Raw genomic sequence first — 42,946 nt, 5'->3', positions numbered from 1 at the left:
GCTTGAGGCGTGTTGTCGCTCACCGATGACATTGCAGCGCGATTTGAAGCGGGCGCGGATAGTCCTGTTAGCGGCGGACGGGCGCAGCACCCGGTCGATCGCCAAGGAAGTTGGGGTCCAGCCGCGGATTGTCAGCGTTTGGCGGCATCGCTATGCCGACCAAGGCCTTGAAGGGCTGCAAGACAAGCCGCGGCCCGGCAAGCAGCCGATCTATACGAAGACGACCGACAAGCGGATTCTGAAGCTGCTGGATAAGCCGCCCCCGCAAGGGTTTGCGCGCTGGACCGGCCCTCTGCTGGCCGAGGCGCTAGGCGATGTTGACGTCCAATATGTCTGGCGGTTCCTGCGCAGCCACAAGATTGACCTCGCGGCTCGCAAGTCCTGGTGTGAGAGCAACGACCCGAACTTTACGGCCAAAGCCGCCGATGTCGTTGGCCTTTACGTCGCCCCGCCGGCGAAGGCTATTGTGCTCTGCGTGGACGAGAAGCCCTCGATCCAGGCTTTGGAGCGAGCGCAGGGCTATCTGAAGTTGCCCAATGGCCGCGCCTTGACCGGCCAGAGCCACGATTACAAGCGGCATGGCACCACGACATTGTTTGCAGCGCTCGAAGTCGCCACCGGAAAGATCATCGCTACGCATTCAAAACGCCGTCGCCGTGTCGAGTTTCTCGATTTCATGAACAGCCTCACCGCGGCCTTTCCGGGCCGAAAGCTTCACGTCATCCTCGACAACCTCAACACCCACAAGAAGAATGAGAGCTGGCTCAAGGCCCATCCCAATGTGCAATTCCATTTCACACCGACGAGTGCGTCCTGGCTCAACCAGATCGAGGTATGGTTCTCAATCCTGCAGGGGCAGTCGCTCAGCGGCACCTCCTTCACAAGCCTCAAGCAGCTTCAGGAACACATCGATGCCTACGTCAACGCCTACAACGACAAAGCCGAGCCCTTCGTCTGGACCAAGAAAAAGATCCGTCAACGCCGTTTCAAGGGCCGCCGTATCAATCAACTCTGATTCCGGGTACTAGTCGCATCGCGCCTTGGTCATCTGTCGATGCGCAGATTGCTCTCCGGCCGGTACGAGATTGATCGCACGTCTCCCGTGGTCGGTGGGTGCGGATTTTCGCTTTTCTCAAGCACATGAGCAGTCGCGCTGCGCTGCAATAGCCGGCTCGCTGGCACGAAAAATGCTGAGCCGGCTCGGCTAAGGCGAGCGCGAAGTTCGCTGGGTGTACGGAGGAGAACATGAAGGCGCAAGTGTTGAGAACCTATGATGAGAAGCTCGTCAACGACCGATGGGTCAACGAAGAGAACATGCCGGATCCAAAGCTGGCGAAATCTACTGATGTCATTGTCCGCATTGGCGGAGCCGGCGTATGCAGGACCGACCTTCATATCATCGAGGGCGTATGGAAGCCGCATATGGATCCGACCGGCGACAAGTTGCTTCCGATCATCATGGGGCATGAGAATGCGGGCTGGGTCGAAGAGGTTGGCAAGGAGGTCGAGGGACTGAAGAAGGGCGATCCCGTCATCGTTCACCCGAAGATCACCGGCGGGACCTGTCTTGCCTGCCGCCGTGGCTTCGACATGCACGGTCCAGGCACGTTTCCAGGCCTCGACTGCAACGGCGGTTATGCGGAATTCCTCTGCACCTCGGAACGCAACATCGTGCCGCTGCCGCGGACGCTTGCGCCAAAGGAGGTGGCGCCTTACGCGGATGCGGGACTTACGGCCTATCGCGCGGTAAAAAAAGCCACGCGTCATCTTTTGCCGGGCGAATTCTGCGTCGTTGTCGGTGCGGGTGGACTGGGGCACATTGCAATCCAGTGCCTCAAGGCAATGTGTGCGGCGGACGTTATCGTAGTCGACAAGTCCGAAGCATCACTGAAGCTGGCCGAAAAGTCAGGAGCCGATCACCTGGTGAAGGCTGACGGCGACGAAGTGCAGACCGTTCTCGCCCTGACGGCCGGCAACGGCGCAGAGGCGGTGATCGATTTCGTTGGTGAGAAAGGCACGACGGCCAAGGGTTTGGCGATGACCCGCCCGATGGGCAGCTATTATGTCGTCGGCTACGGCGAGGATATCCGCGTTCCGACCGTTGACATGGTCATTACCGAGAAAAACATCATCGGCAACCTGGTCGGTACATGGGCAGAGTTGACGGAATTGATGGCACTCGCAGATCGAGGATTGGTTGAACTCGCGACCGCCGAATATCGTCTCGCCGACGCCAACAAGGCGCTGCACGATCTCAACGCCGGCAAGATCCATGGACGCGCAGTTTTGATTCCTTGAGACGAAGCGCGTCATCCATCGCGAGTATTCGCTCGCGATGGATTTCCGTGCATCTGGATCATGGTGCAGCGCAAACGCCTATGGAAGAAACGCAACGGCAGGTCGTCACGAGTCTCAATTTGCATCTTTGTCGCAATTTGCGTCGCGAACGCTCTCAAGTCGAGGTTCGCGGTCGCTCGCGGGCGCGGTCATCCGCGAAGCGGTCGAAAGAAATTGAGGGTTATCTGGCACGGCCGTTGCAAATAACGTTGCGGGCAGTTCCGGCGAAGCACGCGCGGACTGGTCGCCGATTGCCGAGCGGCAGCGCATGTCTTCGCATTGAGGGGCGCCATGAGGTTCATCCTGGTCAATGGCCGCACGCTGTCCCGAAGGACATTCTGCATGCTTTGCAGCAGGCCGATCGGTGCGAGCTATCTGAAGGAACTCAGGACCGAGCTGCCGTTCTGCGGTCATGATTGTTACGCGCTTTATTGCGACCGCTGGGTCGCGCGCGTGAGCCACCCGACGTGCTCTACCGTTGCGCCAAATCCCCGGTCGTCCGCGCGAGCAAAAGCGAGTTGCCAGCTTGGTCCACCAAGCGTCGCGGACAAGAAGTCGGTCCGTCGCCCAGTGAAACCGGGTGATCCCTCTTGATCCTGTGAGGCTCCGAACACCGGCGCCGCGTCCAGCGTACACTACGCTGCGGATCCAAGGTTCATGCGTCGTGCGGCGATCGTGTCCGGCGAAGCCCTGCCGGTGTCCCGGGCGCGCCGTTCTCTTGCAGTGCAAATATTGCCGCGCACCCCAGACTTATTCGCTGCTCGCGAATCTCATTCTGCAATTGCAGTCGCAAGGTGCATCTCGCTCAGCCATGGGCGGCGCAAGTCCGACGCCGCCACCGAAACGCATTTCGGCATCAATCTGGCTGGAAACGATCCGGCGAGCTCCTCGAACGAGCTGGCACGCCCATTGCAAAGCTCGTGATCGCATAACAACGCCGACTGCTCCAGCTGGGGCGAGCCGCGAAAAGAACGAGGGAAGGGGATGCTTGGCCGAGGGCGCATCATGTGCGGGATGAAACATTACGATCGTTGGAATGCAGTTCCGATCGGTCCTGATCACCCTTGCAGTGCACCACAGGCATCTCCGAGACCCTTGCCGATATCAAGCGTCCGGCCGTGCGAACGGCCGCGAGGTGGCCCGTAACGCACGGGTAGGCGACGCCCGGTCCATGGAGTCCGGGCAAGCGGAATATCGATGTGGTTTCTGACCCGATCAGGAGGAAAGACTAGATGTCTGGAACGCTAACGCTCAACAAGATCACCGCCCAGCGCGGCATTTCCGTGGGCGAGGCTGCAAAGAAGATTGCAGATCTCGGGTGGAATCCCTCCTACGTCCAGGAGGCGATGACCTTCCCCACCGACTACAAGATCACAAAGGCGCCGAAGGATCCGATGAAGCAGGTCCTTCGTTCCTATTTCCCGATGCAGGAGGAAAAGGACAACCGCGTTTACGGCGCGCTCGATGCCGCGTTGCGCGGCGACATGTTCCGCAACGTCGAGCCGCGCTGGGTCGAATGGATGAAGCTGTTCCTGGCGATCATCCCGTTCCCGGAAATCTCGGCGGCGCGTTCGATGGCCATGGTCGGCCGCCTGGCTCCGGGTGAGGATCTCCGCACCGGCTTCACGATGCAGATGGTCGACGAATTCCGTCACTCGACGATCCAGATGAATCTCAAGAAGTGGTACATGGAGAACTACATCGACCCGGCCGGGTTCGACATCACCGAGGAGGCGTTCGGCAAGTGCTACGCCACCACGATCGGCCGTCAGTTCGGTGAGGGCTTCCTCACGGGCGATGCGATCACTGCGGCGAATATCTACCTGACCGTGGTTGCCGAGACCGCGTTCACCAACACGCTGTTCGTCGCGATGCCGTCGGAAGCCGCCCGCAACGGCGACTACGCGCTGCCGACCGTGTTCCTCTCGGTTCAGTCGGACGAGAGCCGCCATATCGGCAACGGCCACTCGTTGCTGATGTCGATGCTGAAGGAGCCCGAGAATCACCTGCTGCTTGAGCGCGACCTGCGCTACGCCTTCTGGCAGAATCACGCCATCGTCGACGCGGCGATAGGAACGTTTATCGAGTACGGCACCACGAACCGTGACAAGAACAAGGAGTCCTACGCGGAGATGTGGCACCGCTGGATCTTCGAGGACTACTATCGGACCTATATGCTGCCGCTCGAGAAGTACGGCATCAAGATCCACCATGACGACGTCCAGCTCGCCTGGAAGCGCCTGACCGACAAGAAGTACGTGCACAAGGTCGGACAGTTCTTCGCCGTCGGCTGGTCGGCGAACTTCTGGCGCATCGAGGCCCAGACCGAGAAGGACTTCGAGTGGTTCGAGCACAAGTATCCGGGCTGGTATGCCGAGTTCGGCAATTTCTGGAAATGGTACGAGAAGCTGTCGCATCGCGGCCAGACCAACATCCTCTTCAACGGCGACGTCGGTTACGTCTATCCGCATCGTTGCTGGTCGTGCCTGGTGCCCTGCCTGATCCGTGAGGACATCGTCACGGACGAGATCGACGGCAAGCTCCACACCTTCGCCCACGAGCTCGATCGCTGGACGGCGGTCAATGCCTTCGCCGGCGAATACCAGGGTCGTCCGACCCCGGCGATGGGGCGGTTCAGCGGCCGTCGCGAGTGGGAAAGCGTCTACCACAATGTGGATATGGCCGACGCCATCAAGGATCTCGGCTTCGTCCGCACCGACGGCAAGACCTTGGTGGCGCAGCCGCATCTGCGCTTCGACGCGAAGGAGATGTGGACGCTCGACGATGTCCGCGGCCACATCCTCAAGAGTCCGCTAGAGACGCTGCGGGCGATGAGCCCGGCGGATCGTGAAGCGCATCTGGCCGAGTATCGCAAGGGCTTCACCATCAATCCCTGCAACTGAGCCCAACGGAAGGAGCCGGCTCGCGCCGGCTCCTTCCCGATCATCAATCTCCGGAAGAAACGCCAGCCTTGGCTTGAGGAGGCCCATATGGGCGCGCCCGCTAATGTCGTTCGCCTGCAGCCGGTAGGCGTAGAATTCGAGGTGGAGGAGAACGAAACCGTTCTCGACGCCGCATTCCGCCAGGGCATCGCGCTGCCGCATGGATGCAAGGAGGGACAGTGCTCGGCGTGCAAATGCGTTCTTACCGGAGGCGAAGTCGAACTCAAGAAATACTCGACTTTCGCCCTCAACGAGATCGAGCGAGGCCAGGACTACATCCTGCTGTGCCGGACCCTGGCCTATTCGGATCTCGAGGTGGAGCTGCTCAACTATGACGAGGAGCTGCTGTCGAAATCGATCCCGGTCAAGAACTTCACCGGCACGGTCACAAGCGTCTCGGCACTGACCCATGACATCCGGCATCTCGAGATCTCGCTGGAGCAACCTCTGAAGTTCTGGGCGGGTCAATATGCCGACATCACGCTCCCGGGGGCAGAGACGATTACGCGCTCGTTTTCCATGGCAAATTCGCCGGTCGAGGGCCAAAAGCTCGCATTCATCATCAAAAAGTATCCGAACGGACGCTTCTCCTCCCGACTCGACGGAGATCTTGCCATCGGAACCACAGTCGGGATCAAGGGACCTTACGGGACCTGCTTCCGGCGAGAAGGCCGAACCGGAGCGGTGATCCTGGTCGGTGGCGGATCAGGAATGTCGCCGCTGTGGTCGATCCTGCACGATCATCTCGGCTCCGGCGAAGTGCGTCCGGTGCACTTCTTCTACGGCGCCCGGACGCGGAACGACCTGTTCTATCTCGATCGCTTTGCGGAGCTCGCGGCCGAGCATCCGGAATTCAACTTCATTCCGGTGCTCTCCCACGCGGCCGACGACACCGCCTGGGACGGGGCAAAGGGTTTCGTGCACGAAGTTGTCGAAGCACATCTTCGCGACGCCGCGTACGGCGAAGACGTCGACGTCTATGCCTGCGGACCGTCGCCGATGATCGAGGCGCTGACGCCGGTGCTGCATATGAACGACGTCGCCTCAGACCGCATCTTCTTCGACAAGTTCACGCCAGCAAGCAACTAAGAGCCCAACAGCCCGAGCCTTTCCAGGAGTTCCAAGTGCCGATCCAGCCAAATGCAAAGCCAGCAATGGGAGGAATAAGACCATGACTGCCGTTCCAAATGTTTCAGTGGGATCCGGTGCAGCAGGTGCTGCGATATTTCCGGACTCGGACAGCCGCAGATACCGGTATTTCGAGCCGCGCGCCAAGCGGGCCACGCACTATGAGGACGTGACCGTCGACGTGCAGCCCGATCCGGAACGCTATCTGTTGCAGAACTGGATCATCGCCTTCCCCAACGGGAAGGGAGCCTATTACAAGGACGCCACGGCGGCGATGAGCTCGAACTGGCATGCGTTCCGCGCTCCCGACCAGGAGTGGGAGCGGACCCACTATCAGCGTCAGTCCAAGATCGAAGGCATGGTTCAATCGGTGATCGCCAACGGCCGCAAGTCCGGGGCGCCGAAGGCATTCGACAAGTCGTGGGTCAAGATCCTACAGACCCACCTTGGTGCGTGGAAGCACGCCGAGTTCGGCCTCGGTACGTCGCTGATGCAGGCGCAGCGCTACGGCTACACCCAGATGATCAACAACGCGACGCTGACGAACTCGTCGTACAAGCTACGCCTTGCGCAGGACATCACGTTGTATCTCGCCGAGATCGGCATGGATATCCCGGGTTTCGACGACAACGCGGGCAAGCACGCCTGGCTCGAAGACAAGGGCTGGCAGGGCACAAGGGAAGCGATCGAAGCGATCATGGGATCAGGCGACTATCTCGAGCAGTACTTCGCCACCAACATCGTGTTCGAGCCACTGGTCGGCGAATTGTTCCGCAGCAAATTCCTGATGCAGGTGGCTTCGCCGAACGGCGACTTCATCACACCGTCGGTCATATCGGCGGCAGAGGCCGACTACGAGCGCAATCTCGCGAACGCGATCGACCTGATGCATCTGCTCGTGACCGACAACCAGCACGCGGCCGACAACAAGAAGCTGTTCCAGGGCTGGGTGACCAAGCATGTGGCGTTCGCCAACAAGGCGGCGGCAGGCTTGCAGCCGATCTGGTCGCAGCCGCACTCGAAGCCGGTACAGTACGCCGACGCCCGCGCGCAGTCGGTCGAACGCATCAAGAAGATTCTCGGCGAGCTCGGTCTCGTCCTTCCCAAGGAGTAGATTGCAATGTCCGTTGCTTCCAGAAGTGCGACCAATCAGAACATTTTTCAGAAGATGGGTGACCTCGTCTTCAAGCAGACGATCTCGCATCAGTGCGGGGTGACCATGAACGACAGCGTGGAAGCCCGCGCGATCGCCGAGTTCATGGGCAAGAAGCCCGGCGTCATCGTGACCTATCAGCCGGCTCTGATCCGCATCGACGGCGAGGGCAAGCTGGTCTTCAAGATGGACGAGATCAGCGAGATTCTCGGCAAGGACATGACCGCCGAGATCTTCGAAGTGAATACCTCGACCCATTACGGGCGCATGGTGCGCATCGACGACAATACGGTGACGCTGTTCGGCAACATGGACGAGGTGCTCGAATTCATCGAGTGAGGCGACCTGACGCAGTGGAGCCGCGGTGAGGCGGCTCCACGACTTCTCAGGAGTGCTTTCGCGCAGGCGCGGCGCGTTGATTGATCGAACAAAGCCAACAAGGACGCTTGGAGACCATCATGTTCATAACTCCCACCGGCGAGGAAATTTTCGTTGTCGACGGTCATACCCACTTCTGGGACGGCAGTCCGGCCAATCAGCTCAATATTCACGGTAAGCAGTTCATCGATTGCTTCTACGCCTACCACAGCTCGCTCAGTCCGAAGGACAAGCTCTGGCCCAAGGACCAGTTCGAGAAATACAGTGCCGAGCAGATGTATCAGGATCTCTTTGTCGATGGACCCGACGACATGGCGATCGTGCAGTCGACCTATCTGACCGAATTCTACAAGAACGGCTTCAACACGATCGACCGCAATGCCGAGATGGCGAAGAAATACAAGGATCGCTTCATCGTGAACGGCGCCTTCGATCCGCGCGATGGCGAGCGAGCGCTCGAATACATTCACTACATGAAGGAGACGTTCGGCATCAAGGGCGTCAAGCTCTACACGGCCGAGTGGAAGGGAGACTCGCGCGGCTGGAAGCTGACTGACCCCAACGCCTATCGCTGCTTCGAGCTCTGCGCGAAGCTCGGTATCACCAACATCCACGTCCACAAGGGGCCGACCATCATTCCGCTGGACAAGGACGCGTTCGATGTTCATGACGTCGATCACGCGGCGACCGACTTCCAGGGCCTGAACTTCATCATCGAGCATTGCGGCCTGCCCAGGCTCGACGATTTCTGCTGGATCGCCGTGCAGGAGACCAACGTCTTTGGCGGTCTTGCGGTGGCGCTGCCTTTCATCCATGGGCGTCCGCGGTACTTCGCCGAAGTGATCAGCGAATTGCTGTTCTGGGTGGGCGAGGACAAGCTGCTTTTCGGCAGCGACTACGCGATCTGGACGCCGCGCTGGCTGGTGGAGAAGTTCTGGAACTTCGAGCTGCCCGAGGATCTGAAGCAGGAGCACGGGGTCGACCTGACGCCACAGGCCAAGAAGAAGATCCTGGGTCTCAATGCCGCCCGCCTCTACGGCGTGGACGTCGAAGCCCAGAAAGCCAAGCTGGCGAAAGCGCCTCACCCGATCGCAGCGGGCTGACGACACATGGGCGCGCCGCTCCTGGAGCATGACCGGAAGGCCAGCGAGGTATGGAAATGCCTCGCGTCGGTGACCGACCCCGAACTCGACGAGGCCGTGACCGAGCTCGGATTCATCGAGCACGTGACTGTAGATGATAACGATGGAGTCGACATCGTCTTCCGGTTGCCGACTTACTGGTGTTCGGCGAACTTCGCATTTCTCATGGCCGACGACATGCGCAAGGCGGTGTCGTCGCTGCCGTGGGTTCGCGAGGCACGGCCGCGGCTTCGCGATCATATGGTCGCTGAGGAGATCAACCGGGGTGTCCGCGAGGGCAAGCCGTTCGGTGAGGCGCTCAAGGATTTTGCACCCGGCGGATCGCTCGATGAGCTGCGGGAGAAATTCCACCGCAAGGCGTTCGAACGGCGCCAGGAGTTCATGATACTTGCGTTGCGTGGCGTCGGTTTTGAGGATCCGGCGATCTGCCGGATGGATCTGCGCAGCTTCGATGACATCGACTTCGATGCGGAGGAAGTTGCACGGCAGAAGGCCCGGTACCGGCAAATTTTGGCTGAGCGGGATTTAGGCGCTCTCCCCGGTGACCGTGCGTTCGTTACTTACGAAGGGCGTCCCATCAGGCCGCACGAAATGACACCATATTTGCAGCGGTTGCGCGGCGTGCGGATCAATATGGAGTTCAACAGCGCGCTGTGTCGGGGGCTGCTGGCCGCCCGCAACGGCGAGCCCGATGTGGACAAGGCCGGAGGCGCGTCCCGCGCCTCGTGCGCAGCCTGCGGCAGCGGCTGTGCCGGACAGTCTGTCGCCTTGCCGGTCGTGAGCGCGGAGAAGCATAGCATCGTGCCCTCGTGAGGCCACCCAGCGACCGCGAGAGCGAACAGCCGGAGCGGTCAGCAAGTCCGCCCAACGAAACGAGACAGGATTGTCTGGGGAGTGAAGCCAATGCCGAAGATTCTGTTGCATGACATCGAAGCCCGCCGCGCTCTTGCACGGGGCGTCCAGAAGCTTGCCGCTGCGGTCGAAACCACGCTCGGCCCGAAAGGCATGAACGCGATGGTCGACCGGCCGATCGGTACGCCGATCGTGTCCCGCGATGGCGTCACCATCGCCTCCGAGATCGAGCTGCCTGATCGCTTCGAAAACATGGGTGCGCAGGTTGTCCGTGAGGTCTCGATGCAGACCAACGAAGTCGCCGGCGACGGCACGACGACGGCGATGGTGCTCGCAAACGGTTTGATCCAGGGTGGCGTCGCAGCCCTCGAGCGCGGCGCCAAGGCCGTGGATCTCTGCAAGGGTATCGATCGCGCCGTCGAGGTCGTCGTCGAGATCCTGAAGGGTTCGGCAGTCGCGGTATCGGATCGCAAGACGCTGCAGGCTGTGGCGACGATTGCATCCACTGACGCCCATCTGGGTGGTCTGATTGCCGAGGCGGTGGAGCGGGTCGGCAAGGACGGCATCATCAGTTCCGATTATGGCCTGACGACGAAGACGACGCTTGAGGTCGTGGAAGGCATGTCCTTCGACCGCGGCTACATCTCCCACCATATGGTGACGGATGTCGAGAAGATGGAGGTGGTGCTCGATCAGCCCTACATCCTTCTGACCGACCTGAAGATCAAGACGCCGGGCGAGCTGTCCGCGATACGCGCTGTGGTCGCTCCCAGCGGACGGCCGCTTGTCATCGTCGCCGAGGAGATCGCGCCGGAGGTCGTGCCTACGCTGCTTGGCGACGGCAATCGCGGCAAGGTCCTGGTGGTCAATCCGCCGGACTATGGTCATTGGCGCAAGGCGATGATGGACGATCTCGCCATCATTACCGGTGGACGCGTGATTGCCCGCGAACTCGGCGGCAGACTGGAGGAGGCGGGGCTCTCCGATCTCGGGACGGCGCGCCAGGTACGGGCCAGTGCGCACGAGACGGTGGTCATACGCGGCGGCGGTGACAACGCGGCGATCGCCGCGCGGCGCCAGCAGGTCGCCAAGCAGCACGAGGTGGCACCGCCGAACATCGAACAGGACAAGCTCAAGGAGCGCTTGGCGAAGCTTTCAGGCGGCACTGCCGTGATCTTCGCGGGTGGCGTCACACCGGTCGAGCAAAAGCGCACGATCCAGCTGATCGACGATGCGCTGAGCGCCGCGCGGGCCGCCGCCGAGGAGGGCATCGTGCCCGGTGGCGGCACCGCATTGGCGCAGTGTGCGCCGATCGTCGCGCGCGCCCTGGGCAACATCAATGGAGACCTCGGTGAGGGCATCAAGCTGGTGCGCGAGACCCTGTCCCGTCCTGCTGCCTTCATTGCGCGGAACGCCGGCCATGATGCGGACAGCGTCATTGCCGAGTTGCAGCGCGCGCCGGCGGGCGTCGGATTCGATGCAGCGAACGGCCAGTTCATCAACATGATCTCCGCCGGCATCGTTGACCCGGTTCGGGTGACATACACGGCGCTGCGCAATGCGGCGTCGGTCGCCACGCTGGTGCTGACGACCAACACGTTGGTCGCCGACGCGCCGGATTACATCGATCCAACACAGGGACCGGCACTGGGGGGGGGCGCGGAGAAGCTTGGTCGGGCGTGAGGCATCCGGATAGCGGTGCGTGTTCCGTTGCGTTCGCTTGGAGACCGGGGAAGTTGCGGACGGATGGTCCGCCGCAGCGGTCAGGTAGATACGAGAGAGAAGTTATTGGGAAGTACATTGCCGAGTTTATCGTCGCGGTCATGCCTTCAAGGTCGGGGCGACACGCTTGACGGCGACGACGGCGTAGGCTTCGAGCAGATGATTGGACGGTGACAACGATCGAGAACGAGCTACAATCTTGCAGACTCCGCGCTACAGAGGCCGATTGCAACAAGCCTTCACAGTGAACGGAGCGGGTCGGAGGAGGAAACAACGTGGTCTATATCATCTCCAAGCGCGATGGTCCGCACCGCGAGCAGGTGGCGGCGAAGGACTTCATTCAAAAGAACCGCAGCAAGATTGACGCGGTCGCCAACCATCTGACGGGCGGTCGCTGGCAGCAGCTGCGAAATCCCACGCCTCCTCAGCAGCCACAGCCATCCGGAAAACTCTGGTCCACGCCGTCGGCCGCGCCGAAAGAAGCCGAACCCTATGTGCGGATCAGCCTCAACGGCCGTGTCGTGATCGCTGATCTCGCGTCCGGCCGGCAGCTGCATTTCATCGGGGAGCTGAAGGGCAAGGGCCAATCGCGATGCCTCGCTTTGGCGACGCGCTCGAACGGCATCTTCGAGCCGATGGACGAGGACATGTACAAGGCTCTTGTTGATCTCGAGGGGGCGAGTGTGTGCGACGAGGCCGACGAGGAGCGACTTGAACGGATCATCGCAGGCCGCCTCGGGTTGAACGCGATCGCCAAGAGCGTCGAATGATCGCCGAGGGTCGGGCCTGCCGGGATGACGATCCCGGCCAGGTCTGCTCGGTCGTTTCTGCCCATCGGGTGTGCTGTTTGCCAACGTGAGTATGGTGCTCCAATGCTGACGGAAACGTTCATGGCCAAGCCGCCGTTTTCCCTGGAAGGCTACAAAGCCCCGGACGCCACGGAAGGGGAACAAGGGCGGCCGTATGATGAGAGCGAAACCAACAGGGCGTGGGAAGACTTTCTGACGTTTGGAGACCTCAGGCGCAAGAATGCGCCGGTCCGGGGGATCATCGAGGCCTCCTGGCAGCGTAGTGTCGAGTCCGGAGTCAATGCGCGTGGCAAGGGCAGCAATCTGGTCGCTTCTCCGGACGATCTGTATGAGTTGCGTCTGAAGAATGATGACCTGCTCGGTTCGAGCGCCGAGACCTTCCGCCGTGTGGCGGCGGTGCTTGGCGACGCGGCCACGATGTTGATCATCACCGACAAGAACGCCGTCGTGCTGGAAGTGGGCGGCGATCAACGGACGATCGATGCAGGACACGATATTCGCCTCGAAGTCGGCGCGGCCTGGAGCGAGACGATAACCGGCACCAACGGCATCGGTACTGCGCTCGTCACAGGAAGGCCGGTGCATGTCCATGCCGCCGAGCACTTCTCCGAGGGCATCAAGGCATGGACCTGTGTCGGGAGCCCGATTCGCAGCCCGATCGACGGCAGCATCATCGGCATCGTGGATTTCTCCGGACCGCAGGCGATCTTTCACCGGCACAACGTCGCGCTGGCGGTCATCGCGGCCAACCACATCGAGCTGGCGCTCTCGGAAAAGATTCGCATCGAGCGAATGCGGCTTCTCGAAGCGAGCATCTCGCGCATGCCGGGAATGAACAGTGCTGATGGCGTCGTCATTCTCGATCGGTTCGGCAGGGTCGTTCATCACAACGAGATGGCGTCGAATCGCTTGCGACGGATTGCGCAGTCGCAGGACTTGAGTATCGGAATGCAGCTGCTTCCAAGCAGCGAAGGTGTCCTGGCCGCAGACCTCGTCAGGGGGCTGCCGGAGGGATTGCGCGAGCAACGGATCGAGCCGCTGGTGATCGACGGTGCCGTGAAGGGCGCGATGCTGGTGCTTGCGTCGAAGCCACGTGTAAATCTGACCGAATCCCGGATGGCGCCGACGGCCTCCGCGGCACTCTTATCCGCCAAGGAGGCGGTGATCGGCTGCAGTGAAGTCCTGCTTCAGGCGGTCGAGAAGGTCGAGCGAGCTGCACTCGGACGGTCGGCGATCCTGCTCGAAGGCGAGACCGGGGTCGGCAAGGAGCTTTTCGCTCGTCTTGTTCACGCGGCCGGTCAAAAGACCGGCAAGGAACCCTTCGTTGCGTTCAATTGCGGTGCGGTCTCCAAGGAGCTTCTCGGTGGCGAGCTGTTCGGCCATGCTCCCGGCGCCTTCACCGGTGCCACGCGTGAAGGGAAGCCTGGACGATTTGAACTGGCCCACGGCGGCGTGCTGAGCCTCGACGAGATTGGCGAACTGCCGCTGGATCTCCAGCCGTATCTGCTCCGCGTGCTTGAGGAGCGGGNCCGGCTCGGCGACAGCAAACCGCGTCCGGTTGACGTCCGGCTTGTCGCATCGACCAATCGGAATCTGAAGCAGGAGGTAGCGGAAGGACGGTTCCGCAAGGACCTGTATTTCAGGGTTGGTGTCGTCAAGATCACGATCCCGCCGCTGCGCGATCGTACCGGCGACATCGAGATATTGATCGATCACTTCAGTCGACACTTCGCGACAACTTACAGCACCCAACCGCCTCGTTTCGAGGCCACCACGATGGAACTGCTGCGGCACTATTCGTGGCCGGGCAACGTTCGAGAATTGCGCAATCTCATCGAGCACCTGGTCTTGATGACGCTCACCGGCATCGTGACACCGAGGGACTTGCCGGAGGATTTCCTGGAAGTGGCCGTCCCGTCGCATGCTGTGTCACAGCCTACGGATCATCGGCCAACATCGGATAGCGAAGAGATAGCGCGGTTCGACGAGATGGAGCGTCGTGCCATCGAGAGGGCCGTCGCGAACGCCGGCGGAAATATTGCCGCCGCCGCCGAAAAGCTCGGGCTTTCGCGCGCCACGCTGTATCGCAAACTCCACCAATATCGCTCCCGGACCTGAGGACAGGATCAGGTATGGCGAATGTCTGGAATGAGCCGAGGGGGGAAGAAGGGCCGTCTGCCGCAGCGACGCTGGCGACGCAGCTGCTAGAGCGCGCTGATCGTGACGTCACCTTCATGGTGCATCTGGTCGGCGAAAGCCGCGATTTGCTGACCAGACATTTTGTGGGCTTCATCGAGACCGAGCTCGCAAGGCGAGGCATCAACTATGGTGCCCATCCGCTGTTGCGTCCTTTTATCGAAATGCATGCACGCGAGCTGACGGACTTCGTGTTGCATGGAATCGGGCTGCGGCATCAGTTCGGCCTGCAGGCCCTCGAGACGATGGCCGGCGATCCGGCGCGGCTGCTGCGGGTCGATCTGTGGGATTCGCTGCAGTCCCACATCAGCGATGCGCAACAGCACTTCGTATCCGATGTCAGTGGCCTGCAGCGTATCCTGGCCCAGATCGAGGCTGATGCATGAGTGACGCCGGCCCGACCATTGTCGAGATGTTGAACCTGCGTCTACAGGTTGTTCAGCAGATATCGGCAGTCCAGTCGCGCAATTTGCACAATCGCCAGCTTGGCGGTGGCGCCGAATTCGAGCTTCACCGGATCGAGCTGGAGATTGCGGCAACCGGCAACGCGCAAGCGGTCGCCGGCGCACTTGAGGACGCACGCGAGCGCTTGCAGAGAGCAAATGCCGAAATCGCGGCTTGCGATGCGCTGTGCGCCGAGTTGGAGGGACGTCTTGAGGAACTGGACAGGTGCATTGCCGCCAGCAGGTAAGTTGATCGTAATGTGAGGCGACCGATGGACATGATCGAAGCAGAGACCGCCACACTCTACGAACTGCTTGGGCGGCATTGGACGATAGGGGCACCCGTGATCGATGCCATGTTCGATCCCGCGGGAGATGGGATTGCGTTCGCGCTCGCCGATGGTGGGCTGGCGATTGCGCCGCTCAAGGACCCTGAGCCGCCGCAGGATCGTTGTCGTGTTGCGCTCGACGAGGGTCGTATGACGATTTCACCGCGACGGAAACCGGTGCCGCCCTTGATGCAAGTGACCATCGGCGATGCTCCGCTTCAGCTCGGCTCCCTTGGGACGTCGGGCTTCGTGGCAGGCGAGGGGGACCGGTTGCTGGAGGTGTCGGCATCCGGCGTCACGCGCGTCGCCGCCAATCACGGAGCCGCCATCGATCTCCTCGCCGCGGTCCCGGATGGTGGCGTACTCGCAGCTTCCGACGGAACGGTCATATTCTATCGCGCCGATGGCGATGTCGGCTGGCTTCAGCAGCGCGCAGGAGGCCGTGCCTCCGCAATGACCGTGTCGCCGGATGGCCGGCGGTTTGCGATGGGAACCGCTGGGGGTCTGCTGGTTCGCGCTTTCGGGGCACGGCCCGATCCCGTCGCCTCCTATGTGTTGGGTTCGGTCTCCGCCTTGTCGTGGAGTCCCGACGGGAGCTGGTTGGCCGCTTCCATTGCGGAAACGGGTATTGCCTTGGTGCGCCTCGCGGACTCGCGGACTGTCCGTATTGCCAACTATCCTGCAGATGTCACTTCGCTCTCGTGGAGTGCGGACTCCCGTATCCTCTTGACCAGCGGAGCCCACAGGATCGTCGCCTGGGACGTCTCCAGCCTCGATGCGGGAAGCGAACGGCCGACGAGTGTCGTCACCGGCCACGCCGGATTTGTCCTCGTCGAGACGGTAGCGATGCACCCGGAGCGCCCTCTGGTCGCGGCAGGCTACGACGACGGCAGGCTTGTTGTTGCCAAGATCGGGCAAGGCGACGAGCTGATCGTCAAATCGCCCGGCCGCGGCGCGGTGCAGGTCCTCCGATGGTCTCGCGACGGCCAGCATCTTGCAGTTGGAACACGCGACGGGGAGGCGGCCATCGTGACGTTCCCACCACACATTTTCAAATAGCCGCGAGCCGAAAAGGCCGAGCGGCTTGGCGCGATGATCAGGAGGAAATTCATGACAGCGACCCAGGTGCCAAACGAAGCCGAAAGCAAGGATCAGTTCTTCCAGGAGCTCGCGGAGCTGTCCGAGCGCATGATCGCAGCGCATGGTAAGGAATTCTCGATGGGCGCATTGGTGCTGGCCGCGAGGTTCATTGCCGAAAACAGACCATTCGAGCAAACAGTACCGGCAACACAGTGAGGCCTCTTCCCGACGAAGAACCAGCCCTCCTGCACAGATCGATAAACGTCCTGACCACTCGGATAGGCAGCGCAGCGAGCGAAGCACATGATCTGCGACGAATGCCCATTTTCAGCCGGATAAGCGCGGCCGTGCGACCGGTAAGTCATTGATTGTGCTTGACCCGTGGCTGACTCTTAATCAGCGGGTCCCAGGTTCGAGCCCTGGTGCGCCCACCACTCGTAAGGATAGGCCCGTCCGGGCCTTTTTCATTTCCGGCAGAAGTCCACCCAAGGTCCGGCCGCGGCAGACGCGCATTAGTCCCGTGCGATCTGGCACGCCGCTGCGTCAGCTGCGCGCCTGGCGCGACAATGGTTCGCGGGCGTATTCCTTCGAGCGCAGCAGCGCGTCGACGAAGATCGGCTCCCAGGAGCGGATGTGGCTCCTCAGCAAGGTCGTCAGCGCCTCGGTCGCGCCGGCCAGCGCGAGCTCGATCAGCCGATAGTGTTCGGGGACCGACGCCTGCTGCCGCTCCAGGCCCGCGCGTGAGCGGATGCCGTAGAGGCGCATCTTGTCGCGCAGGCCCATCACGGTCTCGGTCAGCAATTCATTGCCGGCGGCCGCGACGAACTCCCGGTGATAATTGCGGTCGGCTTCCAGGTAGAGCTGCACGTCGTCGCTCTCGACAGCCCTTGCGATCTGGTCGGCCCAGTTGCGCACGACAGGTAGATCCTGCGGGGGATTCGCGGCGACCAAAGCGGCCGCATGCAGCTCAAGCACGTCGCGCATGTCGAACAGGTTGCGCAGCTCGGTCAGCGACGGCTCCACCACCTTGAACCCGCGGTTACGCATCGGCTCGACCAATCCGCCGCGGCTCAGCTCCAGCAGCGCCTCCCGCACCGGAGTGGAGGAGACACCCAGGCTCGCCGCCAGACTTGGGACAGAATACATCGTGCCGGGAAGACTTTGCCCGGAAATGATCTCGGCGCGCACGCGCTGCAGCACCTGCTCTCGCAAATTCTGGTCCATGGGTGGTCGCGACCGCCTCTCGTTGGGAACTCCGATTCGGCCCTGATTATTACTTGGTCTTGACGGAATTAGTAGTGTGTGACGTAAATGTGTAACGCACTATAAAGACGCACTACCATGGACCCAGGCTGGATTGCGAGATCAAGGTGAAACAGCGGCTGCCCGGCTATTGCACGCTTTGTCGTTCGCGCTGCGGTGCAGTCACCGTGGTCGAGGACGGGCGTCTCATCGGTGTGGAAGTATTGAATAACCATCCGACCGGTGGCGCGCTTTGTGCGAAGGGACGTGCAGCGCCGGAAATCGTCGCCAGCCCGCGTCGCCTGAACGTGCCGCTCAAGCGCACTAACCCGCGCGATGCCGCCGATCCTGGCTGGGTCGAGGTGTCCTGGGACGAGGCGCTGACAGAGATCGCCAATCGGCTTGGCGCGATCCGCTCCGAGAGCGGTGCCGAGGCCGTGGCCTTTGGGGTCACGACGCCGAGCGGCACGCCGATGGTCGATAGCTTCGAGTGGGTCGAGCGCTTCATCCGCGGCTTCGGCAGTCCCAATTTGATCTACGCGGTCGAGGTGTGCGGTTGGCACAAGGACTATGCCCACGCTCTGACGTTCGGCCGGGGCATCGGCTTTCCCGACTACGACAATGCCGACGCAATTGTGTTGTGGGGCCACAATCCGGCCCGCACCTGGCTCGCCCAGGCGACGCGGATCGCCGACGCGCGGGGGCGCGGCGCCAAGGTCGTGGTCGTCGATCCCAAGCCAAACGGATCGGGGCAGCAGGCGGGTCTTTGGCTGCGTATCCGCCCCGGCGCCGATGCTGCGCTGGCGCTGGGTGCGATCCGTCATCTCATTGCGACCGGCAATTACGATGCGGAGTTCGTCAACGCGTGGACCAACGGACCGCTGCTGGTCGATCGCGCGACGGGTCGTTTTCTCCGCGCCGACGCGCTGTGGACGCATGGCGCGCCGGAAAGCTTCGTTCGTCTCGACGCAAATGGTTCGCCGACGTCTTGCGATACCCGTTACGCACAGGCGCCGCCCGGCCAGCTTCGCGGTACGCTATCCATCCGCGCGCGCGACGGCCGGTTGATCTCGGCGGCGACGGCGTTCGAACTGCTGGCCGCGAGGGTTGCTGATTACACGCCAGCGCGCGTCGCCGAATTGACGTGGCTGCGCGTCGAGGACATCGAAGCGTTCAATGCGCTGTTCGCCAAGCGGCCACGCCTCGCCTACCATTCCTGGACCGGCGTCGGCCAGCATACCAACGCGACCGCGATCGAGCGTGCGATCGCGACGCTCTATGCGTTGACGGGCGCCTGCGATCGGCCCGGCGGCAATCGCTGGCCGGTGCCGCCGCCGACCCGCGCACTGAACGATTACAACATCCTGCCGCCGGAGCAGCAGGCCAAGGCGCTTGGTCTCGCCGAACTGCCGCTCGGCCCGCCGGCAAAAGGATGGATCACGGCGCGGGATTTCAGCCGGGCCGTGCTCGACGGCGAACCCTATCGGGTGCGCGCGCTGGTCGCCTTCGGCACCAATTTCGTCGTCTCGCAGGGGCATTCGGAACGAAACCGCGAGGCGCTGAATGCGCTCGAATTCCAGGTTCATATCGACATGTTCATGAACCCAACCGCGGAAAGCGCCGACTTCGTGCTGCCGGCCAGCACGCCGTGGGAGCGCGATGCGCTCAAGATCGGTTTCGAGATCACGCAGGCGGCCGTCGAAACCGTGCAGTTTCGTCCTCGCATGGTCGAACCGGCCGGCGACGTGAAGGCGGATTACGAGATCGCCGCGGCGCTCGCGCTCAAGCTTGGAATGGATGAATTGTTCTTCGGCGGCGACGTCAAGGCGGGCTGGAATTACCAGTTGGCGCCGCTCGGCGTTGACGTCGATGCGTTGCGCAACCATCCCGAAGGACGTCGCTTCCCGCAAAGCTTCCGCGACGAGAAATACACGACGGTGCGCGAAGATGGAACGCTGACCGGCTTCGCGACGCCGACGCGCCGCGTCGAACTCTATTCGGAGCTGATGCTGGGACACGGCTACGATCCGTTGCCCGATCATGTCGAGCCTGTTGGGAGTCCGTTCGCGCCGGCCGCCGACGAACGGTTTCCGTTCGTGCTCACCACCGCCAAGAGCGGCTGGTTCATTCACACCTCGTATCGGCATGTCGCCTCGCTGCGGCGGAAGTCGCCTGATCCTGCGGTCGAGATCAGCTCGCTTCTCGCCGCGCGACGCGGGCTTGCGGAAGGCGACTGGGCCGTGGTGGAGACGCGCGGCGGCGAGGTGCGGTTGAAGGTCCGCCTCAACGCAGCGCTCGACGAGCGCGTTGTCGTTGCCGAATTCGGCTGGTGGGAGGACTGTCCGCCGCTTGGCCGCGATCGTTCCGCGCCGACCGGCGATCGCACGCGCAACATCAACGCGGTGCTGCATGATGACGCGCGCGATCCGGTCAGCGGCTCGGTTCCGTTGCGTGCGACGGTCTGCGACATCAGGCGCGATGCGGTCGCAAGCCGCGGCGTGTGGAGCGGCCGGCGGCGGTTCGTGGTCGGTGCGCGGCGCGCCGAGGCCGACAATGTCGTGGCGTTCGACCTGTCGCCACATGATGGCGGCCCGTTGCCGGACTTTGTGCCGGGGCAGCACGTCATGACTTGGCTGCCCACCTCTCCGGAAGGACGAGCTTATTCGCTGACCGGATCGGGTGATGCGCCTCACGTTCTTTCGATCGCGGTGAAGGGACGATTCTTCGACGAAGCACGGAGCAGCGAGGCGCCGTTCTTCATGCCGGATCGTCTGCACGGTCTCGCTATCGGGGACGAAGTGGCGCTGGAGCCTCCGGGTGGCGTATTCACGCCGCCGCTGAAGGGACCGCGTCCTCTGATCTTCCTCGCGGCTGGTATCGGCATCACGCCGTTCATGAGCCATCTGGAGACGCTCCAGCGCATTGCGCCGGATGATCGTGCTCTCGAAATTCTGCTGCTCCACGGCTGCCGCAGCAGCCGGGAGCATCCCTTCGCACGGCGGCTCGCGGAGCTGGAAGCCCGCACACCACAGCTGACCCGCGTGACCTTCTATTCCGCACCGCTGGCGCAGGATGCGGTCGGCCACGATTCGTTGCGCAAGGGGCGCCTTGATCCCGAGCTGATGAAGCGGCTCTCGGCACGTCGTCCGCTTGTCTATATCTGCGGTTCGCCGGATTTCGTAGCGGCTCAGATCGAGTCTGCCGCGGCGCTCGGCGTGCCGCGCTTCGACATCTTCGCCGAAAGCTTTTTATCGCCGCCGACGGTCCCGAGCGACCTCGTCCCGCGCACCATCCGCCTTGCACACAGCGAGCAGAGTTTTTCGTGGGGGCCGGAGCAGGGGACACTGCTCGACGCCGCCAGTGCGGCCGGCATCGCGCTGCCGAGCGGCTGCCGCGTCGGGCAATGCGAAAGCTGCGTCGTGCAGGTCGTCCACGGACAATTCACCCATCTCGGTCCCGTCGACGGCAGCGATGGGCAATGCCTCGCCTGCCAGGCGGTACCGCTGACCGATCTCACGCTCGCGCTGTGACCATCAATTCAGGACGCAAGGCCGTAACCGCATCATCGGAAGGGGGATGATATCCATGACGAATGCAACGCACGATCAGACCGTGGACCTGCGAAAACCTGCCGCGGACAACATCATGGCGCGATTTTCGCAAACCCTGGTTGCCTTCGCGGAACGCTGGTTTCCGGATGCCTATGTCTTCGTCTTGATCGCGGTGGTCGCCGTGGCCGGTGGCGCGATCCTGCATGGCGGCTCGCCGCTTGCGGTCAGCCGCGCGTTCGGCGATGGGTTCTGGAATCTGATCCCCTTCACCATGCAGATGGCGCTGGTTGCGATCGGCGGCTATGTGGTTGCGATGTCGCCGCCGGTCGCCGCGCTGCTGTCGCGATTGGCGAGCGTGCCGAAGACCGGCCGCGGCGCCGTGGTCTTCGTCGGCATGCTGAGCATCGCCCTGTCGCTGCTGAATTGGGGCTTGAGCCTGATCTTCTCCGGCCTGCTGGTGCGCGAGATCGCGCGACGCTCCGACATCCGGCTCGACTACCGGGCGGCCGGCGCCGCCGGTTATCTCGGTCTCGGCTGCGGCTTCACGCTTGGCATCACGTCTTCGGCTGCGCAGCTCCAGGCCAATGCCGGCAGTATTCCGGCGTCGCTGCTGCCGATCACCGGCGTCATCGGCTTCTCGGAAACCATCCTGACCTGGCAGAACATGCTCACCGTCGCGGCGGTGACCGTGATCTCGGCGGTGATCTGCTACTTCACGACGCCGGCGCCCGCGCAGGCGAAAACGGCGGAGGATCTTGGCGTCGTTCTCGGAGACGATCGTATCGAGGCGAAGAAGCCGGTGCGCCCCGGCGACTGGCTCGAGTTCAGTCCGATCCTGACGATCCTGATCGCCGTCCTCGCCTGCGGCTGGCTCTGGCAGACATTCGAGTCCGGCAATCCGCTGATCACGCTGTCGGGACTGAACACCTACAATTTCGTCTTCCTGATTCTCGGCATCGTGCTGCACTGGCGGCCGCGCAGCCTCATCGAGTCCTTCTCCAAGGCAATGCCGAGCGTCTCGGGCGTGCTGCTGCAGTTTCCCTTCTATGCCGGCATTGCGCAGATCCTGACCAAGGTGCCGAACAGCCACGGTACGACGCTGTCAGACACGATCGCGCACTGGTTCGTCGGCGCCTCCAGCAATTCCACCGTGTTCTCGTTCCTGGTCGGAATCTATTCGGCGCTGCTTGGATTTTTCGTGCCCTCGGCCGGCGGAAAATGGATCATCGAGGCGCCCTACATCATGAAGGCGGCCAACGATATCGGCGCGCATCTCGGCTGGACGGTGATGGTCTACAACATCGCCGAGACGCTGCCGAACTTCATTAACCCGTTCTGGATGCTGCCGCTGCTCGGCATTCTCGGACTGAAGTCGAAGGATCTGATCGGCTATACGTCGGTGCAGTTCTTCATTCACTTCCCGATCGTGATGCTGCTGGCGGCTATCCTGATGGCGACCTTCACCTACCATCCGCCGATCCTGCCCTAAGGCACTGCGGCCGGACGTCAAGACGACTTGGCGTCCGGCCGGTGGATAGTGCCTCGGCATGGAATACTACTGCCTGCCGCCTCACGAGGTGCATGGACTCGCGCCATGGAATAGACGCATATCTCCAGATCAAGTGCATTGATCCGGGCCGATCGCAGGGCCCGGCGTGAATGCAAAAATTGGAGAAAGAGCGTGATGATCGACATTGAGGGCGCAAAACGAGGTGGCAGCGGTTCCGAGCCCGTCCGCAATGACTGGACCCGCGCCGAAGCAGAGGTGCTCTACGACCTGCCGTTCTCCGACCTGATCTTCCGCGCTCAAACCGTACATCGCGCCCATTTCGATCCGAACCACGTCGAGACCGCGAGCCTGCTCAGCATCAAGACCGGCGGCTGCCCGGAGGATTGCGGCTATTGCTCGCAGAGCGCCCATTACGACACCGGTCTGAAGGCGACGCGCCTGATGGACAAGGCGGATGTGATCGCGACGGCACAACGCGCGAAGGATGCCGGCGCCGATCGCTTCTGCATGGCGGCGGCGTGGCGCAATCCGAAGGATCGCGATCTCGATCAGGTCTGCGAGATGGTCAGCGCCGTCAAGGGTCTCGGCATGGAGACCTGCGTCACGCTGGGCATGCTGACGCCGGCGCAGGCGATCCGGCTCCGCGACGCCGGGCTCGACTTCTACAATCACAACGTCGACACGTCCCCGGAGCATTACGACCGGATCATCACCACGCGCACGCTGCAGGACCGCATCGACACGCTGAGCCATGTACGCGAGGTCGGCATCAAGGTCTGTTGCGGCGGCATCATCGGCATGGGCGAGCAGGTCACCGACCGGCTTGGAATGCTCGTGCTGCTTGCCAACCTGCCCACCCATCCGGAGAGCGTTCCGATCAATCTCTGGAACGAGGTCAAGGGCGTGCCGGTCAACAGCACCGCGGAGCGGCCTGATCCGATCGCGGTCGTGCGCCTCGTCGCCGTCGCACGCATCATGATGCCGCAGAGCGTGGTACGCCTTTCCGCCGGCCGGCAATACATGACCGACGAATTGCAGGCGCTCTGCTTCCTAGCCGGCGCCAATTCGATCTTCATCGGTGACGTGCTTCTGACCACGCGCAACCCTCAGCGCGACCGGGATGCCGACCTGCTTGACCGGCTCGGCATCAGTTCCGGCCTCGAGCGGAACAAGCAGCTCGCCCCGACCGAAGATTCAGGGCGCGTCGCTCAAGCCGGCTAAAGCATGATCCGGAAAAGTGTGAAGCGGTTTTCCGAAAAGATCATGCTTGAACAAGAAGCCAAAGCGCGATCACGATTCAACCTGATCTCATCGCGCCTTAACGTCGATCTTCGCGCAGGGCGGTGGCGTTCTGCGCGAAGTACGCCGGGTGCGCTCTTCAGGACGCTGCGGCGAGCGGCGGCGAGATCACGTCGAGCGTCTCTGGCGCCTGCGCAGCGGCCGTCGCGAGCTGGAAGCGGATGCCGTGCACGCTGAAGGTCAAGGGAATGTCGCGGAAATCGTCGTGGAAGGCGCGGATGCGGCGGGTCAGCTCGCTGGCGCTGATGCCGGCGGGAAGCTCGCACATCTCCCGGTACATCTGCCGCGTGCTCTTGACGCCGCACCAGGCGATCGGCAACTCGGCGAGCGGTGCCGGATTGCGGGCGAGCTCGCGTGACATCCGCCAGAACAGATGGGCGAGCCGCACATAGGCCATCTGCTCGAGCCCGCGCACGCTGATCTTGTCGGGGATGATGAAGGATTCGACGCCGATGATCGGGCCGGAATCGACCCGTTCTGCCATCAGATGGGCCGTCGTGCCGAACATGCGCGCACCGTCATAGAGCGCGAAATGCGCCGGCGCCCAGCCGGGATATTGCGGCGGGCCGGGGTGGAAGTTGTAGGCACCGTGGCCGAGCGCCGCCAGGATGTCGGCCGGCACGATCACGCTGGTGGTGAACGCCAGCAGCCGGGCATCGCGCAGCACCTCGAGCTCGATCGCGGCGAGATCTTCGGCGGTCACTGCGCCGCGGAACGACAAAGCGGGATTATGCGCCTTCAACAGCTCGCGCAGCGCGAATTGCTGGTCGGCGACGCCGGAGAGCAGGATGATGGTCTTCATGGTGCTGCTGTCCCTCCCTTGTGTCACTGCCCGGCCGGGGTCAGCCGCGCTGGCCGGCCATGACGACGACGCTTCCGGCTTCCCGCGATTGCCCCACCGTACGAAACAGATCGGCGGGCAGCGCCTGCCAAGGCGCAATCTCGATGATCTGGTTGTTCGCAGTCCTGGCCGCCGACTTTGCTGCGCGGATGTCGTCCTGCCACGGGCACAGCGAGAGTTCGAGCCGGCCGAACCCACCGCAATCGGCGGCAAACGCGCCCGTCACCGCCTCGATGCTGGCCGCCACCTCGCGCGCATCGCTGGTTGCGATATCGCGCATGATCACGGTGATCGCATCGGTCGCCGTCGCCTGCGACTTGAGCACGATCATGGAGTCGCGGCCGCCGCTGCGGCTGGCGCGCCGTGCGGTCCGCATGGCAATGCCGAATTCGGCGTCAGGCCCGAGATCGGCATTATCGGTGGGCAGGTTGTGAATGATCGACGTGTGCCGGGGCGTGCCGGCGTCTTCGGCCGGTGCATGATAGGAGCGGGCCAGCCAGACGGTGTCGAGCGGCGTCTGCGACGACGTCAGGCTCCAGGCCTGATCGAGCAGGTAGCCTTCCCAGACCGGCGGATAAGCGGTCGCGATATGATGCCAGTTGTGCAACAGCGCTTCGGCCGCGGCGGAGCGGCCGAGGAAGAGGGTGCGCGCCGACATCTCCCATCGGTTCCACTTGTGGAGCGCGACGTCGCAATCGAGGTTTGAGGGCAGCAGCGGCGGCTCGTTGAGCGTCGCATCCGCCTCGACGAAGAGCAGCGGCTCGCGGTGTGCTCGCCACATCCGCTGGATGAAGGCGGTCTTTTCGGACGCCCGCATGCAGTCGCCATCGGCGGTGTCGATCGACGCGATGTCATGAGCGATCCCGAACTCGGCCAGCGTCTCGCGAAGCGGTCGCGCATGATCGTCGCCATAGGCACGAGGATAGCAGGATACCACGCGCAGCGGTGCATCGGTCCGGGCGCCGTCGTCCGGAGCGATCGCGCGCCAATTGATGCCGCCCCACCACATCTCATGCGGACCATCGATGCTCGGTCCGATCGAGCCGAAATCAGTCAGCTTGGACTTGAGGAAGTCGAACGCCGGATTCTCCCCGAAGGGGATGACGAGCGCGCAGTCGGTGCGAAGCGACCGGTACAGTATCTCGGCGGCGGGTCCGCTCGGCGGCTCGAGGACGATGATGACGCCGCTGTTGCGGGCCGGAGCCGAGCCGCCTTGATGGATGGTGGCGCCACCAAGCCGCTCAACCAGCCATTTAAGCCGGCGGCGCTGCGACGCATTGAGGCGAATGCCGTTCGAGGACAGCAATTGCTCGAGATTCACCTGCAAGCCTGCCGCTTGCGTCATGTCAGCCGATGTCATGCCCACGCCACCCCTCGTCAACTATTACGTGCGGGGCGGTCAGATCAGGCGGACAAATCAGTTGCTGTTCGTTGCCGGGCTACGCCAGGTGAGCGTCGCCGCGGGTACCCCGTTCCTGTTGCCGTCTTCGACCGTAAGGATGCGGTCGTGGCTGAGCGATGTCAGAGCCACGGTATAGATCGCGATGTCGTCCTCGAAGGCATCCACCGGGATCAGCAGCATGCCGTCGACGTTGAGAGCGCGAAATTGGCGGCCGGTTCTTTCAATGCCCGCACAGACGAGCCGCGCCTCGGCGACTGCCTTCACATCCGAGCTATCGGCCGCCGCCGCGGCGTTCTCGCCGCACTGAATGACGATGCCGTGGAGCACGCCTTCGCGTGCGAGTTTTGCCAGCGGAAGTGCGATCGTCGTGACTGCCATGCGGCGGGATAACGGGATGCGCAGCCGAAGGTCGCCAAGGCCGGTCTGATAGACGTTGACGGCTTCGAGCGCGGCCTGGCCGTCGCTCCCGAACAGGCCGACCTGCAGCGTGCCGCAGGGCGCCTCGCCGAACACGTTGGGCGGCAGGCGGTTGGCGCCGAACAGCACGTACAGATAGCCGTGCGCCGGCGACAGGGCCGCAAAGCTGCCGGCCAGCCACATTGGCGGCGCCGGCGCCGTGCAGGCCATGCCGAGGCCGCGCGCGGTGATGCAGTCGTTGACGAAGTTGGCGTCGAGCAGCGGCGCCAGTGCAAGGGTGCCGAGATTGACGTCATGCCTGAACCCGCCGAGAAGCACGAGTTCGTCATCGTCGGGCAGGAGCAGCAGGCGTCCGAGGATTGCAGTGCTCCAGCGCGCGGTGGTAGCCGGATCGGCATAGGGCTGCAACGCGTAGCGCAGGGCGAACTCGCGCGCCCGCGAGGCGTAGCTGACCGCCCCGGCCTGGATCTCGGCGGCGAGCGCCAGTTGGGAGGCCGGGCGCTGATCACCCTCGCGCAACACCGCGCCGTCGCGATAATCGCGCGCCGATCCTTCGGCGGAACAGCAAAGCTGCTCCAGCAATGCGACGTTGCGGATCAGCATGCGCTTGACGTGCGGCGTGACGACGCGATCGGAGATCAAGCCTTCCGCCGTGTCGTCATCCGCGATGTCGTCGAAGGCATCGTCGAGCGTCAGCAGATAGGCGCCGTGCAAGCGGATCCGAATGCCTTCGCAATCGAAGATCCGCCGCAGCGACTTCTGCACGCTTGCGGAATAGCCGAGGTCGGCGAGGATCAGGTCGGTGCACTGATCGAAGTCCGGGATCGTCGCGCGCAGATAGGCGAGAAGGCGCGCGCGGACGCCGGCGGCGATATCGGTGATCTCGCGCGTATCGATCAGATCGGGCAGGGCGTCAGCGAGATCGCGGCCGCTTGCGATGCCGTCGGGATATCGCGCAAAGAAAGCCATCACCGCGGGCGGCTGCACCTTGACGATGTCAACGAACGTCGAAGCGTCGATCTTGACGACACGACGCAAGAGCTCGCTCAGAGGCTCGAGCGTATCCGCCGATCCGACCAGGCTGACGCGACGGTTGATCTCGAGATAGGCGCCAGTGCCGTCGTGAGCATCTTGCCATATGCGATGCGGCAGAAATCCGTCGCGGCCGAGAAAGCCGACGGCGACCCGCGCGCCTTGTCCAACCAGTGCTACGCGTCGGGCGTCGATGAATGCGTCGAATGCCGCCATCACAGGCCCGAGCACGGTCACACCGAGATGGAAGCCGGCAGAGCGTTGCACGCTTTGCGCGGTCACCACGCGCCGCAGCGTGCGCGCGCCGTGATCGAGCCGCGATGGCGCGGTGGGGCACAGCAATTCGTAGATCGAAGTCTCGCGCTGCAGCTTCGATACCAATGCCGCGCTTGCCTGCGGATAATAGCGCGTGCGGATGTTGTGGCGGCGGGCGCCCTTGATGTCGGCGTGCTCGTTGTCGCCGATGTGAAACGAGCTTGCCGCGTCGATACCCTGCTGGGCGAGATAGATCGCGAACAGCGTTTCGCTCTTGCTGCCACCGTGATCGCAGGAGGCATAGAGGAAATCCCAGGTCAGTCCGGGACTGCAGGTGCGCAGCAGCTGTGCGAGTTGATCAGAGTTCCAGTAGGTATCGGAAATGAAGCCGACGCGAAAACCGCCGCGCCTCATGTCTATATATTGCTGGATCATTTCCGGATTAGCGCGGCAGAGCTCCAGCTCTGCCTGGAATTCGATCTCGGCGAGATCCCGCAACGCATCGCGTTTCAGGTCGAACAACTTGAACGGAAAGTACTTATAGATCTCGGAGATATGGACTTCCGTAGAGCCCGAGCGCTCGGCGGCGAGCTTGCGCGCACGCGCTTCGGCTTGAATTCGATGCTGAATGAAACTGACAGACATATTCGGAAATTTTTCAGCAATGCGAGAAAGCTGAAAAACCCTTTCAAATACGCCATCTGGCGTCGTGCATGCTCGCAATAGAAATGTATCGAAAACATCGAACGAACATGCAGAAACATTTCGCGCTCGACGCGTCGCGTCGACCGTTACGATAGTCATGCGCTGAAATCCCGCCAGTCCTTGTGCAATTGAAACGCGTGCGTGCGGCAAATCAGGCGCGTCGATTCAAAAAAGTCGCCGCGAGATTCCAAAACGCGCGCTTCGCGACTGACAGATTCAAAAAATCCGATAACGTCGATTTGGTGATTCGGAAAAAATTGCCTAGTCGCTTTCACCGAATGAAAGCTAGCGACCACGCAGTGATGGATGACCCGCATGCTGCGCGCATGCGTGTGTTCGAGTGGCGTTAGTTCGTGTGACAACAGCGTTTTCCGGCGCGATCATCCTGCCGCGGAAATTCGAGGCGATGCTGAACCACTGCTCTCCATCATGCCGATCTCGTCCGCTCGCGCCGGTGAGGCGGCAGCTTTTGCCGGGCAGTAGGCAAAAAAATCCATCTAAGTATTTGAAAAATAACAAAAAAAATTCGCCTGGTTTGCTCGGCCACTCCGTTCAACGCTCAGAAGCCGTATGGGATGTGTGCCATCGGCGCTGGTTGGAGAGTGGGGGATGAGCTACGCGCTTGATATGAGGGCACCGGCCGAGATCGAGGCAGCGAAGGCAGTCGCCGCTCCGATCGAAGCCACTTCTCCCTGGAGCGACGTTCCCACCGTTGCGGATGCGATCCCGCTCGACACCGTCGAGATCCAGGATGAAGACAAGGACCTGCTGGACCGCCTCGCCACCGGCGACGAGGCGGCCTTTCGTCTTCTCGTCGAACGCCACGTCGATCGCGCCTACGCCATCGCGCTGCGCATCGTCGGCAATGCCGCCGATGCCGAAGACGTGGTGCAGGACACGATGCTGAAGGTGTGGACGCATCGCGGTCGCTGGCAGCACGGCCGTGCCAAGTTCTCGACCTGGCTCTATCGCGTGGTCAGCAACCGCTGCATCGACCTGCGCCGCAAGCCGCGCACCGAGAATGTCGATGCCGTTCCCGAGGTCGCCGACACCCAGCTCGATGCCTCGAGCGTCATCGAGCGCAACGAGATCGGCAATCTTCTTGAGGTCGCGATGCAGCGGCTGCCCGAGCAGCAGCGCGTCGCGGTGATCCTCTCGTATCATGAGAATATGAGCAACGGCGAGATCGCCGAGGTCATGGACAGCACCGTGGCCGCGGTGGAGTCGCTGTTGAAGCGCGGGCGACAACAGTTGCGAGAGATGCTGCGGAGACACGAGCGCGACCTGCGCACCGCGTTTACCGATTGCTAACCATAAAGTTCGGCTTCTGAAGATTTCGCGCCTGACCACCGGCGGCCGCTCCGTTTGATCGGTCGGACGGGGGCTGGATCCGCGTCACCTCTCTTTCACGATGCGGCATGCCATGCCCCATCAGCACAGGAGCTTTACATGCCCGCAATTTCCACCAACACGGCGGCCAACGCCGCGGTCCGCTACCTCAACATTAACTCGCAGCAGGAAAGCAGCGCGCTGTCGAAGCTGTCGAGCGGCTCGCGCATCACCTCGGCGTCCGACGACGCTGCCGGCCTTGCGATCTCGACCCGCATTTCGTCCGACATCACCACGCTGCAGCAGGCCGCGACCAACGCCTCGCAGGCGACCTCGATCCTGCAGACCGCCGACGGCGGCGCGTCCAACATCTCCGACATCCTCGCCCGCATGAAGTCGCTGTCCTCGGAGTCCGCCTCGGGCACCGTGACCGACTCGAGCCGCGCCTACATCAACTCGGAATTCACGCAGCTCAAGGGCGAAATCGATTCCATCGCCACCGGTACCCGCTACAGCAGCCAGAGCTTGCTCGATGGTTCGAGCGTGTTCTCGTCGGGCGTTGCGGTGCTGGTCGGTTCGACCGCGAGCGACACCATCACCATCACGCTGACGAGCCTGACTGCGTCGTCCCTGGGCGTGACCTCGCTCGACGTCTCGACCCTGTCCGGCGCCACCAGCGCCCTGTCGGCGCTCGACACCGCGATTGACAGCGTGTCGGCCGCACGTGCCGACATCGGTGCCCAGGAATCCCGCTTCAACTTCAGCGCGGACTCGATCTCGACCCAGACCCAGAACCTGCAGTCTGCCAATTCAGCGATCAAGGACGTCGACATCGCCTCCGAGCAGGCGACGCTGTCCTCCGCCGAGGTGAAGACTCAGGCCGCGGTGTCGGCTGAAACCGCGGCAAACCAGATGCCGCAGTACCTGCTGAAGCTCCTCGGCTAATCCCAAGGCACATCGGGCCGGCCTAGCGCCGGCCCGATCCACATTCCGGTAGACGTGTTGACATGACCGTAAGCAGCGCCACCTCGACGCCCAGCACGAGCAGCACGTCCTCATCAAGCTCCACGAGCTCGGCGAGCAATGTCACGACGACCGGAACCACCAATTCGACCAGCATCGACTGGAGCGCCCTGATCCAGGCCGAGGTCAACGCCAAGCTGGCGCAGGCAACTTCGGTCACCACCAAGATCACCGCGAACCAGGCCAAGATCACCGCCTATCAGAGCCTGCAGACCGAGCTCTCGACGCTGGCGTCGGGGCTGACATCGCTCAGCACCTCGATCGTCAACTCGCTCGCCACCAACGCGTTCGCGACGCGCGCAGCAACGATTTCCTCGACCGGAGACGTCAGTGCTTCTTCGGCGCTGTCAATGAGCGTCAACAGCGGTTCGGCGACCGGCGACCACACGCTTCAGATCACCCAGCTTGCGACCGCGCAGAAGGTGATCGGATCCTCGCAGTCGAGCTCCACGACGGCGCTCGGCTATTCCGGGACGTTCTCGCTGGGGCTGGCTGGCGGCACCAGCTCTGCCATCACGATCACCAGCGGCATGTCCATGCAGGACGTCGTCGACGCCATCAACGCCCACAGCTCGACCACGAACGTCCAGGCATCCGTCGTCCAGGTATCAAGCGGTTCGTACGAGATGGTGCTGACCGGGTTGCAGGACGCGGCCAACATCACCTATTCGCCGACCTCCGGCACCGACGTTCTGAATCAGCTCGGCGTGACCGATTCGACCGGTGCATTCACGAACGTGCTGCAGAAGGCCCAATCCGCCGAGTTCTCGCTCGACGGCATTTCGCTGACGCGCAACACCAACGATATTTCGGACGTCCTGTCGGGGGTCACCTTCGATCTGCTGCAGCCCACGCCCAGCGGCACGACACTGAACATCAGCATCGGCGCGGACACCAGCCAGATCACGTCGGCGCTGCAAACCTTCGTGACGAACTACAACGCATTCCGCGACCAGGTCATCGCGCAGTCCACGCAGAATTCGGACGGCACTGCCGCGTCGAGCGCCGTGCTGTTCGGCGACAGCACGATGCGGGAAATCATGACGCAGCTGCAGGAGGTGCTGAGCGGCTCCGTCGGTGGGATGACCATGGCCGACCTTGGCCTGTCCTTTAACGAGAACAACGAGCTGCAGCTCGATACCGGCACGCTCTCCACCGTGCTGTCGACGAACCTGACCGGCGTGACGCAGCTGCTATCGGCGCAAACCACGACTTCGTCCAGCCAGCTCAACGTCGTCAACACCGGGACGTCGCCGCAGTCGTTCACCCTGGACGTCGCGGTGGACTCGAGCGGCAAGTTGACCTCGGCATCGGTCAATGGCGACAGCACGCAGTTCTCGGTTGTCGGCAACAGCATCATCGGTAACGCCGGGACGATCTACGCCGGCATGGCCTTCACCTATACCGGCTCGACATCGCAATCGATCACCGTCACCTCGACTTCCGGCCTGGCCGCGCAGATCTACCAGATTGCGAACACCAACTCGACTAGCTCCGGCTCCCTGCAGACGATGATCTCCAATCTGCAGTCGCAAGACAGCGACATGCAGGATCAGGTCAACACCATCCAGAGCAACGCCGCGACCTACCAGGCGCAGCTGCAAACCCAATATGCGAACTACCAGGCGGCGATCGAGAGTGCCAACAACACGCTCGGCTACCTGCAGGCACTCTTGAACGCGGGATCGAAGAACTGATGACACAAAACGCCACGGCCCATCGCGCCAACAACGCTTACCGATCGGCCGCGGTGGCCGTCCCGCCGCTGAAGGCGGTGGTGATGCTGTTCGATGGCGCGATCACGCTGCTGCAGAAGGCGCAAGAGGCCCACGATGCCAAGCAGTTCGAGGAAGGCCATGCCTATCTGACGCGGGCGACCGCGATCCTGCGCGGACTGAGCCACAATCTCGATTTTACCCGTGGCGGCGCGCTGGCTGACCGGCTGTACAAGACCTACAACGTCCTGATCATGGCGTGCCTGCGCACTTACGGCCGGCCGCACGCCAGGGAAAGCTTCCGGCGCATCATCGCCAGTCTGACGGAACTCCGCGACGCCTGGAAATATGTCGATGCGACCGTGGGGACGGCCGCCAAGGCGAAGCTCGCCGAATCATCCGTCCGGGGCTGAGGGGCGCACCCGGCCGGGTGCGAATCAGCCAGAAGGGCCAGCCAGTTGCCGAGGCGGCCGAACAGGGTGCGCGGCAGCCGTTCTGGTGAGGAAATGACGGTCCGGTGGACACCATGTTCAGCCCGATGCCAGCGCGGCGGAAATTGATTTCCGCGGTCCCGCGAATGCTTTATGACGGCCTTGGCGACAAGGCTGGATCTGCGCGCGCGATGGATGTTGCGACATTCGAGGACCTGATCGACCGGCTGGGGGACGACCTGTCCCGCTGGCCCGACGACCAGCGCCGGCCTGCGATGCAACTTCTGGCGTCCTCGGCGGAGGCGCGGGCGCTTTACGAAGAGGCGAGTGCGGTGCGCCGGGCGCTCGCGGCGCCGCCGGTTCGTGCGCCTGCCGGGCTTGTCGACCGGATCGTGCTCGCAGCGGCAAAATTGCCCAAGGAACCGGCCGCTCCCGCGGACGAGCCGAAGGACGCCGAGTCGTCCAGCGAATCCGCGTCGGCGGGAAAGGTCTTGCCCGCGCTACTCCTGGCGCTCTGCCTGTTGCCCGCGCTGGCGCCGCCGGCGCTGCTGGACGAGCCCGGCCTGTCGATTAGCCGGTCGCTCTAAGGCATCGGCGGTTCTGATTAAATCAGAACCGATATTCCAGATTTTGGCGCACTGTCCTGACGCGAAGCGGTGTCCGCTTCGCTCGAGAACGCTGTGATCATCCCGGGCTCCGCTCCGATCTGATTTTCCCATTCCGGTCCGCCTAGCGCGGCATCGCCGCCTGGGATGCCCTGTTGCACTGCGCACACGGCAAATTCTGCCGATTAATCAAGCGAATCCAGACGCATGAATCCGCGCCTGAAATCGGCGCGTCATCCGTTTCATCTGCGAACGACCTTCACGACCACGATGTTCACACGCGTTCCGTCGCGCAACCCGCGGCGAAGAGAGCCTTGTCATGACCGTATCCTCGGCGACCTCTGCTGCATCCTCGACCGCCTCGACCTCGACGTCGAACGCGTCGATGGGGCTGAGCTCGACCGATTTCCTCAATCTGCTCGTCAGCGAGTTGCAGAACCAGGATCCGCTGAACGCGACCAGCACCACCGACTTCATCAACCAGCTCACGTCCTACGCCAACTTCAACGAGCAGCAGTCGATCAACAGCAGCATGACGTCGCTCGCAGGTTCGTTCTCGAGCCTCGTGACGCTCAACTCCGTCAACTACATCGGTCACACGGTTGAAGCGAAGACGAACACGGCGGAGCTGACCAACGGCTCGGCAACCTTCGGCTACTCGCTCACCTCGGCTGCGTCCAATGTCGCGATCACGATCCAGGACTCCTCGGGCAACACGGTGTGGAGCGGCAAGGGCACTGGAAACGCGGGCTCGAACACCTTCACCTGGAATGGCCAGACCACAAGCGGCACCCAGCTCAGCAATGGCGGCCAGTACACGATCCAGGTGACCGCGACCGACTCTGCCGGCAACTCGCTGCTTAGCTACACGACGATGACTGGAACGGTGACGGGGATCGACGCCTCCGGCTCGACGCCCTCGCTGCTCGTGAACGGCGTTCCCGTCAGCGCCGCCAACATCATCGGCGTTACGTCCTGATCGTATTCGGAGTTTTATCATGAGTCTTACTGGCGCACTTTCCTCGGCGATCTCGGCGCTCAATTCGCAGAGCCAATCGCTGGCAATGATTTCCGATAACATCTCCAACGCCGACACCACGGGCTACAAGACCACGTCGGCGATGTTCGAGGATCTGGTGACGGCATCGAGCGCCCAGGCCTACACGTCCGGCGGCGTCACGGTGTCCGGCCGTGCCAACGTCACCCAGCAGGGACTGCTCGCCGCAACGACCAACGCCACTGACGTTGCGATCCAGGGCTCGGGTTTTTTTGCGGCGACCGATGCAACGACCGGCGGCGCGACCTACTACACGCGTAACGGTGCCTTCACCACCGACAATGCCGGTTATCTCGTCAACAACGGCTATTATCTCGAAGGCTGGCGTACTGACGCACAGGGCAACATCATCGGCAATGCCTCGGCCTCGAGCCTTGCGCCGATCAACACGCAGGTGGCCGCCACAAGCGGCAGCGCCACGACGAAGACGACGATTGCGGCGAACCTGCCGGCGGACGCCGCAACGAATGCCACGTTCTCCAGTTCGATGACGGTCTACGACTCGCTCGGCACCGCAAACTCGATCCCGATCACCTGGACCAAAACCGGCTCCAACGCGTGGACTGCGACTTTCGGCAATCCGACGGACCCATCGAATTCGAGCACCACCACCGGCACGACAACCAGCGGCCCGGTCACGATCACCTTCAACAGTGACGGTTCGCTCGCCTCGACGTCGCCCAACCCGCCGGTGGTAACGGCCACCTGGAACGACGGTGCGGCCGCGAGCAGCATCACCCTCAATCTTGGCACCGTCGGCAAGACGGACGGGCTGACCCAGTATGCGTCGGGGGAGACGACGCCGGCTGTCAATGTCACGAGTATCAATTCGGACGGTCTTGCCTACGGCAAGCTGAGCAGCGTGTCCGTCGGCAAGAATGGCGTGGTCGACGCGACTTACTCCAACGGCCAGACGATCGCGATCTACAAGATCGCGGTGGCGACGTTCAGTGACCCGAATGGCCTGACCGCGGGCACCGACGGCATGTATTCCGCGACGGCCGCCTCGGGCAACGCCACGCTACAGACTTCGGGGACAAACGGCGCCGGTACGATCTACGGCAGCGAGCTGGAATCGAGCACCACCGACACCAGTGGCCAGTTCTCCAACATGATCTCGGCGCAGCAGGCCTATTCCGCCGCGTCGCAGGTGATCACCACTGTCAACAAGATGTTCGACACCCTGATCTCGGCGGTGTCGCGATGATAGCCAGGAATGAAGACAATCGTCTGCTGCTCAAGCTTGAGCGGCTGAAGGCGCGGGCGGCCTCGGTCAGGGCGGACGATCGGGCGCAGCTCATCGCGCTGCTCGACGACATCGGAACATTGCGGGAGCGGCTGATGCGCGAATGTGCACGGCTCGACGGAGAAATCGACCGGGCGATGTTCCGGGCAACGGCCATGACCGCCTACGGGCGCGGCGCGCGATCGGTCCGCGTCCCGCGTCGCGAACACTAGCATGAACGGGAGCGATACCATGAAACCGGCGAGCAACATCAATATCAATCCCGCTGATGGCGACGAGCGTGCAAAAGCACTGATCGCGCTGATCGACGGCCTGATCGAAATCGTGAACGAAGAGAACGTCGAGCTCGCCAAGGGCCTGCCGGCCTCGCGGTTGAAGCAGGTCGACGAAAAGAACCGGCTCGCCAATCTGTTCGAGCAGAGCGTGGCCGAAGCGGTCGGCAAGACGGCCAATCTCAATGTGCAGGACCGTGTGCTGCGCGAGCAGCTGATGGAGCGGATCCTGCGGCTGCGTGCCGCGATGGACGAGAACGTGATGCGGCTGCGCGCGGCGATCGAGGCCAGCAATCGCCGGATCGAGGCGATCATGCAGGCGATCCGCGAGCAACTCGCCAATGTGTCGCCCTACGGCGCCAGCGGTCGTCGCGTGAATTCCGCGATGTCGTACGGAACCAACGTCCGAGCCTGACCGGACAGGGGCCAGGGAGAGTTAGCCGTGTCGTCGCTCAATATCGCGCAAAGCATTGCGTTCAGCGGGCTCGCGGCCACGCAGGTGCAGATCAGCGTGGCCTCGGCGAACATCTCCAATGCCGATACCAAGGGCTACACCGAGAAGACCGCCAACCAGGTCAGCTCCGTCACCGCCGGCGTCGGCACCGGTGTCATCGTCGCGGGAATCAGCAGCACAGTCGACAAGCTGCTGTTGAAGTCGCTGATCGGAGCCACGTCCGATCTCGGCTCCGCGGACACCAACAACAACTACCTGACCGAGCTCGAGCAGCTCTACGGCAACACCTCGAGCGCCAGCAGCGCCTCGACGGGCACCTCGATCGCCAACACCCTGGCGTCGTTCGAGACCGCGCTGTCGTCGCTGGCGAGCACGCCGAACAGCGCATCGTTGCAGGCGAATGCGATGAGTGCGCTCAATGCCGTAACTGCGCAGCTGCAAAATACATCGAGCGGGATCCAGAAACTGCGATCCAATGCCGACCAGGATATCGCATCGTCGGTCACCAGTATCAATTCGGACCTGCAGCAGATCTCGAACCTGAACGCACAGATCAAGCAGGAAGCCGCAGCGGGGCAATCGACCGCGGATCTCGAGGACCAGCGCAATTCGGCGCTGCAGGACCTCTCCTCGATGATGAATGTGAGCTATTTCACCGCATCGAACGGTGACCTGCAGGTTTATACCAGTACGGGACAGGCGCTGGTCGACAGCACGGCGCATCCGCTGAGCTATACGCCGGCGTCGAGCGTCACGGCCTCCACCGTCTATACCCCGGGGTCTTCCTCCAGCGGATTCAGCGGCATCACCGTCAACGGCGTCGACATCACCTCGCAGATCACGTCCGGCAAGATCGGCGCCCTGATCACGCTGCGTGACCAGACGTTGCCGGCGGCGCAGTCGCAGCTCGACGAGCTTGCCCAGCAGCTCACCTCGAGCGTCAACGCGGTCTCGAACCAGGGCACTCCCGTGCCGCCGCCGACGAGCCTGACGGGGACGGCAACCGTGAGCAGCACGACGCCACTGTCTGCCACCGGCACGGTGCGCCTCGCGGTCGCCGACAAGAGCGGCAACCTGGTGTCCTATCAGGATATCAACCTGGCCTCCTATACGACGGTCGGCGCTCTCGTCTCTGCGATCAACAGCGGCACCTCGGGAGTTGCGGCGTCGATCAATTCGAGCGGACAGCTGGTGCTGGCGGCATCCGGATCAGGCAATGGCGTCTCGATCAACGAGATGACGAGCTCGGTCGGCAGCTCGAGCGAGGGCTTCTCGGACTATTTCGGTCTCAACGATCTGATCACCGGGACCAATGCATCCAATATCGCGGTCCGCAGCGATATCCTCAGCGGTGCCGCGGGGCTGCCGACGGCAACGCTCGATTCGTCCGCCTCGCTGACCGCCGGAAACTCGGTGCTGTCGTCGGGTTCGGCGACCATCGTCAACGCGCTGCAGAGCACGCTGACGGGATCGACGAACTTCGCTATGGCCGGCGGCTTGGGGGCCATGACGGGCTCGTTCACCGATTATGCGTCCGCGATCGTGGCCAACATCGCCGGCAAGGCGACGCAGGCGTCGTCGACCTACACCGCGAAGCAGAGCGCGCAATCGACCTATGCGAGCTCGTTGTCCTCGCAGTCCGGTGTCAATATTGACGAGGAAACCGCGAACCTGAGCACGCTGCAGAACAAATACTCGGCCGCTTCCGAGCTGATTCAGGTGATCAACACCATGTTCTCGTCGTTGGTGACTGCTATGCAGTCAATATAGGCTGAGCGTGAGGTCACGATCATGGTAATGCGTGTTGCCACCTTCGCACTGTCGGACCAGATGATCGCGAGCTCTCTGCGTTTGCAGGCAGTCATGGCCAATGAGCAGGTGCAGGAATCCTCCGGGCAGAAATCGCAGGATTTCGGCGGTTATGGGTCTGATGCGGAACGCGTGATCAACCTGCAGGTCTCGGTGACGCGCTCGCAGTCCTATATCGATGCCGCCAGTGTCGCTGACAGCAAGGTGCAGGTGATGTATTCGGCGGTCGGCACGATGACCAACATCATCACCCAGCTGCGCACCCAGCTCAGCGCGGCCACGACGGCCAATAGCACGGCGACCACGTCGGTTATCAATTCGGCCCAGCAGGCGCTCTCGCAAATGGGCGGGCTGCTTAATACGCAGTATGACGGGCAATATGTCTTCGGCGGCGCCCGCACCGACGCGGCACCAGTCAGTCTGACCAGCTTTTCAACGGGGGCCGGCTCGTTGACGACGCCCGATACCAGCTACTATCAGGGCGACAGTGAAATCGCATCGGTGCGCGTCGCGGACAATCAGAGCGTCTCATATGGCGTCACCGCCGACAATTCGGCGTTCGAGCAGGTCATGCGGGTGCTGAAATTCGTCGGCAACAGCACATCGCTATCGTCGAGCGATATCACGCAGGCGCTCGACCTTGCGAGTAACGCCCTGGACGCGGTGTCCACTGTTCAAGCGAAGCTTTCGACCGCGGCGTCGCAGATCGAAACCGCAAGCTCGAACCAGAGCGACTATCAGAACTTCGCCCAGACGCTTGGGGGCGATCTCACCAATGTCGACGTTGCCGCCGTCACCGCGCAACTTGCGACCTACCAGACGCAACTCACAGCGTCCTATTCGGCCATCGCCAAGATCCAGGGCATGAGCCTGGCGAACTACCTGAAATAACCGAGTGGAGGGTGGTGCGCCCTACCGGTTCAGGATCTTCAGCCAGACGTCACCAAGGATGATCGGCTCGCGCGGGGCGAGGTAGGTGAGGCCGGCCGTCTGGCCCAACTCGGCGATCTTGCCCGCGGACTGCAAATCCGAAAGTGTCTTGTTGACTGCATCCAGCAGCGCCTTGTCGCTGTCGAGGGCGACATAACCCCTGTTGGCGCCGATCGGATAGTAGTAGCCGGATGCAGCGATCTTGGTGTCGGGATGGCTTGCGCGGTAGGCATCGAAGCGGCGCAGGTCGAGCAGCGTCGCATCGAACTCACCGCGTTCGATTTCGCCGAGCAGATCGCTGCGGCCCGGGACAAGGTGGGTGATGTCGTCGATCAGCTTGCCCTTGTCGAAGGTCATGAGAATGGCATCGCTCAGCGTGCCACTTTCGATTCCGATCCGGAGCCCTGCGAGATCGCCGATGCCGGCGACCTTGCGATCCCTGGCCTTGGGGCCGAGCACGACGGTCATCGGCGAATAGATGTACGGCGCGCTCGGCACCAGCACGCCGATCGGGATGCGCCGGCGGTGGTCGTCGCGCGAGGCGCCGTCGAAGTCCGGCAGCTTCGCCGTCTTGACGCCGGGTGCGACGAGCGAGTCCTTGGTCAGGGCGTAGCCGCCGACCAGGGAGCAACGGCCATCTGACAGCAGCGCGTTGGCCTCGAGCGAAGGGCTCGAATCCTCGTCGAGCTTGCTTTCGAACCACTGGATCTTGAGCGGACGTCCAAGCCGATCCGCAATGGTCTGCGCGAGCGCCACGTCGAAGCCCGTGTCAGGCTTGCCGCGGTGATGCGCCGACAGGGGCGGAAGATCCTCGTCGAGGCACACCTTTAGCGGCTCCTCGGCGGCCTGCACCGTGCTGATCGCAGGCGTTGCAAGAAGGAGAGCCGTCGCCAGGCCCGCAAGAAACGCCCTCATTGAGATCTCCGGCTCGACACGAAGGCCCAGACGTCGGCGATCTCCTGCTCGCTCAGGATGTCCGCCCATGGCGGCATCCTGCCGTTCTTGCCGTTTTTCACTGTTGTCACGAAGCGCGTCTTGTCGTCGGGAAATGCGCGCAGGTCCGGCGTGATAGTACCGGAATTGACCATGTTGGGCCCATGGCAATGCGAGCAGTTCTTGGCGTAAGTGACCTTGCCCTGGTCGGCCTGACCCTGAAGATCAATTGCACCGGGTTGCTGGGCGGCGGCCGCAATCTGCACGATCGAGGCCGTCGCGACGGCGGCGAAGATCGCCGCCGTCAACAGAGTTACTCTTTTAGTCACGTGTGCTCCGCGCCTAGTTCTTGACCGCGAAGACCCACAGCGAGCCGCCAGGCGGGACCTTGGCAAGCCGCTCGTCACCGGAGAACAGCGAGTAGACGCCGCCATAGCCCGACGTGACGGCGACATACTGTACGCCGTCCTGCTGCCAGGTCACCGGTTGACCCTCGATGCCCGAGCCGGTCTGGAACTGCCAGAGCTTCTTGCCGTTCTCGGCGTCGAAGGCTTCGAACTCACCGGTCAAGGCGCCGGTGAAGACAACGCCGCCCGCCGTCGACAACACGCCGGAGAAGCGCGGAATGTCGCTTGGCGCTTCCCACTTCGCCTTGCCGGTCATCGGGTCGATCGCCTTGAGGTGACCGCGCGGACCATCACCCCATTCCCAGGGATCGGTGAGGTCCATGCCGAGATACCATTCACCCTGCTTGAAGGTGACGGGCTCGGCCTTGTAGCGGCCGCCGAACGCGAGTGTGTTCGCATAGGCGAGGCCGGTCTGCGGGTTGTACGACATCGGCTCCCAGTTCTTGCCGCCGAGGATCGACGGATAAACCGTGACCTTCTTGCCGTCGCGCGCATCCTTGGCGACGTCGGTCTCGATCGGGCGGCCGGTCTTCATGTCGATGCCGGTGGCCCAATTGACCTTCACGTAGGGATTGGCCGCAAGCAACTTTCCGTTGGTGCGGTCAAGCACGTAGAAGAAGCCGTTGCGGTTGGCATCCATCAACACCTTGGTCGGCTTACCCTCGACGTTCATGTCGGCGAGCACCATCTCGGCCACCGAGTCGTAGTCGAACGGATTGTTCGGCGAGAACTGGTAGTGCCACTTGATCTTGCCGGTCTTCGGGTCGAGCGCGAGCACCGAGCAGGTGTAGAGGTTGTCGCCGGGACGCACGGCGGCATTGAACGGTCCGGGATTGCCGATGCCCCAATAGACCGTGTTCAGTTCGGCATCGTAGGAGCCGGTGATCCAGGTCGATCCGCCGCCCAGTTTCCAGGTGTCGCCCTTCCAGGTGTCGCCACCGGGTTCATCCGGCGTCGGGATCGAGTAGGTGCGCCAGAGACGCTTGCCGGTCGCCGGATCCCAGCCGTCGATGAAGCCGCGGGTGCCGAACTCGGCGCCCGAGATGCCGGTGATCACAACGCCGTCGGCGACCAGCGGGGCCACCGTCATCGAGTAGCCTTCCTTGATGTCGGCAGCCTTCTGACGCCACAGCTCCTTGCCGGTCTTGGCATCGAGCGCGATCACGTTGGCGTCGAGCGTGGTGCGGAACAGCTTGCCGTCATACAACGCTGCACCGCGGTTGATGATGCCACAGCAGACGATCCGCGGTGTCTCCGCGGGATATTCGACCTTGGTTTTCCAGATCTGCTTGCCGGTCTTGGCATCGACCGCGATCGTGGCGTTGTGCGTGGTGAGATAGATGACGCCCTGATAGACGAGCGGCTGCGATTCCTCGCTGCGGTCGTCGTTCAGGCTATAATTCCAGACCGGGACCAGATTCTTGATGGTCTCCTTGTTGATCTGGTTCAGCGTCGAGAAGCGCTGAAGGTTGTAGCCCATGCCGTAATTGAGAACATTTGAAGTATCAGTCGCACCCTTGACCAACTGCTCCGTGGTCTGGGCGCTTGCACCATACGATGCAAAGATTACGAGGCTTGCGGCCAGCGCAATGCGTTTCATCCGTTCCTCCCAATGAACCTTTTCTGCACGCCTATTTCTGACGTTGCGGGGGAACCATCGGTCGGAAACCAAAACGCGTCAATACGAAAACGTGAAGCAAGGCCTGCCGTCAAAATGCACTCGCCGCAGGCGAAGCACTTTTCGCAAGATCTTGCACGACTTCGCGAATTGGCGCTGGCATACGCAACGCCAACGATTGCGGGTCTGCAGGAAGCTTGCGTTTACGCGCTACGCCGCAAGCGCGTTGGGGCACGTGCAGCGAGACGGCCGGCGTAGCCGACATCGCGCCGGTCGAATCGGCCGGTCAGCTTGACTGACGGAATCGATCAACTGGATGGTGCATGTTGGCAGGCACTCGGGCGCGGCTTGG

Annotated in this window: 37 protein-coding genes and 1 pseudogene; 31 read left to right on the top strand and 7 right to left on the bottom strand. The window is 62.6% G+C overall.

The window, feature by feature from the left end; all coding sequences use genetic code 11:
• The 17 genes and pseudogenes from AS156_RS29985 to AS156_RS29915 all read left to right on the top strand — a co-directional run.
• The coding region (locus tag AS156_RS29985) for an IS630 family transposase (protein WP_082747544.1) at positions 1–1,015 on the top strand (1,015 nt) is incomplete at its 5' end.
• A gap of 230 nt (positions 1,016–1,245) precedes the next feature.
• Positions 1,246–2,298 carry an NAD(P)-dependent alcohol dehydrogenase gene (locus AS156_RS29980; RefSeq protein WP_066512349.1) on the top strand — a complete coding sequence of 351 codons (1,053 nt, stop codon included), beginning with the start codon at positions 1,246–1,248 and terminating at the stop codon, positions 2,296–2,298.
• Positions 2,299–2,994: 696 nt separating this feature from the next.
• The gene (locus AS156_RS42440; RefSeq protein ID WP_136626496.1) at positions 2,995–3,261 is read left to right on the top strand and encodes a hypothetical protein; all 267 of its coding nucleotides are present in this window, start codon (positions 2,995–2,997) and stop codon (positions 3,259–3,261) included.
• Between the two features lie 308 nt (positions 3,262–3,569).
• Positions 3,570–5,240: an aromatic/alkene/methane monooxygenase hydroxylase/oxygenase subunit alpha gene (locus AS156_RS29975; protein ID WP_066512348.1), complete on the top strand. Its 1,671-nt coding sequence runs from the start codon at positions 3,570–3,572 to the stop codon at positions 5,238–5,240.
• Positions 5,241–5,327: 87 nt separating this feature from the next.
• A complete protein-coding gene (locus AS156_RS29970; RefSeq protein WP_066512347.1) occupies positions 5,328–6,368 on the top strand; it encodes a 2Fe-2S iron-sulfur cluster-binding protein in 1,041 nt (346 codons plus the stop codon).
• A gap of 82 nt (positions 6,369–6,450) precedes the next feature.
• On the top strand, positions 6,451–7,521 hold the full coding sequence (locus tag AS156_RS29965) for an aromatic/alkene monooxygenase hydroxylase subunit beta (RefSeq protein ID WP_066512346.1): 1,071 nt from the start codon (positions 6,451–6,453) through the stop codon (positions 7,519–7,521).
• A gap of 6 nt (positions 7,522–7,527) precedes the next feature.
• On the top strand, positions 7,528–7,899 hold the full coding sequence (locus tag AS156_RS29960) for an MmoB/DmpM family protein (RefSeq protein WP_066512343.1): 372 nt from the start codon (positions 7,528–7,530) through the stop codon (positions 7,897–7,899).
• A gap of 119 nt (positions 7,900–8,018) precedes the next feature.
• On the top strand, positions 8,019–9,041 hold the full coding sequence (locus AS156_RS29955) for an amidohydrolase family protein (protein WP_066512389.1): 1,023 nt from the start codon (positions 8,019–8,021) through the stop codon (positions 9,039–9,041).
• Positions 9,042–9,047: 6 nt separating this feature from the next.
• Positions 9,048–9,893 carry an iron-sulfur cluster assembly protein gene (locus AS156_RS29950; protein WP_066512341.1) on the top strand — a complete coding sequence of 282 codons (846 nt, stop codon included), beginning with the start codon at positions 9,048–9,050 and terminating at the stop codon, positions 9,891–9,893.
• A 90-nt stretch (positions 9,894–9,983) separates the two neighbouring features.
• Positions 9,984–11,615 (top strand): molecular chaperone GroEL, encoded by a 1,632-nt coding sequence (gene groEL / locus AS156_RS29945; protein WP_066512340.1) that lies wholly within the window; start codon positions 9,984–9,986, stop codon positions 11,613–11,615.
• A 314-nt stretch (positions 11,616–11,929) separates the two neighbouring features.
• Positions 11,930–12,424, top strand: coding sequence for a hypothetical protein (locus tag AS156_RS29940; protein WP_066512337.1), 495 nt, complete (start codon positions 11,930–11,932; stop codon positions 12,422–12,424).
• A gap of 24 nt (positions 12,425–12,448) precedes the next feature.
• Positions 12,449–13,991, top strand: a pseudogene (locus AS156_RS45115) (sigma-54-dependent Fis family transcriptional regulator); the annotation flags it as partial.
• 1 nt (position 13,992) lies between these two features.
• Positions 13,993–14,581 (top strand): AAA-type ATPase lid domain-containing protein (locus AS156_RS45110; protein ID WP_245313135.1); only part of this gene is annotated, 589 nt, incomplete at its 5' end.
• A gap of 116 nt (positions 14,582–14,697) precedes the next feature.
• Complete coding sequence (locus AS156_RS29930) at positions 14,698–15,045, top strand: hypothetical protein (RefSeq protein ID WP_245313134.1); 348 nt, start codon at positions 14,698–14,700, stop codon at positions 15,043–15,045.
• Positions 15,042–15,350 carry a hypothetical protein gene (locus AS156_RS29925; protein WP_066512333.1) on the top strand — a complete coding sequence of 103 codons (309 nt, stop codon included), beginning with the start codon at positions 15,042–15,044 and terminating at the stop codon, positions 15,348–15,350. The genes AS156_RS29930 and AS156_RS29925 overlap by 4 nt, the downstream gene beginning before the upstream one ends.
• Before the next feature lie 24 nt (positions 15,351–15,374).
• Positions 15,375–16,490 carry a WD40 repeat domain-containing protein gene (locus AS156_RS29920; protein WP_066512331.1) on the top strand — a complete coding sequence of 372 codons (1,116 nt, stop codon included), beginning with the start codon at positions 15,375–15,377 and terminating at the stop codon, positions 16,488–16,490.
• Positions 16,491–16,541: 51 nt separating this feature from the next.
• Positions 16,542–16,727, top strand: coding sequence for a hypothetical protein (locus AS156_RS29915; RefSeq protein WP_066512385.1), 186 nt, complete (start codon positions 16,542–16,544; stop codon positions 16,725–16,727).
• Positions 16,728–17,054: 327 nt separating this feature from the next.
• Here AS156_RS29915 and AS156_RS29910 read toward each other — a convergent pair whose 3' ends face one another.
• Positions 17,055–17,711 carry a GntR family transcriptional regulator gene (locus tag AS156_RS29910; protein ID WP_245313133.1) on the bottom strand — a complete coding sequence of 219 codons (657 nt, stop codon included), beginning with the start codon at positions 17,709–17,711 and terminating at the stop codon, positions 17,055–17,057.
• Between the two features lie 170 nt (positions 17,712–17,881).
• Here AS156_RS29910 and AS156_RS29905 point away from each other — a divergent pair, with 170 nt between their 5' ends.
• The 3 genes from AS156_RS29905 to bioB all read left to right on the top strand — a co-directional run bounded on the left by AS156_RS29905 (position 17,882) and on the right by bioB (position 24,035).
• Positions 17,882–21,283: a molybdopterin-dependent oxidoreductase gene (locus AS156_RS29905; protein WP_066512324.1), complete on the top strand. Its 3,402-nt coding sequence runs from the start codon at positions 17,882–17,884 to the stop codon at positions 21,281–21,283.
• A 55-nt stretch (positions 21,284–21,338) separates the two neighbouring features.
• Positions 21,339–22,793: a short-chain fatty acid transporter gene (locus tag AS156_RS29900; protein WP_066512321.1), complete on the top strand. Its 1,455-nt coding sequence runs from the start codon at positions 21,339–21,341 to the stop codon at positions 22,791–22,793.
• Between the two features lie 195 nt (positions 22,794–22,988).
• Positions 22,989–24,035: a biotin synthase BioB gene (gene bioB / locus AS156_RS29895; protein ID WP_066512317.1), complete on the top strand. Its 1,047-nt coding sequence runs from the start codon at positions 22,989–22,991 to the stop codon at positions 24,033–24,035.
• 157 nt (positions 24,036–24,192) lie between these two features.
• Here the strand turns inward: bioB and AS156_RS29890 are convergent, their stop codons facing one another.
• The 3 genes from AS156_RS29890 to AS156_RS29880 are packed head-to-tail and all read right to left on the bottom strand — an operon-like array spanning position 24,193 to position 28,864.
• On the bottom strand, positions 24,193–24,915 hold the full coding sequence (locus tag AS156_RS29890; RefSeq protein WP_066512314.1) for a formyltransferase family protein: 723 nt from the start codon (positions 24,913–24,915) through the stop codon (positions 24,193–24,195).
• A gap of 40 nt (positions 24,916–24,955) precedes the next feature.
• Positions 24,956–26,314 (bottom strand): hypothetical protein, encoded by a 1,359-nt coding sequence (locus tag AS156_RS29885; RefSeq protein ID WP_136626495.1) that lies wholly within the window; start codon positions 26,312–26,314, stop codon positions 24,956–24,958.
• 57 nt (positions 26,315–26,371) lie between these two features.
• Complete coding sequence (locus AS156_RS29880) at positions 26,372–28,864, bottom strand: hypothetical protein (RefSeq protein WP_066512306.1); 2,493 nt, start codon at positions 28,862–28,864, stop codon at positions 26,372–26,374.
• 510 nt (positions 28,865–29,374) lie between these two features.
• Between AS156_RS29880 and AS156_RS29875 the strand changes: the two genes are divergently transcribed.
• The 11 genes from AS156_RS29875 to AS156_RS29825 all read left to right on the top strand — a co-directional run bounded on the left by AS156_RS29875 (position 29,375) and on the right by AS156_RS29825 (position 39,597).
• The gene (locus AS156_RS29875; RefSeq protein WP_066512303.1) at positions 29,375–30,076 is read left to right on the top strand and encodes an RNA polymerase sigma factor; all 702 of its coding nucleotides are present in this window, start codon (positions 29,375–29,377) and stop codon (positions 30,074–30,076) included.
• Between the two features lie 138 nt (positions 30,077–30,214).
• Positions 30,215–31,039 (top strand): flagellin, encoded by an 825-nt coding sequence (locus tag AS156_RS29870; protein ID WP_066512302.1) that lies wholly within the window; start codon positions 30,215–30,217, stop codon positions 31,037–31,039.
• Between the two features lie 62 nt (positions 31,040–31,101).
• Positions 31,102–32,814 (top strand): flagellar filament capping protein FliD, encoded by a 1,713-nt coding sequence (gene fliD / locus AS156_RS29865; RefSeq protein WP_066512300.1) that lies wholly within the window; start codon positions 31,102–31,104, stop codon positions 32,812–32,814.
• Positions 32,814–33,245 (top strand): flagellar export chaperone FliS, encoded by a 432-nt coding sequence (locus tag AS156_RS29860; protein ID WP_066512293.1) that lies wholly within the window; start codon positions 32,814–32,816, stop codon positions 33,243–33,245. The genes fliD and AS156_RS29860 overlap by 1 nt, the downstream gene beginning before the upstream one ends.
• 164 nt (positions 33,246–33,409) lie before the next feature.
• A complete protein-coding gene (locus tag AS156_RS45815; protein WP_066512291.1) occupies positions 33,410–33,850 on the top strand; it encodes a hypothetical protein in 441 nt (146 codons plus the stop codon).
• Positions 33,851–34,187: 337 nt separating this feature from the next.
• The gene (locus AS156_RS29850; RefSeq protein ID WP_066512287.1) at positions 34,188–34,847 is read left to right on the top strand and encodes a flagellar hook assembly protein FlgD; all 660 of its coding nucleotides are present in this window, start codon (positions 34,188–34,190) and stop codon (positions 34,845–34,847) included.
• Between the two features lie 19 nt (positions 34,848–34,866).
• Positions 34,867–36,132 carry a flagellar hook protein FlgE gene (gene flgE / locus AS156_RS29845; RefSeq protein ID WP_066512285.1) on the top strand — a complete coding sequence of 422 codons (1,266 nt, stop codon included), beginning with the start codon at positions 34,867–34,869 and terminating at the stop codon, positions 36,130–36,132.
• Positions 36,129–36,383, top strand: coding sequence for a hypothetical protein (locus AS156_RS29840; protein ID WP_066512284.1), 255 nt, complete (start codon positions 36,129–36,131; stop codon positions 36,381–36,383). The genes flgE and AS156_RS29840 overlap by 4 nt, the downstream gene beginning before the upstream one ends.
• A gap of 19 nt (positions 36,384–36,402) precedes the next feature.
• Positions 36,403–36,858: a flagellar basal-body protein FlbY gene (locus AS156_RS29835; protein ID WP_066512383.1), complete on the top strand. Its 456-nt coding sequence runs from the start codon at positions 36,403–36,405 to the stop codon at positions 36,856–36,858.
• A 27-nt stretch (positions 36,859–36,885) separates the two neighbouring features.
• Positions 36,886–38,667 carry a flagellar hook-associated protein FlgK gene (gene flgK / locus AS156_RS29830; protein ID WP_066512282.1) on the top strand — a complete coding sequence of 594 codons (1,782 nt, stop codon included), beginning with the start codon at positions 36,886–36,888 and terminating at the stop codon, positions 38,665–38,667.
• A gap of 21 nt (positions 38,668–38,688) precedes the next feature.
• Complete coding sequence (locus AS156_RS29825) at positions 38,689–39,597, top strand: flagellin (RefSeq protein ID WP_066512279.1); 909 nt, start codon at positions 38,689–38,691, stop codon at positions 39,595–39,597.
• 21 nt (positions 39,598–39,618) lie between these two features.
• Here the strand turns inward: AS156_RS29825 and AS156_RS29820 are convergent, their stop codons facing one another.
• The 3 genes from AS156_RS29820 to AS156_RS29810 are packed head-to-tail and all read right to left on the bottom strand — an operon-like array spanning position 39,619 to position 42,576.
• Entirely contained in the window at positions 39,619–40,551 is a 933-nt protein-coding gene (locus AS156_RS29820) for a substrate-binding periplasmic protein (protein ID WP_066512274.1), read from the bottom strand.
• A complete protein-coding gene (locus AS156_RS29815; RefSeq protein WP_066512269.1) occupies positions 40,548–40,898 on the bottom strand; it encodes a c-type cytochrome in 351 nt (116 codons plus the stop codon). The genes AS156_RS29820 and AS156_RS29815 overlap by 4 nt, the downstream gene beginning before the upstream one ends.
• Positions 40,899–40,911: 13 nt before the next feature.
• A complete protein-coding gene (locus tag AS156_RS29810) occupies positions 40,912–42,576 on the bottom strand; it encodes a methanol/ethanol family PQQ-dependent dehydrogenase (RefSeq protein WP_066512265.1) in 1,665 nt (554 codons plus the stop codon).
• Positions 42,577–42,946: the final 370 nt, after the last annotated feature.

Source organism: Bradyrhizobium macuxiense (assembly GCF_001542415.1).
GTDB lineage: Bacteria > Pseudomonadota > Alphaproteobacteria > Rhizobiales > Xanthobacteraceae > Bradyrhizobium > Bradyrhizobium macuxiense.
This window is presented reverse-complemented; position numbering and strand designations above follow the sequence as displayed.

Bases quoted from the DNA above. Each gene is read 5' to 3' on its own strand.
- AS156_RS29920 (WP_066512331.1), top strand. From the start codon at position 15,375: ATGGACATGATCGAAGCAGAGACCGCCACACTCTACGAACTGCTTGGG.
- AS156_RS29825 (WP_066512279.1), top strand. From the start codon at position 38,689: ATGGTAATGCGTGTTGCCACCTTCGCACTGTCGGACCAGATGATCGCG.
- AS156_RS45815 (WP_066512291.1), top strand. From the start codon at position 33,410: ATGCTTTATGACGGCCTTGGCGACAAGGCTGGATCTGCGCGCGCGATG.
- AS156_RS29955 (WP_066512389.1), top strand. From the start codon at position 8,019: ATGTTCATAACTCCCACCGGCGAGGAAATTTTCGTTGTCGACGGTCAT.
- flgE (WP_066512285.1), top strand. From the start codon at position 34,867: ATGAGTCTTACTGGCGCACTTTCCTCGGCGATCTCGGCGCTCAATTCG.
- AS156_RS29840 (WP_066512284.1), top strand. From the start codon at position 36,129: ATGATAGCCAGGAATGAAGACAATCGTCTGCTGCTCAAGCTTGAGCGG.
- AS156_RS29885 (WP_136626495.1), bottom strand. From the start codon at position 26,314: ATGACATCGGCTGACATGACGCAAGCGGCAGGCTTGCAGGTGAATCTC.
- AS156_RS29980 (WP_066512349.1), top strand. From the start codon at position 1,246: ATGAAGGCGCAAGTGTTGAGAACCTATGATGAGAAGCTCGTCAACGAC.
- AS156_RS29835 (WP_066512383.1), top strand. From the start codon at position 36,403: ATGAAACCGGCGAGCAACATCAATATCAATCCCGCTGATGGCGACGAG.
- AS156_RS29925 (WP_066512333.1), top strand. From the start codon at position 15,042: ATGAGTGACGCCGGCCCGACCATTGTCGAGATGTTGAACCTGCGTCTA.
- AS156_RS29810 (WP_066512265.1), bottom strand. From the start codon at position 42,576: ATGAAACGCATTGCGCTGGCCGCAAGCCTCGTAATCTTTGCATCGTAT.
- AS156_RS29930 (WP_245313134.1), top strand. From the start codon at position 14,698: ATGGTGCATCTGGTCGGCGAAAGCCGCGATTTGCTGACCAGACATTTT.
- groEL (WP_066512340.1), top strand. From the start codon at position 9,984: ATGCCGAAGATTCTGTTGCATGACATCGAAGCCCGCCGCGCTCTTGCA.
- AS156_RS29870 (WP_066512302.1), top strand. From the start codon at position 30,215: ATGCCCGCAATTTCCACCAACACGGCGGCCAACGCCGCGGTCCGCTAC.
- bioB (WP_066512317.1), top strand. From the start codon at position 22,989: ATGATCGACATTGAGGGCGCAAAACGAGGTGGCAGCGGTTCCGAGCCC.
- AS156_RS42440 (WP_136626496.1), top strand. From the start codon at position 2,995: ATGCGTCGTGCGGCGATCGTGTCCGGCGAAGCCCTGCCGGTGTCCCGG.
- AS156_RS29860 (WP_066512293.1), top strand. From the start codon at position 32,814: ATGACACAAAACGCCACGGCCCATCGCGCCAACAACGCTTACCGATCG.
- AS156_RS29850 (WP_066512287.1), top strand. From the start codon at position 34,188: ATGACCGTATCCTCGGCGACCTCTGCTGCATCCTCGACCGCCTCGACC.
- AS156_RS29875 (WP_066512303.1), top strand. From the start codon at position 29,375: ATGAGCTACGCGCTTGATATGAGGGCACCGGCCGAGATCGAGGCAGCG.
- AS156_RS29975 (WP_066512348.1), top strand. From the start codon at position 3,570: ATGTCTGGAACGCTAACGCTCAACAAGATCACCGCCCAGCGCGGCATT.
- fliD (WP_066512300.1), top strand. From the start codon at position 31,102: ATGACCGTAAGCAGCGCCACCTCGACGCCCAGCACGAGCAGCACGTCC.
- AS156_RS29965 (WP_066512346.1), top strand. From the start codon at position 6,451: ATGACTGCCGTTCCAAATGTTTCAGTGGGATCCGGTGCAGCAGGTGCT.
- AS156_RS29960 (WP_066512343.1), top strand. From the start codon at position 7,528: ATGTCCGTTGCTTCCAGAAGTGCGACCAATCAGAACATTTTTCAGAAG.
- AS156_RS29900 (WP_066512321.1), top strand. From the start codon at position 21,339: ATGACGAATGCAACGCACGATCAGACCGTGGACCTGCGAAAACCTGCC.
- AS156_RS29880 (WP_066512306.1), bottom strand. From the start codon at position 28,864: ATGACTATCGTAACGGTCGACGCGACGCGTCGAGCGCGAAATGTTTCT.
- AS156_RS29970 (WP_066512347.1), top strand. From the start codon at position 5,328: ATGGGCGCGCCCGCTAATGTCGTTCGCCTGCAGCCGGTAGGCGTAGAA.
- AS156_RS29890 (WP_066512314.1), bottom strand. From the start codon at position 24,915: ATGAAGACCATCATCCTGCTCTCCGGCGTCGCCGACCAGCAATTCGCG.
- AS156_RS29950 (WP_066512341.1), top strand. From the start codon at position 9,048: ATGGGCGCGCCGCTCCTGGAGCATGACCGGAAGGCCAGCGAGGTATGG.
- AS156_RS29820 (WP_066512274.1), bottom strand. From the start codon at position 40,551: ATGAGGGCGTTTCTTGCGGGCCTGGCGACGGCTCTCCTTCTTGCAACG.
- AS156_RS29915 (WP_066512385.1), top strand. From the start codon at position 16,542: ATGACAGCGACCCAGGTGCCAAACGAAGCCGAAAGCAAGGATCAGTTC.